This window comes from Rhodococcus sp. 27YEA6 (assembly GCF_044908235.1).
Classification (GTDB): Bacteria; Actinomycetota; Actinomycetes; order Mycobacteriales; family Mycobacteriaceae; genus Rhodococcus_F; species Rhodococcus_F qingshengii.
Genome location: NZ_JBIYCY010000007.1, coordinates 57,140 through 111,994 on the forward strand (window position 1 = coordinate 57,140; position 54,855 = coordinate 111,994).

A 54,855-nucleotide genomic window follows, 5' to 3' on the forward strand; every position below is an offset into this window, starting at 1 on the left:
AACATCATGGTCACGGCAGGGGTCCAGTTCGACCGCGCTCAGATCGATTTCGACCGACTCGTCCGACGCGACACCTTGGTGCGCACTCCGCCGCAGAATCTCGATTCCACGCTCGGCGTCATCGGCTGGGCCGACGAGCATCTCGGCTTTGCCAAACGTGTGTTCGGCCTCTGACTTTCAGCTTGCCTTCGACATCGTCGGTGCAACGATGCGTTCCGCGTACTCCCGCAGCAGTGCCACCAGGTCTGCGTCGTCGACGGAAAGTCTGCCGGTCGGACCTATCGCAGCCAAGGCACCGACGACACACCTTTCCGCGTCGTGGATCGGGACGGCGACGGCGGAGCGTCCGACACGAATCTCGTCGACCTCACGGGCGGCCTCACCGCGCCGGATCCGCGAGAGCTCGAGTTCCAACGCGTCGCCGTCGGTGATGGTGTGTGCGGTGACCTTTCGCAGTGGGGCCTCGGCCAATTCGGGTCGGTTGGCGAGGAGCAGCTTCCCGATAGCCGACGCGTGAACGGCTGTGACCAGTGTCCGTTCGCCACTGAGTTCGTGGTCGGGATCGCGATCGACGAGCCGAATTCTGTTTTCTGCAAACGACGCGAGGTAGACGCCGAACCGTAGCTGTTCGCGGAGTTCTTCGAGGAGCACCGAATTGTCGATGGGTGTGGGTTCGGCGGCAGCCCCGGCTAATTCACGGGTGCGTCGGCCTAGTGCGAAGCCGGAGAGGTCGGCGATCCGAACCAGGTAACCGTCGGCGACAAGGATGTTGAGTAACCGATAGGCAGTGGCAGGTGGGATGTCGGCCAGGGCGGCAATGTCCTTGGCGGTGGCTCCCGATCCGAGCCTGGCCGCCGACTCGAGGAGGGCAAGGGCGCGCTGAACCGCTCGGGGTTCGTGCCCACCGAGGTCGCGTGGTCGGCCCACCATCAGCGGGCGCCGGCAGTCGGCTCGCCCACCAGCACGATGTTTCCGGCTGCGTCGGTGGCGAACACCCCAGCTCCTGGTAGTACGTCCTCGGTTTCGGGACTGTCGAAAGCTCCGACGTGCAGCAGACTTTTGGGGCTTCGGCGTCGCAGGTAGAACTGCCAGAGTGTGCCCGAAGTCAGGATCACGAGTACGGCGATCGGTGCAACGTACGCGTGGTCGATCGTGTTGGCATAAACCAGGTAACCGAGGACTATCGCTCCGGCACCACTGCCACACGACGCGGCCGCGAGAACGCCGGGAGTGTGCTCGCCGATCCGTGTCAGGAAGACAACGGATGCGATAGCCGTCAGTGCATAGGCCACGATGACGGCGCCGCGAACAGTCAGTCGAACGTCGTCGAAGATTTCTCCGCGCCCGAGAACGGCAAAGGTTCCGCCGCCCAGCAGGACGGTGCAGACCACGGTAGTCAATGCGAAGTAGGGCGTACGGAAGGCACTGTGAACCGAGGCGAACCGGCGGGGGAGTAGGCGCTCGACACCGAACGAATAGACCAGGCGTGACGCAGCATTGGACGACGCCATCGAGGACGCCAGCCACGAGCACCCCAGACCGACGTTGAGCGCGATCACGACACCGGGGCTCACGCCCGTCGCCGTTCCGTGGAGATAGGCGTTGACGAGGGTGTCACTGCGCCCGGACCAAGCGGCCCAGCCCGCGAAGATGAAGAGCGATCCACAGATGATCGGAGTGAGAAGGACTGTGCGGGTGACGGTTACCAGCGGACGACGGGCCTCGGGGCCGAAGAAGGCCGCGCTCTCGAATCCGGCGAGAGCGAACACGGCAGCCAGGGCGGTGAGTAACAACCCGTGGCCGGAGGTGGGTGGAACGATCTGTGCTTGTTGACTTCCGGAACCGCCCAGGATCATGAGCCCGACGATGAACAGAAGTGAACAGCTTTCGACGACGAGGATCGCGAGCGCGGCAAATCTGACACTTCGCACGAGAGCGCCGAGAATCAGCAAGGCTATCCCCAGATAGAGCGCGATGACGTGAAAAGTCTTGTCCACGTGCACACCCGCGAAGCCGAGCAATGCGATTGCGGCCTGTCCGCCGTGATAGAGCGTCATCACCGCGCTGCCGACGTACTTGACCAGCATGGCGATGCCGGTGGTCAATGCTGCCCGGGTGCCCAGGCCACGAAAGACGAAGCTGTGCAATCCGCCCGACGCAGCCATTCGGCGAGTGAACTGCGAAACGCAGAAGGCTATGAGCGTCACCAGCACGGTGGCCGCGATGATGGTGATCATCCCGCTCAACAATCGGCCGTGTGTCAGCATGGTGACGGGCAGAACGACCATCGACACAGCAGGGGCAGTGGTTGCCACCGACTGGGCCAGCACTTCGGCGCCCGAGAGTTGCCGACGGCCCAACGCCCGCAGCGGTGATCGCGCCGGGGGCTGCTTCTCGCGCGTGGTGAAGGACCGCGCGATGGCTTCGGTGAGAGCGGACATGTCGCGTCACGCTAGTCCGGTTCTGTAACGCCGATATTGCGGGCATGCTTCCGCTGATCGCACTCGGGTGAGAGAGCAAGATGCGAACGCTCGCACGTTTCTCACTCGGTCCCCACCGACTGTTTCCTGCGCGTCAAGTTCCGGACCCAACGCTCCTGAAGTCTGTGTTCAACACCAACCACCCGGGTCACCGGGAGCACACTGGGGAGCTCGAATGCCATACACACGTAGATCTTTCATGCGCAGCCTGGGAATCACCGGCGGCGCCGGCCTGGCACTCGGTGCTATGTCGTCCATCGGCCTGGCGCCGGCAGTGGCGTCGACGCCGAGGCGATTTCAGGCACCTGCTGCGGGTGACCTGATCGGAAAGGTCAAGGGAAATCACTCCGTCGTGATCCTCGGCGGCGGACCGTCCGGGCTGTGCTCTGCCTACGAACTGCAGAAGGCCGGATACAAGGTCACCGTCCTCGAAGCACGCAACCGCCCGGGTGGTCGGGTGTGGTCGATCCGCAACGGCACCGAAGAAACCGACCTGAACGGTGAGACACAGACCTGTTCGTTCTCCGAGGGGCACTTCTACAACCTCGGTGCGACGCGTATTCCGCAAAATCACAACACCATCGACTACTGCCGCGAACTGGGCGTCGAACTGCAGATGTTCGGAAACCAGAATGCGAACACCTTCGTCAACTACACCGGCAACAAGCCGCTGGCGAATCAGTCGATCACCTACCGAGCAGCCAAAGCCGACACCTACGGATACATGTCCGAGCTGCTGCAGAAGGCCACCAATCAGGGCGCTCTCGACCAGGTCTTGAGCAAGGACGACAAAGAAGCACTCTCGTCCTTCCTCACCGACTTCGGCGATCTCTCCAGCGACGGCCGCTATGTCGGATCCTCGCGTCGAGGGCACTCCGCGGAGCCGGGCGCCGGCCTCAACTTCGGAACCGAGATCGAACCATTCGGGATGAGCGATGTCATCCAGGGCGGCATCGGGCGTGCATTCTCCTTCGAGTTCGGTTACGACCAGGCCATGACGATGATGACCCCCGTCGGTGGCATGGACCGGATCTACTACAAGTTCCAGGACGCGATCGGGATGGACAACATCGAGTTCGGCGCCGAGGTCAGCGGCATGAAGAACGTGCCGGAAGGCGTCACCGTCGACTACGTCGTCGACGGCAAATCCAAGTCGATCACCGCCGACTACGCAATCTGCACGATCCCGCCGCACTTGATCAAGCGGCTGAACAACAATCTGCCCTCCGACATCCTGCTCGCGTTGGATGCAGCCAAGCCGTCGTCGTCGGGCAAGCTCGGTATCGAATACTCGCGTCGGTGGTGGGAGACCGAGGACCGCATCTACGGTGGCGCGTCCAACACCGACCGCGACATCTCCCAGATCATGTTCCCCTACGATCACTACAACTCCGACCGCGGCGTCGTCGTCGCGTACTACAGCTCGGGTAAGCGTCAACAGGCTTTCGAATCGCTCACCCACCGTCAGCGGCTGGCAAAGGCCATCGCCGAAGGCGCAGAAATCCACGGCGACAAATACACTCGCGACATCTCGTCGTCCTTCTCCGGAAGCTGGCGTCGCACCAAGTATTCGGAATCCGCCTGGGCATCATGGGCCGGCGCGGGAGATTCCCACGGCGGCATGGCAACTCCCGAGTACACCAAGCTGCTCGAACCCGTCGACCGGATCTACTTCGCCGGCGATCACCTCTCCAACGCCATCGCCTGGCAGCACGGGGCCTTCACGTCCGCGCAGGACGTCGTGACCCACCTGCATCAGCGTGTTGCGCAAACTGCCTGACGTGCTTCGTTTCCCATCACTTTTTCTGGAGGTCTAATCATGAAATCTCGCAGCACCAAGGTCCTTGCAGCGGCATTCGCCGCCACCACGCTACTGGGCTTCGCCACTGCCTGCTCGTCTGACGAGGCGGACGCCGAGACCACATCGAGTTCGTTCGTCTCGAAATCGATTCTCGAAGCGGGGCAGGCAAACCCGATGATCGCTCAGGGCGTCGCGATCGGCGGCGACACCGCAATCTACAAGACCAGCGGCATCGGTCCGTCGGCAGGAAACAAGGCGGCGCCGGAAGGTTCGCCGGAGTCGTACATCGACGGTCAGTTCTCCGGCGGTGTTCTGCCGACCGGTGTCACCGTCACCGAGGCGCAGGGCATCAATGTACTCAAGAAGATCCGCGACAACCTCGAAGCTCAGGGATTGAGTCTCGAAGACGTCGTGACGATGCGCGTCTTCCTCGACAACGCGCCGGGATCGGACAAGGCCGACTACACAGGATGGAATCGCGCGTACCGGCAGTTCTTCGCCAACACCAATCTCGACACGGGTGACACCGAGTTGGTTCCGATGGGCACGGCCGAGCCGATCGCTCCGATCGAGCGAAACAGCGCCCGGCCCACCCGATTCGCCCTCGAGGTTGCCGGACTGCCCGTTGCCGGTTGGCTCGTCGAGGTAGAGGTCGATGCGGTGTACCCCGACGGCAAGGAACCCGCCTGATGGGCGCGCTCAGCCCGACTCACTGGGCGATCGTCGCAGTAGTGCTCGTGGTGCTGTTCGGTTCGAAGAAGCTGCCCGACGCGGCCCGGGGCCTCGGCAGGTCGATGCGGATCCTGAAGTCCGAAGTCGGTGAACTGCAGTCGGATACGGACCTCGCGTTGGAGCAGCGAGACTGACCCCCGTGCGCGGTTGAGGAGCCCCCACACTCCTCAACCGCGCACAGGTCTACTAGATCAGACCTTCGGAACGAGCTACCGACGGTGGTGACGGCGGACCCTTCACGAAGACATCGATCAGCACGTCCTCGTCCTGGTACGACGCGAACTGCGCCAACCCCGGCGTCTGGCGCACAGCCGAATGAACAGCGTCACCGTTTTGCGGATACTCCGGCACGACGTGACGCCAATGGGCGCACAGCAGCGTTCCGCCAGGCTCGAGATGCTCGACGACCTGCAGCATTGCCTCGATGAGCTTTTCGAAGGTCAGGTAGTAGCCGACTTCGCTGATGACGACGAGGTCGAAGGTTTCTTCGGACCAGTCGTCACCCAAGGCCCAGAGCCGAAATTCGGAGTCATGTCCGGTAAGCCTCGCTCGAGCGCTCTCGAGTGCGGTCGGGACGATGTCGGTGGCGAGAACGCTGTCGCAGCGCTCGGACAACTTCTCGGTGAGAACCCCGATCGAGCACCCCGGTTCGAATGCGCGACGGTATCGAGGTTTCGGGAGCATAGCGACACTGAGTGCGTACTTCCGCTGCTCGTACCAGCGGGATTCGAAATCCCATGGGTCGGACTGTGCGGCATACATCTTGGCGAAGTAATCCGCGGGGAGTTCACGATCGCTCATACGAACACCGTCTCGTACGGCCTCAGTAATCGTTCCATCGCGTGGCGGGGGAGGATGGGTGCATCCGCGGGATGATCGGAAAGCGGAGCGATCTGTGAAGTGAACTCATTGGTGGCAGCAGATTTCGCAGCCTGAACGTCGGAGGGCAAGGTCACCTTTCGTGCTCTTTCCCACGGGACTGCCGCATGATCCGGCGCGGCCCAATGCCACGCCCAGATGGGATACTCGATCAATCGCGATCCAGTGTCCGCGCACGCCCTCGCCGCCGCGTCTCCGGTGGCTTCGTGGTCCGGGTGGCCGTCCCCGCGCCACGTGGAGGCGCACCAGGTATCCGCCGAGGAATCACCGAGAATCGAGCTGAGGCGGTCGGTCAACTCCTGTCGGTTCTCGCCGATCTTTCCGTCCGGGATGCTCAATCTAACCGGTGTGGGAATTCCGAGGACACGCGCTGCCCGATCCGACTCGGACCGTCGACGGCGTTCCATCTCGGGCTGAGTCACGGTCGGTGAATCGGGATGCGAAGCTCCGCCGTCGGTGACAGATACGACCTGAACACTGATGCCGGAAAGTATTGCCAGAAGAGCGGTTCCGCCCAGACCGAGTATTTCGTCGTCGGGATGGGGAGCGACGATGATCAATCGTGAGCATCCGGTGAGATCCAGTTCCGGAAAACTTCTTCCCCACTCCCGCCATGTCGATTCGGGAGTACCGCCGTCGTCGACAGGTTTCTGCGCGAACAGTTTCGAGTTCACCACGGCCGTTTCCCCTTGGCTGCAATCCGGCCCAGCTCGGCGAGATCCTTCTCGGCGTGACTCTGCCGCAAGTAGACGGTGAGATCGGCTACCCGTGCCGCGTGCGCGGCGTCCATGCAGAGCGGTGCGGCGCCGAGAGCGCGTCCCACCCGATCCAGGGTCTCGGTAGCGGCGCGCTCGACAATTGCGCGCACACGGAGTGCCCGCTGCATGGCCTCAGCATTTTCGTCGAAGGGATCCGCATCGATCTCGGCCGCCGCGACTGCGAGCGCGTTGCGCGCTGCGGCGAGCGCTGCATCGACCGCACCGAGGTGTGCGAGTACGTAGGGGTCTTCGCTGCTTGCAGCCTTGTCGTACAACGGATCAGCGACGCCGCAGGCGCCGCCGTACCAGCATGCAGCCACGCCGATCGCGCCGTGCCAGAACCCCGGGCGGCTCAGATAGTCGCCTGCCGTCCCGACCGGTATGGCCGGAACCATGTCGAAGTCGACCGCGCTGGAGTCGCTTTCGGCCATACCGACGGCCTTCCACGAATCGGGAACGGGATGCACCCCAGGTAGTCCGAGCTCGACCGCGAAGAGGGAGGGGACACCGTCGACCAAGGCGGTGATCAGTGCATGCGTGCAGGTGTTGGCGCCGGAACACCACAACTTGCGACCGGTGAGCGTCCAGATCCCCACGTGCTCAGACGCATTGACCACAGGTTCGGGTGGCTCGGCCGCCCACACTCCCCACAGCTGCCCGGGTTCGGGATCCGGTCCGTCGAGTTCGGTGAGTATCGCGACGGCATCGGTGTGAGCCTCAGCCATCCGGCCGAGAACCACATTCTCCCGTGTGAGCTCTGCCAGGGAGGTCCACCGTGCGGCCGTCGCGCCGCCGCCGGGCAGCGGCAAGTACAGTCCACCTGCGTCCAGGAGTGTGTGTAGTCGTTTCATCGTGCCAGCTCCGCTTCTTCGTTATCGGCGGTCGTACCACCCAGGTTACGGATATGTCCGGCAAAGCCGCCCGGAGTTCGGCCGTCGAGACGCGCAGACGTGGTGACCGCAATGTCCTCTGCCCACGCGATACAGGCACCGGCCTCGCTCAACCGCCGGACGAGATCGACATCCTCGTCTTCTTCGAGATCGCAGAATCCTCCGACGTCCCAGTACATATCGGCGCGGACACCGAGGTTGGCACCGTGGACGTGACCGTGTCGACCATAGGGATGTGCGTGGTACATACGTTCGTACCGTTCGCGAACGGAGTGCGGATGGCCTTCCCAGTCCGCGATGCGAACGGTGCCCGCGACGACGTCCGCAGTACGCGCATACTCCAATTGGCGCGCAATCCAGGTGGGGCCGACCACCGAATCGGCATCGGTCGTGGCGAACCACGCTGAGGCCCCCAAATCCGAGCCGAACGCAGAGAAACCCGTCGCTCGCGAACGGCCGACGTTCTGATGCTCGACGCGGAGTACTTCCACCCCGTCGGGGATGACCCCCGCGGTTCCGTCCGAACAGTTGTCGAGGACGGCAACCACTCGGACGGGGACAACGCAAGCAGACGCCGCTGTTGCGAGTGCACGAAGGCAATTGGGGAGGTCTTCGGCTTCGTTGTGGGCGGGAACTACGACAAGAACCTGGTCGATTGGCACAGTGACGATCCTTTCCTCACCCTGGTACGGTCGGGTCTTCTTTCGTCCCGGTTCTCAACAGATAACCACATTTCGGACGGGGGCCGCCGCGCGACCGCCAGCAGCCGTGCAGGTCGAAAACTGTTTCGGTGAAACATCTCTGGATACGTTTGAGAGATGTGCCGGCGGGGTACAAGACGGGGTTTTGCGACTGTGCTTTCGGGTGCAAAACGGGGTTTTGCACCGAAGAATCTTCAGAACCGGCGGTGGCGCACCGAATCGACGAGCATCCGGGCCACCTCGTGCAGTTTCACGTTGGTGTGCTGCGATTGCTGAACGAGTCGGCTGAATGCTTCGTCGGCGTCGATGCCGTGGATGGCGATCAGCACGCCCTTGGCTTGTTCGATCTCGGCACGAGATTCCATGGCGCAGTGCAACTGTTCGATGTGCTCGTGTGCCTGACGCCAGCGTCGTGAATCTGCGATCGCCGCGCCCGCACCGGCGGTGAACAATTTCATCAACTCTTCGTCGAAGGGCTTGAACTCTGTCGAGGCGAATCCGTAGACGTTGAACGCGCCGAGAAGTTCGGTGCTTCCTTCGCCCATGGTGAGCGGCACGGACAAGTAGGACCGGACACCTTGTTTCCGGGCCTCGGCGGTGAATTCCGGCCATTTGTCGTCGTGATCACCCACCTTCGACCGAACCGACGACATGGTGCGCGCGGCGTCAACGCACGGACCACGATCGGCGGAATGCTGGGCATCGTCTATCGCGGAAAGGTAGTCCGCGGTAGATGCAGCAGTTCGTGGGCCATCGGCGGACAGCACCGTCACGCTGACAGCATCGGCATCCGGCAGCGCTTTGACCGCCGTCTCGGCCAGACGTTGGAGCATGGAGTCGAGATGCGCGTCCGTGTTCAGAGTGGACCGGAGTCCGGCAATCGCTTCGGCGAGGGTGTCGAGCGAATCTGCTGCGGAAGCAAACGCCGCGGCTCCCTGTGGGGTGTCCGCATTGCCTGTCATGATTCAGGTCTACTCCGCAAAGTGCGGCGATGTAACCGTTCCAGGCGGTCTTTGCTTCGATGTTGCATGAAATCCGAGGTTCCTGGGTAGCCGCACGCAGCGATGTGCGATGTCGCCTGAAAAAGAGGAGCCGATGATGATCCTGCGTTTACCTGGTGTGTATCCACCGCAACACGACACGTCGTTACTGGCGGATGCGCTGCTGTTCGAGCGCCTCACCGCTCGCAGTCGGGTGCTGGATCTGTGCACGGGGACCGGCGCCCTCGCTGTCGCGGCATCCGCGGCAGGCGCAGGCCACGTCGTCGCGGTCGACATATCTCGCCGCGCGTGTGCCAATGCTCGTCTCAACGGGATCCTCAACGGAACCTCGATCGACTCCCGTCGTGGCGACCTCACCGAGGCGGTGCACGGCGAACTCTTCGATCTGGTGATCTCCAACCCGCCGTACGTCCCTGCTCTTGCAGATGATCTCCCTACCGCTGGAATCGAACGTGCTTGGGACGCAGGAAAGGACGGACGCGCCCTCATCGACAGGATCGCAGCCACCGTGCACGAGGTGCTCGTCCCGGGCGGCACACTGCTTCTCTTGCAATCGGTGCTGTGTGGGGTCGACAAGACCGAGGCGATACTCGAAGAACACGGTATGGCCGTAGAGATTTCAGCCCGGAAGTACGTTCCCTTCGGGCCCGTGATGCGCGAGAGGCGCACCATGCTCGAGGCACGAGGGTTGATCACCACCGGTCAGGAAATCGAACAACTCGTGATCATTCGCGCAACGAAGTCTTGCCCTTCTCCCAACTCGATGTGAGGTGATCGCCGAGAAGATCGTCGAACGCCAGGCACGCTGCGGCGCCGAACAAGATGTCATCAGTGCGGTGCGGCTGCGAAGAAGCGAGACCGCCGGCAAGGTCCCGAACGGCGATCTGTTCGTGAACGGAATCCGCTTCCACGTGCTCGTCGTAGAACAGTGTCGCGCCCGAACCGAATCCGAGTCGGCGCAGTCCTGCGCTGTATCGTTTGCTCGGCAGCGCAGACGTGGTCTCGACAGCGCACAGGTGCCCGACCAGCGTTCCGAGATGGCGGCGATGAAAACCGAAGAGCGAGAGAGCATTCAACGACGCCAACGTTACCGCGGGAACAGAATCGATGTAGTGGCCGTAGCGGTCCGAAAGACCCACAGCCCGCATGGTGTCGGCAAAAAGACGCGAATGCATTCGCTCTGCGCGGCCGCCTCCGTACTCGTCGCTCTGCACTTCGACGAGGGCGGCCTTGACGGCACCGGAGAGGCGCGAAATTCCGAGGGTGTGCACATCCGCCTCGCGGAGCTGATTGAGCGAACGGTGAATCAGCACCTCCGAGAACTGATCGATCGTTGCATCTTTCGCCATGAAGGACGCAAGACCTGGGCCTGCACTGGGGGCGGTCATCGACCAGAGGTCGGCCACGACGTCGCCAGACGACTCCACTGTCCCCACGAGTTGCGCGATGGCGGACTCGAAACGCTCTTCGAGCCGAGACCGCACCGCGAGCAGGTCCGGATTCCACTCCCATTTGTCCGAGACGTTCTCGATTCCCTGCAAATGAAGCTCGTAGAGGAGCGTCAGGGTCAGCTGAGCGTCGTCGTCACAAAGAATGTCGTAGGTGAGGTCGGTGGACTGTGCATCCTCGTACGCGTCAGCGGCAGCCGTAATCTCCCTCGGATCGGCCGAGGAGCGCAGAATGGAAACGAGAGTGGCGCTCAGTGGGCCGCGGGCCTGTGGAACAGGCATGGAAGTGGGCACACCAGTGGCCGAATCGAGAACTGAAGAGGACATATGACCGCGTTTCCCGAATCGTCATCTGCCGAAACACCGAGTGTTCCCGGTAACAACACCACCATAACCGCCTGCACGGACGGCCCGCTGCTGGTGCGTGGTGACTTCGAGTTGCTCCGTGACGACGGCACTCCGATAGAGAACAAGCGCTCTACGGTTGCATTGTGTCGATGTGGGCGGACCGGCATCGCGCCGTTCTGCGACAGCTCCCACAAGAAGAAGCGGGCGCGAGCGACGTAACCGGTGCCAATATTCGGAACAAGCCCGACCCGTGAACCAAGACGACCCGGAAACCAAGAAAAGGCTGGATGCCGGCACCATGCGGTGCAGCGTCCAGCCTTTTCAGTCTGAAGTCAGACTGGGATCGAACTCAGATGGCGCGAACGTTCTGAGCCTGGGGGCCCTTCTGGCCCTGTCCGATCTCGAACTCGACCTTCTGGCCCTCGTCGAGGGACTTGTAGCCGCTGCCCTGGATCTCCGAGTAGTGAACGAACACATCCGGTCCGCCACCTTCCTGCTCGATGAATCCGAAGCCCTTTTCACCGTTGAACCACTTGACACTGCCCTGAGCCATAACCAAATTCTCCTGGATCCATCGAGCCGAGCCCTCCCATCGAGAGTCCGGTCTCACACCTGATCCTGCCATGCTCTTCTTTTTCTGTCTCCAATTACATGCATGGCGAGTTGCAGTATTTGACGGCTTTGTCCCGTTCCGGGACCACGTCGGAAGCAGGTGATTGTTCAACTATGCGCGTTTACCTGCTGTGATGTATTCGTCCCTTCGATGCAGCGCGAAATGACAACACCTGTGTTAAATCTGGATTCGCGGCGCAGAATGCCACCCCGATACCGAGGAGGGGACCAAATACCCAACTCGATCGGGGTCGAGATCAGTCCGAATCGTCGGGTTTGGTGTGCCCGTCGAACGTCACATGGATGTTCTCGTGGGGAACCGCGCGTTGTGCTTTTGCTTGATCGGCGAAGGTGCGCCGATCGCCTTCGATGAGTTCGGTGTTGTCAGTGAACGGAGCCAACAACGCCCGCGGATGGAGTTTGTCGACTCGCACGACGTTGATTTCCGCACACATGACGATCGAGGCTGCAGCGAGGAACAAGAAGGCCAACAAACCCAGAACGATGGCAAAGACGCCATTGGTGGTGGAGGCACCCCGCACCACAGAGGTCACATAGAGGGCACCGAAGGACTGAAGTGCTTGCCAGAGAACAGCAGCGGCGATCGCTCCAGGTGCCACATCGGCTACCGAGAGCGGGCGGGCGCAGGTGAGCCGGAAAGCGACGATGAAGATGCCCGCATTCAAGACGACTACCGCAAGGGTCAGTAGGAAGCTGAACGAACCGCCCAGATGAAGCGCACCGCCGATGTTGGAGACAGCGGTGGTCCCCAAGATCGCGAGACCGATCGTGCCGAGGAGTAGTAGCCCTTGGAGACGCCCGCGGATGGGATCCGGTCGCATGTTTCGGGGCACCGACCACACCGTGTTCATCGCGTTCTGGCAAGCCAGAGCGACACCGAGGCCACCGTAGAGACCACCGACGATTCCGATCACCAGACCCGTGACACCGCCGCCGATCTGTTGCGCATTGCCCAGGTCGTCACCGATCACCGGAAACTGATGCAGCGCGGAGTCCAAGATCTGTTGCTGAAGCTCAGGGTTGCCCGACAGCACGAAGCCGAGAATGGTCGAGAGCAACAGAAGAAGAGGAAAGAGCGAGACGAAGCCGTAGTAAGCGATCAGCGCGGCTAGATAAACACCTTGATCGTCGAGGAACTTGTAGAGGACCGCTATCGGGAACCCCAGGGCCGGATGCTTCTGTTGCAAGGCATCGAGGCGCTTGGCGATTGTCATTCTCGGTCTCTCTCAGCTCGTCGGACAGCCCGACGAACCTTAGTCGCTGCGAGCGCCCGGCGCTCGACGCCGGTGCAGCCGTCGCGTCAGGAGGCTTCGAGTGACTTCTCTGCTTCGTCGAGCGCGCGCATTGCTCCCTCGACAGAGTTGGTGACCGGGAATTCCTCTTCCGCCCGCGCCGCGCGAAGCAAGCGTCGAAGCGGGTGTGACCCGATCGCGGCCCACTGGAAGTCGTTGGCTCGCGAACGGGAGTTCAGCTCGGCGAACAGTTCGAGGCAGACCGCACCGACGAACAGTGAGTTGGACAAGTCCAGAATGACGCGAGACCACTCCGCAGCGTACGAGTTGAGAAGTTCTCGTAGTGCTGGGGCGGAGAGTTTGTCGAGGTCGACCTCGACCTGGATCAGGACTGTCGAGGGCGCTATCCGCCAGGCCGCGAAACCATGCGTTTCCACGATCGGCCCCAATTGTGTTGAGGGATCGATGGAATCGATCGGTGTGTGGTCGAGTTCATTCAGATTCATGGCAGATCCGGTCTGTGTGCTTTCATCGAAAGGCTGACGACCGATCTGGCGGCGCGGAAAGTTAATGCGTCCAGGCGTGGAAAGCTTTAGAGCTCAATGGAAATGAACAGTACAGATGTGCGCAGGAAATGCTCACCTGATCCAGAGCCTTGATGCGAACCGAGCGCCAGTGGCTTCAACCCCGGCTGTATTCTCAACCTCGGTACCGTTCAGTGTAGCTCGAGGGCGTGAATCGGTCCAGGTGAGAGGTCGAATATTAAGCGGTGCAATGTTTTTGGTCGACGCTTCGGTATGGTGGAAGATCAGCGTCACCGGACGAAGGGAATCAGATGAACGACCGCGATGCACTCACGGCCATCTCGACCAAGCTCGACACACTGATCGGCGCGGAGACCAACGGTTTGCGGGACGAGGTTCCGCCCGGTTCCAGTGTGCAGCGCACCGAGCAGGACGGCGAGCACGGCCGGTGGGGGCACGATTACCGCCTCGCCAACAAGTATCTCGAGGCCCTCGACATCGGCCAGCCCGGTCTCATCGATCGAGGCGAGCTGGAACGTCTTGCACAGGAATACATCTGATCCTCGAGACGTACCTTCAGAAGATTTCACCCATCTCGGTGCGTAGCTGCTTCAGTGACTGAGTGAGGATTCTGGATACATGCATCTGAGAGATGCCGACCTTTTCGGCAATCTGGGATTGGGTGAGATGGCCGAAGAATCTGAGAACGACGATCGTGCGCTCGCGCTCCGGTAGTGCCAGGAGCGCGGGCCGCAGGGTTTCGTGATTGTCGATCCGACTGATCGCTTCGTCGTACTGTCCCAAAGTGTCTATCAGAGTCAGACCACTCCCGTCGCCGGCGGACGCGGTGTCGAGCGGTGTGGTTCGGTACGAATTACCGGCGGTCAAACCTTGTTCGACCTCGTCCGGTTCGATGTCGAGTTCCTTGGCGAGTTCCGCGACTGTCGGTGCACGGCCGAGCGTCTGGGACAAAGTCGTGAGCGCCCGGTTGAGGGCAAGGTGCCGTTCCTGAAGGCTACGAGGCACTCGCACGGACCAGCCGTGATCGCGAAAATGCTTGCGAACCTCACCCATGACGGTCGGGACGGCGAACGAGAGGAAATCCGATCCTTTGTCGACGTCGAATCGCTGCACGGCCTGTATGAGCCCGACGCGAGCAACTTGCTCCAAGTCCTCGAAAGGCTGGCCACGCCCCTGGTATCGGCGAGCGACGTGTGTGGCCAGGGGTAGGCACAGTTCGATGATCGAGGTGGTTATTTTTTCTCGGCTGGGATCATTCGGCGGAAGCGAGGCCATCGAGACGAACAGTTCGACAGCTGTTTCGTACTGGTCCTTCTTGTCCGGTGGGACAGCGGTCACGCACGCTCCTGGGGCAAGCCCTTTTCAAGCGTCATCGTCAGGGTGATGTGACCGTCCGCGTCGATTTCCGACTGTTCCAAGCGGACGGAATCGACCAGCGCTTCGAGAACGAACCATCCGAAGCTGTGCGACTTGTCGGGTATCTCGGAGTGCGCGATCACGGACACGACAGTCCGAAGTGTGCGGCCGACGGTGTCGAATCGGCAGGTCAAGTCGCTGGACGGTATCGCGTGGCCGATGAGGATGCTCGCGACTTCGTCCATCGCCAGAGCAAGGTCGGCTGTTCCGTCGACATCGAGTCCGGTGTTGTTGGCAACCGTTCGGGTGATTCCGCGCAGAGTGGGAAGTTGAGAGTACGACGCGCGGACGCGGAGCGAGGCGATGGAGTCGTGAGTTAGTTCGGTTTCGGTCGGACTCGACAGAGGGATCAAGGGGCTTCCTGTAGGTAGATGTGGCGTAATTCCGGCGGACCGAGGCAAGGACCGGTACCGGCCGTGCGTGCCAGCCATCTCTACCCCGGAAGTATTCATGGCCTTGGATTACCCTTCGCCCGGCGAACTAACCCTCTTTACCCGAACTAGAGGATGAATTGTGAGACACATCACCTGTGGTGCGGACGTACCGAATCCTCATCTTTCATTTTCGCGTCGTTCGGGTACAGCCGCTTCATGGACACCCATTCGGACAGACAGATCCCCGTACACATACGACCGGAAGGTGTCACTGATGACGAGGTGAAGGCGGCAGGAGTGCTGTCGAACGCCCTTGAAACGGTGGAACGGGCACGCGGTGCTCTGTACGACTTCCATCAGCTGATAGGGCATGCCGATCTGATGCTCGACGAGGTCGTCGAGCTACTGCGATCCAGCGGCAACGACGACCTGGCCGACCAGGTCGAGGGCGAGTTGATGGGCCGGAACGTGGTCGAGGGGCGCTGGACTTTCCAGTTGGTCGAAGAGTTCGACGAGAACTACTGGTCGTTTTTTCGTGAATGCGAGAAAGTGGTGCGCGACAAGCTGGCAGGCGGAGTGCCGCACCTCTTCGAAGCCGAGATGAAGGAGCGACGCCGCACGCACGGTTTGCGGCACCACGAGGCCAGGCCCTGAGGTTCCTGTCTACTCTCGTGAGCTCGTCGCGGCACTGATCAGTGGTTCAGTTCGAGCTTTGCGCAACGATTCTCGCTCGGTCGCCGTCATGCCGCCCCAGATTCCGTGGGGTTCCCCGGTCTGGATGGCGTGCACCAGGCATCTCTGCACGACAGGGCATCTGGCGCACACCAGCTTCGCCGAACTCTCGCGCTTCGCTCGCCTGGAGCCGCGCTCGTTCGTGTCGTCGTAGAACAGAGCGGGGTCGGTGTCGCGGCAGGTGCCGGACAGTTGCCAATCCCACTCGTCGGCAAGGGGCCTGGGAGATGTGTAGGAGCGCATGAACATGGACGTTCCCTTCGCTGCGTGACGAACTCGACTCGGATCGCGGATCCAGGTCGGGTGTTAAGGCAAAGCTCGGTCCCGCCGGCCTGAACCGGCGGGACCTTCGAGGCTCCTCCCTCGAGGGGGAAGATTTCGGGGGTACCTCTGGTCGGTCATTACCCAGCCGTACAACTTTTGAATCCCGGTCGTCAGGAATTCTTTCGATCCACGGCACGTCGTTCTGCTGCGGCGACAAGACCACCGGCGATGTCGCGCACCTTGACGTTCCATTCCTGCGACATCTGGACCAGAAAGTCGAAGGCTTGGTCGGCCGAGCACTCACGCTCGGCCATCAGTAATCCCTTGGCCTGCTCGATCAAGGGCCGAGAATCCAAAGCTCTTCTCAGTTCGTCATTTTCCGCGCGAAGGCGGGTGAGGACGTCTGACGCCGAACTGGACTGCTGAGCCAGCGGTCGTTGAACCTCGTATACACGATGAAGCACACCGATGACCCTGCCGTCATCATCGGTGACGGCGGAATTCACCGTATTCCAATAGCGGGTGACAAACATCCCGCTCCCGCGCTCGTCGCGCACGTCGTAACGCTGAGTCGGCAGTGCGTCCCGAGTTCGGGACCGCATCGTGCGCTCGAATGACGCTGTCAACGAGAAGATTCCATCGGCAAACGAGTCGTCGGGATTGTCGGGGAAGGCTTCGAACACTTCCACTCGGTGCAATTGATCGAGGCTGCGACCGGATACGGCAAGGTATTCGTCGTTTGCGCCCTGGATACGAAAATCGCTGTCCACGAGCAGAAGAGAAGAACTGCTTGCCGCAAATCGATCGCTACGAACGATCGAGCGGAGAGTGCTCGAACTCATGATTGTGTCGTTTCTGTCCTGTCTTCGACGGTTGCGGCCCCTGATATTTCAGATGATATTTCAGAAGTAGGTGATCGCGAGAACTCCAAGGGCGGTGCCTGCCACGATCGATCCGAACAACAAACGCTGCTGCAACACGAACATCTGATACTCGCGACGTGTTTGTGTCGACGTGCCGCGCGAGTCCGCAGACATGCTCTTGCCCTTTCCTGTTGTGGGGAGTGCGATTTCGGCCGACCCCCGATCGGCCGAAACCGCGGACGGTGCATCAGTTCTGACGCGCCTCATTTGCGGCATCCTGCTCGGTGGACGCGCCTTCGTGTACGAGGCTGCCACCCGAGTTCTCGAGGTGAGCACGAACGAACCACTGGAACTTTTCCAACTGCGCCGTCTGGCCGATCAACATGTCCTCGGTGATCGGATCGATCTTGCCGACACTGTCGATTGCGGTGCGACTGTCGGTGATGATCCCGGTGTAGACGAGGTCGAGCGCAGCGAGGTGCGCACGAGCGTCGTCGCGGCCGACGGAGTAGTCGTCCCACGTTCGATCGCGCTCGATTGCTCCCGCGGTGCCCTTGGGCGAGTTACCCAGTGCCGCGATACGTTCGGCCACATCGTCGGCGTAGCCGCGAACCAACTCCACCTGGGGGTCGATCATCTCGTGCACGCCGATGAAGTTGGGGCCCACGACGTTCCAGTGAACGTGCTTGAGCGTGAGGTGAAGATCGTTGTAGGCGCTAAGGCGTTCCTGCAGAATATCGGCGACGGACGAACCGTCTGCGCTGCTCAGTCCCGGTACGGTGAACTCGGACATATGTTTTCCTCTCGTCTTGATGGGGATCGCCCTCCAGTGGGGCGGTCTCGCGCCATCGTCAATCGGATCGCGTGTCGGTCAGGTTCAGTGCGCGAGTGCTACTGGCTCCTCTGTCACCGGGTCGCCGTACATCATCGCGATTCGGCGCTTGACCTCTTCGGTTGTCAAAGTCGCACTTGCGACAGTGATTCCGATGCCGGTGGTGCTCTCGCCCTGTGTGGGCGGGATGTCGATCGTCGTCATCTTGCTCCCGGTGAAGAGTGTGCCGTGTGGGAGTCGGCTGAACCACCGACTCCGACGTCTGGGTGTTCTGCGCCTTCGAGCTCCAGTTATGGCGCTTTCAGGTGCTACAAAATCTATATCAGCCGATGTAGATAATTGGCAAGGCTACTTCGATTCGCGGGCGAAGGAAAGCGCATTGTGCAATCTTGTCGAAATCGGCTTTGATCTGCCATTTCACGCCTTTTCTGCTCGACGATTCTTGTTGTCAGTGGTCCTGGACACGCTTGAATCTATGTCCTGGGCGTCAGATTCACTGCGTGATGGTGCTAAGGTCGGGTGACGCCGATTGAGACAGCCGACACCGAACTAGGAGGTTCCAGTGACGTCGGAATCCCAGACCCGGGCGCTGCGCGGCGTGTACGGGATCTCAGTGATGTCTGAACTGTCCGGGGTAGGACCTCAGACGCTGCGCCTTTACGAGCGAAGGGGCTTGCTCACACCAACCCGCACCGATGGCGGTACGCGCCGGTACAGCGAGGCCGACCTGGATACGCTCGGACGAATCACCGCGCTGATCGACGACGGAGTCAATCTCGTCGGTATTCGTCTGATTCTGTCCCTCGAGGCCGAGAATGCAGTCTTAGCGGCTCGAATCAGCCAGTTGACCGCCGAGGGGGACTAGTGGTGCTGCTCGAGACGATGCCGTTCAGGATGGAGTTTCGGTGCGGGTAGGGTCGCCGAAGTCCGCGTCGGCGGAGATTTTGTTCCCTGCCGCTGCGATCTGTTCGAGCGCGGCGTCCAAAGCATCGACCAACCATTGATGCGACGCCTCCGCGAGGAGGCGATCCGGAGTGTCGGTGTTCTCGGATTGGAAGAACCGCACCAGCCATGATTCTCCGTTGTCGGGTCGATCGGAGAGTCCAGCCGCGGTATTGGTCGCCAGAAGGAACCGGTTGTATTCGAGGTCAACACGAATGGCGTACTCGCCGAACAGGTTCACCACGTTGGCCGGCCGATGAGTAGCGGCAGCGAGCGCAATGAGAGCGTCGTTGTAGGTTTCGGAGTACTTCATCGTGAGGGGCATGGTCGGCCTGTCTTTCTGGGCCGATGCAGCATTGCACGGCTATGTCGAGGAGATCAGTTCGCAGCCGCTGCTTGACGATGAACTGAAACCAATCCTAGCTCGAGCCTCCGAGCGCACTGACGCAAGCCCGTGAGGGTCAGTTGTTGCGCGCAAAGTTCGACTCACGCTCCGTGACGAACTGATCGTCCGGAAGCGGTCCGGGTGGGGCAAGCGCAGTCAGGAACGACTCGGCCCACTGATGCACATCGTGTGTCATGACCTGTCGATGCAGCGCAGCCATACGTCGACGGCCTTCCTTCGGATCCTGATGAACCGCGGTCAGGATCGTATTCTTCACGCCGTCCAAATCGTGCGGGTTGACCAGATATGACTGTCGTAATTCCATTGCGGCACCGGTGAACTCGCTGAGAACGAGAGCACCTCCGAGGTCGCCACGACAGGCCACGTACTCCTTGGCCACCAGATTCATCCCGTCGCGCATCGGCGTCACGAGCATGACGTCGGCAGCGACGAACAGTGCGATCAGTTCTTCACGGTCGACCGGCTGATACAGATAATGAACGACGGGGCGGCCGATCTGACTGTGGTCACCGTTGATGCGGCCCACCTGCTCTTCGATGACGCTACGCAGGTCGATATAGTGCTGCACGCGTTCACGACTGGGCGTCGCGAGCTGCACCATCGTGTACTTCTCCGGATCCAGACGATCCTCGTCGAGGAGTTCCTTCAAGGCTTGAAGCCGCAGGTCGATACCCTTGGTGTAGTCCAGCCGGTCGACTCCCAGCAAGATTTTCTCGGGATTTCCCAGCTCTTCCTTCAATTCGCGCGCGCGACGCAGGACCGAATCGCTTTTCGACTGGCGCTCGAGTTCGGCAGAATCGACGGAGATGGGAAAGGCGCCCACCTTGACGACGCGAGAATCGAAATCCACATGCCCGAGCGCACTTCGAACACCGACGCCCGCGGTCGTCGTCTTGAGGCCGAGAAGTTTGCGGGCCAAGAACAGGAAATTGTTTGCGCCACCAGGTAAGTGGAAGCCGATCAGATCGGCGCCCAGCATTCCCCTGACGATCTCCTTGCGCCACGGAAGCTGCATGAAGAGCTCGACCGGAGGGAACGGGATGTGAAGAAAGAACCCGATCGTCAGATCTGGCCGCAGCTCGCGCAGCATCGCCGGCACAAGTTGCAACTGATAGTCCTGCACCCAGACAGTCGCTCCGTCCGCGGCGCAACGCGCGGTTTCCTCGGCGAACCGCTGGTTGACTGCGACGTAGGTGTGCCACCACGACCGCTCGAACGTCGGAGCCACCAGAACGTCGTGGTAGAGCGGCCACAACGTGTCGTTGGAGAACCCCTCGTAGTACTCGGCGAGGTCCTGAGAGGTCAGCTCGACGGGAAACAGACGAAGGCCGTCAACCACTATCGGATCGACCTTCTCGTCCGCGACCCCCGGCCAGCCGACCCAGGCGCCATCCCGCTGTCGGAGGATGGGTTCGAGCGCAGTGACGAGCCCACCCGGACTTCGCTTCCAGTTCTTGCTTCCGTCTTCGTCGGTTTCGAGATCGACCGGCAGTCGGTTTGCGACGACGACGAATTCGGAGAGCTTTTCGAGATCGGTACTCACGCCGACATCGGCTCCGCCAGGGTCTCGTCCAGGACGGAGGTCGAGGACAGGTACGCGACTGCATCGGCTGTCGAGTCGGTGTACACGATGTCGGTGTCCATCTTCAGAAGAGACAGCGGACGCCTGACAGGGTGCGCTGCGACGAGCGTCCACGGCACGCCGAGCCTCCGTGCCTTGGCCGACAGAGTCTCGATGATGGAAAGACCTCCGACGGAGATGAACTGGACGTCCGAGCAGTCGAGTACGAACGGGTGTCGCTCACCGATCAGGTCGTCGACGCAGGCAGCGAAATCAGCTCGGGACCGGACGTCGATCTCGCCGCTGACCACGAGCGACTGAATGTTTTCGGCACAGGTCGTCGTGAAGGTGGGGGGACTGTCCGTACGCTCATCTGTAGTTCTCGAAAGCTCGTTCATCGAAACTCCTGACGGATTGCTCGAAACGGTTCGTTCGAACGGTCTGGTTCGAAACGGTTTCGTTCGAAACCGGGAAACGGCACGGGAAGCAACGCACGAACCGTGCTCGTCTTCAACGGCTGGGTACTCAACCGTGCTGAGTGCCTACCTTACCGCATCGCGAAAACCCAGGTGAAAAGCGTTAGATCCGTACGGATTTCAAGGTCCCGTGAGCGTCGGCCCACGGGACCTTGGTCCCGATGGTTCAGACCTTCCGGGATCAGTCGGTGTCAGTCGCCGGGCCGGTGCTCGAGGCTCCGCCCTCGTCGGCCCACGTACGTTCGCCCGACGGATCGGTCTGAACGTCCTTGGGTGCGGTGTCGGAGCCGGTTCCCGGACCGTGGTCGGTGCCGGTGGTCTGCGGCTCGTCCGTCTGATCCGTGCGGTCGGTGGAATTCTGTTCACTCATGGTGTGCGTTTCCTTCGGGAAGTCGTTGTTCATGTACTTGTCGTTTCCTGCTCACCCGCGAGGGGTACTCAGTAGGGAGTAGTGCGTCACGTCGAGCCAGTACGTCACGTCGAGTCCATACCGGCAAAGTCAGCTGTCACCGAAGCAGGAGATTTCACGTGAACCATATGACCGTGACGACCGAACACCTGCGTGCACTGCTGGGCAGTGGCCCCCATTCGGAACTGGTAGCGGTCGGGGGCGAGATCGAGATCTACGTCCCCGATGAAGAAGGGTTCGGTCTCGAGGGTATCTCGCTTGTCACTCGCGAGCAGTTGGCCGAACGTCTACCGTCCTCACCCGACAACCCCGACGAAGGTGAACTACGTATCGCCGCAGAATCGTTGAGCGAGATGATCGCCGAACTCGGCGGTTGAACTCCGAAGTTCGGGGCAGCCGACGTCAGATCTGCGGGATCGGATCCGGAGGGTACGGGTTCGGTGGCGTCGGAGTCGGTGGCACGGGCGGCGGATTCATCGGATCGGGTGGTGTCGGCGCCGGTGGTGTCGGCGGCCCCGGGTCGGGGGCGGGGCCCGGATCCGGTGGTGGGGGAGTGGTCATGAGTGCCGGGTTCCCAAACACTTGCTGAACAAACACCTAGTGTTCGGAGTGGCTTTTGGTGTTCCCTTCGGCAGGTAGATCATCGACGATGTCGGCTACGGCGACGTGGATGCTCTCTGCAGAGACCGGTGGGTCCGTGTCGCCGAGGATCAGGTGAACGACATCGACGACGGTGAATCGAACCCGGTCCGACAGTTCGGCCAGATCCACTCCGTATGGCGCTGCCAGTTCGATACGTAGTGAACGTATTTCGTGGCCGTCGACGAAGAACTCGATGCTGCTCGGCGAGCAGTGGTGCCGAGAACGTATCTCGGCGGCCAAGTGGGTGCGGAGTACGTGATCGCTCACCGACACCGTGCCTAGACGTGGACCTTCCGACGCGTGTGCGTCGAGCGGCCAACCGGACGCCGAGGTCGACCGTAGCGCCCGGATCACCTTGTCGCTGATTCGATCCCAGCCCGGCTCGGGAGCGTTCCGCAGGACGTCGGATGCGTGCGCCATCAATGCGTCGGTTCGTGATTCAGTCATCGCCACCTCGTCATTCGTTCACTCAGGTTAGCCCGTGCACGATGGTGATGCCCGCGCACCGCATCCGGGGTGAGTCTTAGAATCTTGCCGATTTGAACGAACGTGAGCATCTCCACCTCTCGCAGCGTCCATGCCGCACGCTGGCGATAAGGCAGTTCACCCAACGCTTCTTCCAGTGCCTCGAGGAACGCGGAGTTCGAGGTCGTGTCGAACGGGCCGGCCTCGGGAGACGGCACGAGAGGATCGAGCAATCTGTCGTCGATCGGTTGAGCTCTCTTGATTCGATAGCTGTCCACGATCTTTCGGGAACAGATCGCGAAAAGCCATGTTCGCATCGACGATTCGCCACGAAACGAATCGAGTCGACGCCAGGCGGCCACGAAGGTGTCCTGGACTACCTCGAGAATGTCACCTTCGTCTGCGAGCATGCGACGCGCATAGCGGTGAAGTGCAGGTCCGTAGTAGTGCACCAGTGACTCGAATGCTTCTCGGTCGCCGAGTATCGCAGCGTTCACTGTCGCGGTGTCCAAACCGTCAGGTGCTTCGGTGAGCCCCTGTGTGTGCGGTAACGCCACAGTCGCTCCTCTCGCGGAAATGCGGAAAACTCGGCTGCGTTCGAAGATTGTTCGCCCGGCCGGGGCGTTGAATGTTACGGACAGTAACTAACAAGTGTCAGTGATGCACGTCACCTGACTGGGGCATTCGGTTTTGCCTTCGAGTGGCGACTACACAGGTAGATCGATCAACAGGAGGAGATGACAATGGTCAGCACGCAGGTTGCGACAGCATCTACGAAGGATGTTGAATCATCGAACGACTCGGCTCTCGTGAGTTCGCAAGGAAAGACGTCGATCGCCGACACCGTTGTCTCGAAGATTGCCGGTATCGCTACGCGAGAGGTGAGCGGCGTGTACGACGTCGGCGGCGGAGCGTCGCGGGTTGTCGGGGCACTGCGCGAGCGGATCCCCGGCGCGAGTGTCAACCACTCCCAGGGAGTATCGGTCGAGGTCGGCGAAAAGCAGGCAGCGGTCGACATCGACATCGTGGCCGAGTACGGCGTATCGCTCGCCGATCTGGCCACCGGCATTCGCCGCAACGTCATTGCGGCGCTCGAACGGATGACGGGTCTCGAAGTGACCGAGGTGAACATCACGGTTCACGACGTTCACCTCGACGAGGGCAGTGACGACGAAACCGGCGAGCCCAAGACTGCACGGGTGCAGTGAGTTCCGAAATCGCCGACACCATCGCGGCGGCTGTGACGGGGATACCTGGGGTCGCCTCGCTTCATGCCGGAATGTTCGGCGAGGTTGGCACTTACCTCCCCGGTCGCCGCGTCGTCGGCGTGCGGGTGACGGAGTCGTCGACAGACATCCATGTGTGCATCTTCGCCGACGCCGCCGTTCGAGATACGGCTTTACGTATCCGCCAAGCGGTTTCAGGACTCGTTACAGGCCCCGTGAACGTGACAGTGGAAGACGTAGTCGGTCGTGCGCACGATGCCTGAGCACTCTCGGGGTTCAGTTCCTGATCGACGATCCGCACGCCGAGAGGCGATCAGGAACTACCACCCCGACGTGGGCGGATCTGCCGACGCGCTCAATCGAGCGCTCGAACGCGTCGACCGGGACTTCGCGTCCCCGATCGGTGTGGGTGTGCGCAGGACACTGCGCGGCACGATGCGGCAGATAGCGAAACCCGCTCGGACCCAGTACACGCGTTTGCGCGCTCGGTTTCCGGGTGCCAAGACCTACACCGAGATCTGACTCGCACCATCGAACATCATCCACAACGGAGGATTCACATGACCACCTCGACTGTCGGCCTACTGGCAGGACTACTTCTCGGAGTCGCAGCTGCTGCAGGCGGTTTCACCGGATTCCTCATCGCTCTGGTTCTCGGTGTGATCGGATACCTCGTCGGTGGTCAGCGTGACGGCGAGTTCGATCTCGGTGTGATGCTGAAGGGTCGCGGACGTGGCTGAGACAGCTCGACCGGAGTCGTCTGTGCTTGCCGAGCCGGGCGATCGTGGAACGCTGACGATTCGAGACAGAGTCGCGCAGAAGTTGGTTCTCGAGGCGACGCGCGGGACCCCGGGGGTGCGTCATCACGCCGGCGGCATGGACAAACTGACCGGGCGTGAACTGCCGAGGGCGCGAGTGCTGGTATCCGGCAAGCGGGTACGGGCCAAGGTGGACATCGCGATCGAGTGGCCCGGATCCTTGTCGGTCATCGGTACAGCGGTGCGAGAGAACGTGACAACCCAGTTGCAGTCTGTATCGGGCCTGGACGTAGACGGCGTGGACGTGGCGATCGTGAGCGTTCTCCCGGCATCGACCACGCGTGACGCGGGAAGGAAAGTGCGATGACCGCCGACAAGGTCGCACCACCCACTGCCTCGAGGGCTGCTGCTCCTGTTCCCCTTGCGGCGCCCGGATCGGCCGTCACGGGATTCCTCATCGCCGCGGCGCTACTTGCGCTCGGCGTGGTCGGCGTCCGCGACGCGCTGGTGGATACCGGCGTGATCACCGGGTCGCAGTGGATACCAAGTGCTGCCGCATATGTGGACGGGCTCGCGTACCAGGGTTGGATGTTGCCGGCGGGGATCGCAGCCGTCGTTCTCGGCCTGTGGTTCGTCATCCTCGGACTCAAACCGCGACGAAAGACTGCCAATGCCTTGGTCGGAGTCGCGAATACGTGGATCGATCCCGTCGATGTAGCGGCGATAGCGTCTGTTCGCGTCGAGTCACTGGCCCAGGTTCGATCCGCTTCGTCACACGCGACCCGGCGCAAGCTGGAAGTGAAGGCCTCGGTCACGCCCGATGGAGCCGCCACCGCTGAATCGGAAATCCGTGCGGTGCTGGGGGACTTGGCCGGGTCGCTGTCACCATCGCCGCGAATCAAGGTTCGTATCCAGACGGGATCGCTGTCATGACTCGGACGGCGACGGCGATGGATCGCGTGGCGACATGCGTCGTGGGGATGCTCGCGATAGCGGTGGGAGTTGCAGCGATCCTGTGGAATCGCGACGTGATCAAGGATTTCCCGGCGCGTATCGAGATCCCGTGGGCTGAAGATCTTGTCGATCACTCGTGGTGGCCATGGGCTGTCGGAGCTGGGGGAGTACTGCTAGTCCTCCTCGCGTTGCGGTGGTTGATCGCGCATGTGCCGCTGCGTCGGGTGAAGGAGATCGCCGTCCATGGGTCGAACTCACACAATTCCATCACCGCGGATCTGGGTGCGGTGGCGGAAGGGGCGAGCGCATCACTGGAGGACTTCGACGAAGTGTCGCGTGTCCGAGGAAAAGCGTTGCTCGATCGTGGAGTTCGCACGATCGATTTGCGAGTGACATTGAGACGTAGCGTCGTATCCGGATCGGAAACGTTGTCCGAGCTGATTTCTCGCGTCACCGACACGGGGGATCAAGTCGCTGCGGTGGTCGGTGATCCATCCATCGCGACCAGAACTCACATCGCCGTGGAAAGCGCGAAACACGATGAGCCGAGAACTCTCTGATCAATCGAGGTTTGAGCCTCCCGACGGCCGGGTATTGGTAGACCTCCCGATCGTGCACAGAGTCATGGATGTTGCTGTGGCACTGTGCGTCACGGTGCTCCTGGCGACCGTCACTTCGATGGCGATCGCGATCGTAGTGACGCTGATCATGTGCGCGTCGGTGAGTGTCGTTTCTCGTATGTGGTGAATCGCCAGTCATTTTGGTTCTGTCGTGAACACCTGATAGAAAGGTAAGCAGACAATGTGGCTGCTACTGAGTGCACGATCCCCCGCGTCGTGCGGCGGAGAGTCCGGTTGTGTGCAAACACTACCCGCGATCACGGTCTAGTTGCGCGGGCCGATCGCTCGGAACTCTCCCTTTACCGGCAGTCTCTCATTGCGCCGCCCCTCTTTACTCTAAGGAGTCCAAATGCTTCCTCTCGGTATCATCGCCTGGATCATCATCGGTGGACTGGCGGGTTGGATCGGCAGTAAGATCATGAAAACCGATGCGCAGCAGGGGATCTTCCTCAACATCGTTGTCGGTATCATCGGCGGTCTGATCGGTGGTTTCCTGCTTCGAGTCTTCGGCGTCGATGTCGAGGGCGCGGGCTGGATCTTCAGCTTCCTCACTTGCCTCCTCGGCGCTGTCATCTTGCTGTTCCTGGTCAAGGCAGTCACCGGAAAACGCTGACACGCATTTGTCCACGCAGTTCGAGTTCGACTGAATCCACGACCGAATTCCACGGCCGAACGCACGACCGAATCCACACCGAATTCAAGAAGGAGAAATACATGTCTGACTTCATCGACAAGGCAAAGCACCGCGCTGAGGATCTCATCGGCGAGGCGAAGGAAAAGTTCGGAAACGCCACGGGCAACGATGATCTGGCTGCCGAGGGTGTTGCCGATCAGGGCGAGGCGAAGGTCAAGAAGGCCGGAGACACTGTCAGTGACAAGGTCTCGGATATCAAGGACAAGTTCACAAGCTGAGTGAGCTTCAGCGCGGTTGATCGGCATGTCCGGTCAACCGCGCTTTTGTGTGCCTCCCCGGCCGTTGCGGCTACCGCGATACGCGAACTTGCGCGTTTCTGCGAGCCACTCCGGAAGCATGCGCATGTGGGCCGGTGTGTTCAGAATCGAATCGAAGGACGGCTGTAGGCAATCCGGGTGGTCCTCGACTTCGTCGAGGCAGAGATGTCCGATCGGTATCAACTGAAGTTGAATCCTCGCGAGGTACACGGAGAAGTGCAGCGGGGAATGATCGACCGCAGCTTTCAATGCTGACAAAGAAGTGCCGGCCGGATGGACACCGCGCGGTGTCACGATCAGCCACGCCGCGGCACCGCCCGCGCGTGAGTAAGGAACCAGTGTGCTGTATCTCGCGCCGTTCCACGAGAAAGCCGGAGCTGGAAACATTTTCGAGAAGGTAGAAAGTCCTGATGTTGCGAGAAGAATGTCCCACGGGTTTTCATCTGCGCCGACATCGTGCAACCGAAGCGCCAGGCCGAGTACGTCGGGTAGGTCTCCGGGTGTTCCGAGGGCTTTCGACATTCGAGCGGTGACGGTAATCGTCGACGACTCCGATACCGGCCACCATGGGGTGGCCGGCTTCAATGTTCCCTTCAGTTCGATCCCGTGAGGGTGAAAAACCCTGGCCATGCGCAGCGATGATGCGAAGTGGAACGGCGCACCGACCAGCTTCCCGATCGCACTCTTGCCGGCGGGGATGATCGAATTGATCGTCACAGCTTCCTTTATCTGAGAATTCTCCGCCCGTGAAGCGCCCGGACTGGACGGACGTTCAGGCGTATTGACGGGCTTTTCAGTGGCGTCTTTCGACTTCCCAATGGTGGTGATTGCTAATCATGTGACATGCCGTAACAAAAGTCTCGCCCGCCGGGATAATTAGCCAAACGCATAAATTGGTCGTTATGGTTTGTTTGTCCGTAACGGTGCGATCGGACCTGCGACCGTCGCGAACTGGCGAGATTGCTACTCGTGATTTGTGTTTGGTGATTGCGCGGAAACAAGAAATGTCGAGGAGACACGCTGATGGGCCACTCTCGAACCTGGCTGACGCGCGCGCTGGCAATGCCGGTGGCTGTCGCGGTCACTTTGTTGCTTCCGCTCGGCAGTGTCGCCTCCGCCCAGGATTTCGAGGACGACGCAGATACTTCGGTGGCCGCCGCAGCCACAACTCCGATCTCCTTCACCGAACTCGGACGAGGAACAGACATCGTGTTCTCCTCTGATGACGCACCCGTCTTGGTGACCGTGCCGGTGCCGGACGGACTCACCGCAACAGCCGTGACCGGAATCCTGACCGCCCCGACCGACTTCAGTAGGGGTTGGCTCGAAGTGACTGCGGACGGCAGATTGGTGAGCCGCGTCGACTTCGACGCCGGGCAGGCCGGAACCGGCCTACCGATTTCGGTTCCGTTGCAAGGTCTCGAAGTGGTCGACCGGAGCGTGACCGTGTCGATGATCGCTCACCTCGTTCCCGTCGACGACCGCTGCTACGACCGAACGAGATACCAGCCCCTTGCGCTCCGGGATGCCTTTGTCGCCTACGACGGTGCCGAGCAGCAGCCCACGACTGTTGCAACCTTCTTTCCGCCGATTTTGAGGAAGGCAACCATCTACGTCACGGATGGTTCGTCACGGTCACAGCAGAGTGCGGCTCTGCAGCTGAGTGCAGCGATTGTCAACAAGTACGGAAGTCAGCCTGACGCCGTGGTGGTGGAACAACTGCCGAACGGCCAGAGTCTGCCGTCCGCTGAGCCGGGACTGTTCGAGAGAGCTGTAGTACTCGGCAACAGTGGGGACGCCGGCATCGATCTCGCGGCTGCTCCGAATGGTGCACCAGTGCTGCGAATTTCAGGGGACGACAAGACCCTCGTTCCTCAGGTCAGTCTGTTGGCGGCGAACTTCGACGGCTACTGGGCGGCGAGCAGGGCGCTCGCGTCACCGGACAACACAGTTGCCCAGATTTCCCAGGACGCCATCACCGTCGGTGAGCTGAAGCTCGGAACGTTGACGGCTTCCGGTCTCAATCACATCGAGGTCGACGTCCCGTTCAGCCAGTCGCAACTGGGGCGTCCGATGAAGGACGTGTCGATCCGAATGATCGGTTCCTATGTACCGCTGCCGAATTCACGCAACGGAGAACTGTCGATTTCGCTGGGGGACTCACGGCTTGCTTCGCAGACGGTGAACGAGACAGGGCGCTTCGACATCGGCGTCGATGTTCCGAACGAACTCCTGCGTCGCGACCTGACCTTCGAAGTCTCGATGGATGTGACCGGCGACTTCCAATGCGGCACCAGTAGCCCGTCTTCGCTCACTGTCGATCCGGCAAGCACCATCACGTCCACTACCGGATTCCCGCCGACGCCTGGAGGATTCCAGGCATTACCGCAGTCGATGCTGCCCACACTCGATGTCGGTTTGAGTCACGGTGATTTCGCAGATCTCGTTCGCGCGCAGCGCCTCGTTGTCGCGATGCAGCGGTTGAGCTATCTGCCGCTGCAACCGCGTGTGCTCCCCTTCGGCGACGCGGCGACCAGTTCGCTGCCGGCGTTGTTGATCGCGGCGGACGGGAAGCTTCCCACTCCGGTGGCTCTACCCATGGACACAGCAGATCAAGGGCTCCTGCGCTTGCAGGGTCTTGAATTCGGTGGACAATACGGTGCCTTGCAGGTGGTTTCGGGTTCGCACAACGAAGTGGTGGCGCTGACCTCTGAGGGTGATGCGGCCGATGCCGACGGTCTGCTCAACTGGTTGGAAAGTGGGAAGGACCGGTTCGCAGAACTGACCGGCGATCTCCTGGTCGCGCCTCGGGGAAGTGAGCCCTTCGATGTCGGAGTCAACGTCGCCCCGTTGGGCACCGCGGCCTCGGCCGAAGAGGAGACCGGACTGAGCGCGGTCACGATCGGCTGGATCGGATTCGGGACCGTGGTTCTGATCGCTGTTGCCGTCGGTGGTGTGCTCGTAGCTCGGCGTCGCGGACAGTGACCGTCACCGATCGCCCGGCCCTGTCCGTCGCGGTCCACGATCTACCGGGCCGCAAGCCATGGCGGATGTTCGTCGCGCTCTTCGCGATCTACACCGCGTTGGGCGTGTGGATGAACGCGGGTATCGGGTTCATCTTCACCGATTCGCTCAGCCGCGTCGCCGCGGTGTCGGCGATGCTGCTCAGCCGTGATCCGCACTTCGCGGCGATCGGGTTCGTGTTCACCCCGTTGACGGCGGCAGTCCAGATTCCGATGGGCCTGATGGGTCATTGGTGGCCGGATCTGCTGCGGTGGAACATCACTGCGGTCGTGATGTCCGCGGCCTTCATGGCTGGTGCTGTGATTCAGGTACGTGGGATCAGCCGCGACCGTGGGTGTGCGCGATGGGTCACCGTCGTCCTGACCGTGCTGTTCGCTGTCAACCCGATGATCGTCATGTACGCGGCGAGCGGAATGAGCGAAGCTCCGTTCCTCTTCTTCGTTCTGTGGGCGACACGTCGGTTGATTCGGTGGATGCGAAGCGACGACGTACACGACCTCATCGGTGCCGGCCTCGCTTTCGCTCTGGCGTACCTCACCAGATACGACGCATTGGCCCCGCTGTTCGTCGCGGTGGTGCTGGTGACCGTGGTGAGTTGGCTTCGTTTCCGCCCGACTGCTGACGAGCGCGGCGAGGGCGCGGGGCCTGGCTTGCGGCTCTGGGCAGCAGCCCTCGACGGTGCCGTAGTGCTGATGCCGGGATTCCTTGCCTTCGCCTTGTGGTCGTTTGCCAGTTGGCTCATCACAGGTCAAGCGTTCCAACAGTTCTCGTCGGTCTACGGGAACAGTTCCATCCTGGAGCAGGCTGGTGCCGGAACCGACTCACCGATCGCCCGTCTTGCGTTCTCGATTACCGAAATGGCCGTACTCGGCCCGGCGCTCCCGGTGCTCGCGGTCCTTGCAATCATCTACGCACTTCGGCGGCGCGACACCGAAGTGGTCGTGCCTCTTGTGTTGTTCGGCGCCATCCTCGGTGCCCAAACCTTGCTCTACGTGATGGGATCGACGTTTCCCCTTCTGCGCTTCTACATTTCGATCATTCCGCTGTGTTTCGTGTTGGTCGTCCTGATCGCACCTCGCGGTGCGCCGGTCGTCACGCGTCGACCGGGGGCTGCTGCGTCACGCTCGGTATCGACGTACCCCGAGCAGTCGGGGCCCTCTCTGCCCCTTGTGATCTCTCTGTGCTTGCTGGTCGGGTCGACGCTGGTCACGTTTGTCGCGATGGGTAATGCGCGGATCGCAGTGCTCGAGCATTCCATTGCCAGTGCGATCATTCCGGGCCGGCAGAACCTGGAGGAGCAGACGAATCTGCGCACGTTTGCGGCCGAGCGTCGCATCGCCAGGTACCTGGACGACTTGGCTCTGCCGGAGGGGTCGGTTCTGCTCGACACCGTGCAGAGCTATGCCGTCGTGGCGTCGTCGAACAACCCTCGGCAATTCGTCGTGCCTTCCGATGCGGACTTCGTGCGCGTACTGAACAACCCCGCCGAACATCACGTCGAATACATCCTGTCGGTGCCGAACACCGGTCGCGGTGTGTCGGACGCGGTCAATCGGCGCTATCCGACGATGTACGACACCGGGGCCGGCGGTGTGGGAGCGCTGGTACTCGAGGTTCCCAACGACGGCGGCATGGACCCTTCGGCCTGGCGTTTGTATCGCGTCACCGGTGAACGGCAAACGGGTCGATGAGGCAATTCGTGTGGGAGGATTGTCCGTATGACGTGGATGGTTGTAGATGTCTTCTGAAGAAGTGCGTCCGCGTGTGCCTGGCACAGTGCGTCGCCGTATCGCTGCCGCTGTAGTCAGCTTTGCAACCGTCGCGGTGGTGACAGGAATGTTCACGACGCCGGTGGTTGCCGATTCGCCCAAGACGGTTCGGGTGGGAGTGTCGTCGAGCGGACTGACGCTCGACGGACAGCCATGGTGGCCTACCGGGCTGAATGCTTATCAACTGGCCACTGATTGGTCGGTGAACTTCGGCTGTGGCGCCATGGTCGATCTCGATGCCTACTTCGGTTCTCTGCCACCGAACTCCGTCACGCGTTTCAACGCGTTCCAGGCGCTCGCGGTGAACAAGGTGTCCGGGGAGATGGATTTCGGCCCGATGGACGCGGTGTTCGACGCTGCGGCGCGACACAATCAGTTCACGATTCCGGTGCTCTCACCCCAGGACAGCGGGTGTGATGACGGGCTGTTCAAATCCAGGGACTGGTACACCGACGAGTGGAAGGTCGCGAACCTGATCCCAGGTCGAGCCACCATGAGCTTCCAGGACTGGATGCACACCGCCGTCGACCGTTGGAAGAACGAGCCTTCCGTCGCGGCGTGGGAATTGGTGGGGGAGCCGGAACCGAGCCTGTGTACCGATGCCGCCTGCAATTGGTGGACAAGAACGTGCCCGTCTGATTCCGCGCAGGTGTTGCGGGAGTTCTTCGACACGGCAGGCGCCGAACTTCGGGCGATCGATCCGAACATCCTGATCACGGCCGGATACGTCGGGGGCGGTCAGTGCGGCACTGCGGGTGACGACTACCAATACGTGAGCGAGTCCGACTTCGTCGACGTTCTGCAGTATCACGACTACGGAGCAGACGGGGTTCCGCTTCCGGGCGACCAGTGGAACGGACTGGCGCGTCGCATCGAACAGGCCGCGAACGTCGGGAAGCCGTTGTTGGTCGCCGAGACAGGCGAATTGGCAGGCAGTTGTGAATCACTGGCGACCAGAGCCACGAATATCGAGACGAAGCTGACGGGGCAGAAGGTGGCCGGTACGGCCGGAGCTCTCCTGTGGGCATTCGTGCCGGATCCACGGCCGAACGAATGCACGATGGATATCGGGCCTGACGATCCACTCTTCGACGTGATTGCTTCACTGGCAAGTTAGGACACTGCGAGTAGTCCACTGGGAGTTCCGCCCAGTGGGAGTATGGTCACGATTTGATAACAACCTGAACCTGGTGTTGCGGCGTGATGATCGTATTTCGTTCGTATTCAATGGTATTCAGTGGCATTCACCTGTGGATAACCGAACTTGAAGGCTGGTGAAGTCGCACGGGACCATCGATGCGACGCCTCCAGGACCTACGTCCGGGTCGGCTGGGGACGGTCCGGTTGAGGCGCTGAGTTCGGAAGTTGTGTCGTACCTGTCTCTTTGGTCAGTTGCTACGTCCCGCCGTGGTCAACGTCGAAATACGATCACAACCGTTCGCCGCGGTAACGGGTAGTGCGCGGAGTGCGGCGCGCCCCTCGTGGAAGTGACATCGAGGGGTGGTGTGTAGCTCTCGCGCGCAACGAATTCCGAGTTCGAGTCAACTTGCGGCGGCATCGGCCGCCCGGTAGACCTTGTGCGCAGGCTGTACATGCGGTGTGAGCTTCGGTCGTCGAAATGAGGGGACGACCGCTGCATGCGCGTAACGGTAAGTGTGTGAAACATCGCGTGAGCGGAGAGGTGAACGATGACTGGGTGCGCTGAACGGCCTTTCAAGACTGCTGTGGTTCCGGCTGCCGGAATGGGGACTCGTTTCCTCCCGGCCACCAAGACGGTTCCGAAAGAGTTGCTCCCCGTGGTCGATACACCCGGGATCGAGCTGGTCGCCAGCGAAGCGGCGCAAGCAGGCGCGGAACGTCTGGTGATCGTCACTGCGCCGGGCAAGGCATCGGTCGTCGGGCATTTCGTCGAGGACCTGGTGCTCGAGGGCAAGCTCGCCGCCAGCGGGAAGCACCATCTACTCGAACGTGTGCGTCGGGCTCCGGGCCTGATCTCGGTGGAGCCGGTTGTGCAAGAGTCTCCGCTGGGATTGGGACACGCTGTCGGTCTGGTCGAATCGGTGCTGGATGCGGACGAGGACTCGTTCGCGGTGCTGCTTCCCGACGATCTGGTCCACCCCTGCGGCATTCTCGACGCGATGGCGAAGGTACGTGCCGAGCGTGGTGGTTCTGTGCTGTGCGCGTTCGACGTCGCGCCCGATCGTGTTGGGGCCTACGGAGTATTCGACGTCCAAACACCTGTGGAGGGCAGCGATCCCGATGTGCTTGCCGTCATCGGCATGGTCGAGAAGCCGGCTCCTGAGGATGCTCCGTCCACTCTCGCCGCGGCCGGACGATACCTTCTCGATCGCGCCGTGTTCGACGCGCTCAGACGAATCTCACCCGGGCAGGGTGGCGAACTACAACTGACGGATGCGATAGCGCTGTTGATCGCGGAGGGGCATCCGGTTCACGTCGTCGTCCATCACGGAACCCGCCACGATCTTGGTAACCCGGGAGGCTTTCTGCGAGCATCTCTCGACCATGCGCTCAGTCGCACCGAGTACGGACCGGAGTTGCGAGTCTGGCTCAAGGAACGATTGGATCAGCCGGATCCGCAGCTGACCTACTGACTTGCAAGGCTATGCGACGCGGAGCGTCTCGCCAGCTCATCGAGGAGATCTTGCGTGCTGAGCGACGACAGCGAAATCGGCTTGTCGTCCAGACCCGACTCGTCAGGTGTCATGTAGCCCGCCGCGACAAGAATTTCCTGGACGTGGACGTCGAAGACGCGGCAAGCAGTTCTGATCGTGTCCTGCGTGGGGGGGCGTTTCGCGGACAGCCACCGACCGAGTTCGGAGGGGCGTATTCCCAGCGCACGCGCAGCATCGGCTACGTCAGTTTCTTGGCGAAGTTCCAGTTGATGCTTCACCCATTCCGAAAAACCGCTCATACCGGTCATAGTGCCTGAGTGCTGCGCGGTAAGCCAGCGCCGTCTCGACACGTAAGGCGCTCGACGGCTGATCTGTGATCATTCGGCAACCAATCACCGCAGTTCTCGCGTACCGGTAGTTAAGTTTTGTGACTGGATTGTGTGTTTACCGCAACCATCTAGCTGTGCGTTTTCCGGTGAAACCCGAAATCGGGTGAAATTGTGGGTGAGGCGGATCAGTAGACATAACTCACACCTGTGTAGAACGTGAGGGTTGCGTTGTCACGTGTTCAGACCGTGGAAGGTTTTTTCCCAGTAGGACGGGTTGCGAATCAATTGGTAGGTCCCCTTGATCGCCGCGATGCTCATCAGCACCCAATACAACGGAGCAGTCAGACAGGCGAGGAGGAGCATCGCGTTTCGCGTTTCTCGGCACGCCACGAGGTTCATGTAGAGAACAGCGGCATTACCGAATGCCAGAGAGATCAACGCGGGGAAATAGACATAGTTGGGGAAGACCTGGTGGATCACTTCAGGTTGTCCGAGAATCCAGTCCAGACTGATGAGCCAGAACACCATGTTCAAAGTGGCGACCAAAGGTGTGCCGGCCATGAGAATCGTGAATCGGAGAAAGCCGATCGGACCCAATCCTCGCCATAATTTGACGGGTTGGCGCATGTGGACGAGCCACGTCTGCAAATAGCCCTTGTACCAACGCGAGCGCTGTCTGATCCAGTTGATCGTGTCACTGTTGGCTTCTTCGAGCGTGGTGGAATTCAAGACCGCGGTGCGATATCCGCTCTCTGCAATCCGCACGCCGAGGTCCGCATCCTCAGTGACATTGAAAGGATCCCACGCCCCGATCTCGTCGAGGACGCTACGGCGTAGGTGATTCGAGGTGCCGCCGAGAGGAATCGGTGAATTGCTCCGCATCAATCCAGGAAGGATGAAGCTGAACCACAGCGCGTAATCGGCGGTGAACCACGCGGTCAACAGGTTCTGAGTTCCGTTGTGGAATGCAAGTTTGGCCTGAACACAAGCAGTGTTCTCGGGAAGTTTCGCGAAAGTTGCGACTACTCGACGTAATTGGAGTGGGTCGGGGGAATCCTCGGCGTCGTAGATCGTCACGATCTCGCCCGTAGAGAAATGCAGACCGTAGTTGCATGCTTTCGGTTTGGTTCGTGGATCGGCCGCGGGCACCTTCAGAATGCTGACGACCTCGTCCACACCGGCGGCAAGTGCAGCTTCGATAGTGACGGCGTCGTCTTCCTCCAGTAGGAGAAGGACTTGCATCTTGTCTGCCGGATACTCGATCGCTCGCATGGCTGCGATGAGGTCGCCGACGACTTCAGGCTCGTTGTATGCGGGGACCAGAATGGTATAGGTGGGAAGGTCGTCGTATGAAAGAGCAAGTGCCTCTTCGTCACTGATCGTCATGATCGAGGACGCATCGAGACCCCTCGTGAACAAGATCAGACGGTCGACCATCGCCCAGATGTATCCAATGGTGCAGATCAATGTCAGCGCGATGAGAGTCGGGACGAGGAAGAACACGAGGCTGACGACGACCAGCGCAAAGCCTGCCAACAACGTATTTCGCTGCCACGGATAGAAGGCCACGGAGGCGGATGAGATCGGATGGCGCTCGCGTAGACCGTTCACTGCATCGTGCAGGGCGGCCTCGTGGTACTCCGCTGTATCCGGGTCACCGCTGACCACGACACTGTTGGACTGGCTTCGGTTTTCGTTCACCACGTCTGAGCCTCCACGAGTAGTCGAGCGAGTGCTTCGAGCATGTCCAGGTCCTTGTACTCGGATTCGGTGTCTTCGGTCGAGGTTTCACCACGCAGTAGAACGGCGAGGGTATTGCTACCGTTGGACGCCATCGACGGCTTCGGTTCGGGGAAGTAGGCGTCGGGTTCGTGATTGTCGACGCTGATCAGGCTGACTCGTTGCGCGGCTCCGTCGCCCCGCGTCCAGACGAAATTGAGATTGCTCCATGTGAGAAGGAGAGCGTCGTCGACGATCGTGTACATCTCGGCGACGATCCCGTGCGGCAGCTCCAGCGTGACCGTCGGGCTGACTCTCGCGTTCTCCAGGTCGTAGGTGGTCTTGCTGGGATACACGGCGAGCGTGGAGGGTCGACGGACCTGGACGACGTCAATCTGTACCGTGCGAGGCCGCATCTGTGAGTCCCAAGCGGGATTCGGAGTGTCGGCCCGAATGGTCTGACGACTCAGCTCGGAGGTGCTGCCGAAGTAGCGACGGGGCCAGTCGTATTCGGATGCTCCAATCTGATGCCAGCCCAGTGGAACGACAAGTCGAGGATCCGCAGTAGCCGGGGGCGGACCGACGTTGACTGTCAAACTTGTCGATGGCAGCGGCGTGAAGAACATCAGCACTGCGGCGGCAAACACCGCGAGGATGGTCCAGTTGCTTGTGGCTGTCGAGGGCTTTCGGAGTGGTCGGTCGAACGGTTTGAGCGACTTACCCCGGCGTTCGTACAGATAGAAGGCGCCGCCGACGACGATTGCGGTTCCGAGTGCCGGAAACAACTGCACGGCGAAAAGCGGAGCAGTGGGATACTTCTGAATCGTGAAGTAGAGAATCACCACACCGAGCACCGTTGCGGCGACGAAGGCGATCGCCCCTCGCCTCCACGTTCTACTGACGGCGATCGTGGTCGCGGCAGACGCGACAAGCACCATGAGGACGCTGTAGTCGAAACGAGTCCCGCCCATTTCGGTCGCGATGGCGCGGTAATGCAGCGGCGCCAAGATGATCGGGACCACCCAGATTGCCCAGTACCGATTGACCGGACGGAGGCCGAACATCAGAACCGCTGCGCTCCAGACGAATACCCAGGCTGCGATGACGTCGATATGCATCAGTTCGTAGGTCTCGGCGAAACGCGGTAGCAGGAGCGCTTGAAGTCCCAACGCGACGAAGAGACCGATGCAGCCGACTATCTTGTCGGTCTCACGATCGTGAATCGGAAGCTCCGGGCCGCGCCTCAAGTCTGTTCCGACGGCTGCAACCAGGCACAAGAGCGGTAGAGCGAAGACGTAGCCGATGGCAGTTCCGCTGGCCGTGCTCTGCCAAAGCTTGGTCCAGGTGGGCCAAAATGCAAAGATCGTGGCGAGCGCGATCATCAACCACCGCACTGCGAGTCGAGGAATGATCCCGGACTCGGAGCGGATCTCACGAATCTTCAACATTTCCAGTTCCATTCGCTTACTACCCGACATCTGCGTGCGATTCGAGGCTGCGCACCGCTGGGCACTGCCGACCATCGCCATCGGTCCGGCGCCATATGCAGACATTACTTGATCGAGACATATCGCCCTCGCCACGTCGAAGCGCCAGTCCCCGAGCAGTCCGGCCGGAACGTCTCACATGCTCACATCTCACATAGTGGGAATTTTGAAATCTTTTTTTCGGTACCCAGTGCGGGTCTGGGTTGGCCGGATGGCATGGCGGGATTTCGGGTCTGCCGAATTACTCCATATCGAAGGGCAATTCACTTGCGAATTGCAGAAAGTTCAATCAGGTCCGGCGGATTCGACCTACGGGGACATAGGTCCCCGGCGTGCAGGGACGGTTCTCGGTTGCGTGGATTCGGGTCCAGTTACCCATGCGAAAGAACTGTGGTCAGCAGTGAGAGGCAATGTCTGCTTTGTGAGCTATTGCAGTCGTCGGGACCTAAGCCCTCGACGTTTCCGCGGATTTACTCAATAGCTGAACTATAGCTACTAAATGGTAACTACAGCGTAAATGGCACCGTGACATTGCGGCGATTGAACGTGAACGATCGTCCAACATCCTTTGGGTGTGTGCTGGGAAGAAAAATTGCCGGTTAGAGTCTTGACCTGCAACATTATTCGAATTGAACTCCGGCCTTGGAGATGTTCTCATAGTACTCACGCGGCACGTGCAATGCCTCCGGATTATCGAGTTGCAATGTTGCCGATACCTAAGCGGAACATTTGCTCTTCTCCATCTTTAGCTGTGCCTGAAGCGTTCGGGTGCAAACGGGAAATTCCGAAGAACGGTCGGGGCCTGGCGGCTCGCAAACGGGAAGGTTGGTCAGATGTCGGCATTGGACATGTCCATGGCGCCGTCGCTCGGGTATCGGCGTCCGCGCATCGTGCCGGACTCCCGTGCGGAGTTTTCCTCGCGTGCTGCGTGGCAGCATCGATACATACGTGCTCTGGCAGTGACGGATTCGCTGATTGTCGTAGCGGCGGTTTCGGCTGCGCAGTGGCTTCGATTCGGCGCCGCGCCGACCGCCGTCGACGCTCGTGAGCTCGGGCAGTTCAGCTACACCGGTTTGTCGATCGGCGTGGTGATCGCGTGGCTGGCGACGTTGCAGATATTCAGGACCAGATCTGCGAGTGTGATCGGAAGCGGTCCTGAGGAGTATCGGCGAATCCTGGTGTCCGCGATGAGATTGTTCGGCGTCATTGCGATAGTAAGCCTTCTGCTTCGTCTCGATATCGCCCGGCTCTACCTCGCATTCGCGTTCCCTGTCGGCCTTCTCGCGCTACTGGTGAGCCGTTGGCTCTGGCGTGGGGTGATCGTGCGAAGGCGTACTCGCGGGGAGTGCCTCACATCGGTACTGGTGGTGGGCAGCAAGGATGCCGGCGCTGAACTTGCACGAAACTTCGAGCGGGGTAGCGCAGACGGTTTCCGCGTGGTGGGAGTGTGTGTGCCGGGGTTCCTTCGGCGCGCGGACGAGTCCATCGCAGTCGACGGGCGTGACATACCGCTCCTCGGTGGTGAGACATCGGTAGTCGAAGCGCTGGAACTTGTCGGCGCAGACACCGTTGCCGTGACGGCAACCGAACATCTCGGCTCGGATGGCATCCGTGCACTTGCCTGGGATCTGGAATCGCGGGACGTAGATCTGGTCGTTGCGCCAAGTATCGTCGACGTGTCGGGGCCGCGCCTGTCGATGCGGCCGGTGGCCGGTCAGCCTTTGATACGCGTCGAGCGACCGAAATATCATGGTGCGCAACGCTTTGCGAAATCGTCGTTCGACGTAATTTTCGCGTCATTGTTACTGGCAGCAATTGCACCTGTTCTCCTGGCCGCGGCTCTGGCGGTCAAGCTCTCGAGCCCGGGCCCGGTGTTGTATCGAGCGGAGCGAATGGGACTGGACGGCAAACCATTCCCGATGCTGAAGTTCCGTTCGATGGTCCAGAACGCAGACTCACAGGTGGAGTCGTTGATGGCCCAGAACGACGGCGCCGGTGTGCTCTTCAAGATGCGCGACGACCCGCGCGTTACACCGGTCGGGCGCTTCTTGCGCCGTTACTCGATTGACGAGCTGCCACAGTTCGTCAATGTTCTTCGGCGCGAGATGAGCGTGGTCGGCCCCAGGCCTCCGCTTCGCCGCGAGGTCGAGGCCTACGACGGAACTGTCAGTCGCCGACTTCTTGTCAAGCCGGGGATCACAGGATTGTGGCAGGTCAGTGGACGATCGGACCTTTCTTGGGAAGAGACTGTACGACTGGACCTTTCGTACGTCGACAACTGGTCGCTGATGGGTGATGTATTGATCGTCGGCAAAACGTTGAAAGCGGTGTTGGCCAGTGACGGTGCGTACTGAGACGTGAATGCGGATTCGGGACCGACTTCAGTTCGTGACGTTCTCGGTGGAAAGGCATAGCTCCCCTTGATCTTTCGTACGTCGACAACTGGTCGATGGCGAGCGAGAACACGATCGTCGCGAAGGCGCTCAAGGCGATGTTGGGAAGTGATGGAGCAAATTGACCAGGAGAAGTTTGTGTCGGAACCGCCAAAGTTGAAGTCGTTGCTTGTTGTGGCGCCCTGGTTGGAAGGTGGGGGTGCACAGAAATCATTGTGCGGGCTATTGCGCGGGCTTACCGACACACATACGACCGTGGTCACTTTGTTTGCAGGCTGCCGCGACTTCAACGAGGTTGCGGACCTCGCAGACGAGTTCGTCATGCTCGACTATCCAAGGAGTCCTGGCGGACTGGTCGGAGCCAGTCGTGCCATAGCAACACATCTACAGCATTCGGATGTGGTCTATTCACTGATGAGGGGTAGCCATGTCGCACTAGGCGTTTCGAGTTTGCTCAAACGTCTTCCGAGTGAGCTGATTGCGACCTTCCATCAGTTGCCGAGTGCGGATGAAACTGGCGTTTTCTCCCTGGTCGAGAACATGCTCGTTCGTAAAGCACTTCGGCACGCAAAGCTGATCACCGCACCTTCGGAATCAGCCGTGAGTCAGATTCGTCAACGACGTTACGGACCGCACGCTCGGCTTGTTTACGAGCCGAACTTGATCCGAGTTGACTCGAGAGAAACCATTCGTCGTGAATCTTCGGGGGCACCGCTACGGCTCCTGGCCTGTGGCCGTCTATCCAAGCAGAAGGGCTTCGATCGTATTCCCGAACTGCTGTCAGATATCGAGATTCCGTGTGAAATAAAGATCTTGGGATCAGGACCGGAAGAAGAAGACCTGAAACGGCGGTTCGGCAATACGAAGCCTTCTTCGCATACGGTGGAACTAGTAGGACGCGTCGATGACGTTGTGCCCTATCTGGATTGGTCAGACGCGGCATTTATGCCCAGCCGAAACGAACTCAACCCTGTGTTCGTATGGGAGGCGTGGGCGCGCGGCCGGCCGGTTGTTGCTGCCCATCTACCTGCATTCGAGGATCTGCGAACCTCCGGGCCGGTGCTCACATTTACCGGCGCGGCCAGCCTTCGGTCCGCCCTCGGCGTCGTATCGAGTGACGAGTACCGAGATTTCGCCTATTCAATGGGTTTGCAGGCGTCCCGAACCATGACGACCAGGAGTGAGATCGTTGCCCGAATACAATCGTGACCACCCGCGCATCCTGGTCATTCACGCATACAGTGCTCAAAACTCCGGCGACCGGTTGCTGGTGGAGGAAACACTCGAATTGCTGAGATCGGTGTGGCCGGATTCTGTCGTCGACGTGATTGCCACTGATGCCGAATCGTTCCGCCACCATCCGATCGCGAATCATGTCAAGTTTCATCAGTGGACGTCGGCATGGATTCCGAACCCGAAAAAGAAGGCATCCGTACGTGTTTCCATGCTGGCCAGTACCGTCACCGGCGGGCCGGCACCTGTCAGGATACTGTTCGAGCAAGCGGATTTGATAGTCGCTGTCGGGGGCGGATACCTTCGGGGTTCGTCCGTTTCCGAGGCCCTGAAAACTGCGGGGGCGCATTTCGGTCAACTCGATCTTGCCGCACGAAGTCGTGCGCGCAAGATCTATCTGCCGCAGAGTATCGGTCCGTTCCCGAACATTCTCCGTCGGCGTATCGCGAGTTCACTGAAGGCGATGGATCAGGTGCTCGTTCGTGACGATCGATCACGGGAATTGTTCGCCGACCTGACCAATGTCGAACGAATCTCGGATCTGGCGGTTCTCAAGATGGCGGAGGTCCGTACACCTCGTACTATCGAGATCACGCATGGCCCGGTAGTCGTGGCACGTGAGCTGTCCCGCCCTGGATCCTACGAGAACACTCTGTCCGACTTGGCTCGGTCAGATCATGTTGTATGGGCGATTCAGTCCACCGGTGGCGGAAACAATGACACTCCACTCACCGTCAAATACTCCTCGGGAACCCCAAAGCCATTGCAGCACTATCTGGAGAGCGCGGAGAATCGCGTCGTTGTCAGTACACGCCTGCATGGATCGTTGTCTGCATTGCTCGCCGGAAAGCCGAGTGTGCACCTGGGCTACGAACGAAAATCATGGGGAGCATTTCATGATCTGGGGTTGGAACAGTACGTTCTCGATGCCCGACGGACTTCGGCAACTCGCGTTCTCGACGCGGTGGAATCGATACGAGACGATCCAGCCACTTACTGGCGCCTGATCGATTCACGCATCGAGGCCGTCGCGTCCCAGAGGGAACGCCTACTCGGCTCCCTGGCTGTGCCATGCCACCTGCCGACGGCTGGCCAATGACATGAACCTCTCGTTCCTGTTGTTTGCCAGTGTTTTTCTCTTGCTGATCGCACGTGTACGTGGGGTGACGGTGTTGCCAACCCGCCGTCAAACCTCAACAGGTACCAGAAGCGGGCTGATCGGGATCTGGTTTTGGGTATCGGTGATATGGCCGGTCCTTTTCAAGGCGGTGTTAGGTAGCGTCCTTGCCCTATACCTTCCAGTTTCTGGCTCCGCGGTCTTCGTGATCTCCTACGTGCCTTCGATTGTCATCGGAATCGCGATTTTCATCGCCTCTCTCGGGTCCCGAGATTCATTCCCCTATATCCCCGCGATACTGGTCATGGCGGTGGCGATCATGCCGATCCTCATCTTCGGGGTCGTGGACATCGGTGTCGTCGGAGCGATATTCATGATTGTGCCTACGCTCCTGTGGTGCCGCGCGCTCTCGGTTGACGTACTGAACTGGCCCCGTCTTTGTTACCAGGGTCTGCTTGCGCTTTGTCTGAGCATGGCTGTGGTTTTCGTCGTCTGGCCTGAGGCTGTGGTCGAGACCTGTCGGTTGGACAAGTGCACTGTGGCGGGCCAAGTGCTCACGTCATCGATCACAGGCAATGGCAACTTCCTGGGGCTGTGTGTCGCACTGCTGAGCGTCGTTGCCGTGTATCGGCAACACTGGATCACAGTTGCGGCGGTTGGACTGGCGAGCCTCATCGTGATCGAAATTTCTGGCAGTCGAACAGCGATGATCGGTCTGGTTCTCGGCTACCTCGTAGTCCTCGGTATCGGAAACCGCATGTCGCGGGTTGTGGCTCTGGCAGCTGCGATGGTTGCGTTGGTGATTTCTTTTGTGCCAGTGTTCCGAGTTTACGGGCTCCGCGATTACACCTATCGCGGTGCTTTGTGGATGAGGGCGAAGGAGCTGATTTCGGAGAGTCCGAATGTTGGTCACGGCGCGAACTATTGGACGGAGCATAACGCGTATCGCTTCTCCTCCAACTATGCCGCGCACAACATTTGGTTAGAACTCGGCGTTGCCGTCGGGTTTCTCGGAATTGCCGTGCTTGTCGTCGCTGCGGCCTGGGCGTTGCTGACCACTGACGTGGAAAATCGATACTTGGCATGGGCGCTGATCGTAACTACGGTCGCTGTGGGATTTCTGGAGGCGCCCATCCAACCGTATCGAACCGGTCTGCTTCCCTTCCTGTGCCCTCTCATTCTTCTCTTGTGCTCCTCGGGTATGCGGAAAAGATCAGTTGATACTTCGGAGACGGAAGACCTTGCGATGGACGATATTCGAAGCTCACATGTTGATGCCGGCCTGACGAGGGATGGTGCGCGATGAAAGTTCTGCATGTCACGGAAGCGCTCGGAGGAGGTGTAAGCACCGCGATCTTGAACTATCAGGCGTTGACGCCAGAAATGCATCACTGCGTGATTGCTCGCGAACGGGCCGGGCAGAGCACATACAATTTCCCCTCCGAACTCAGCGTGACATTGGTACCTGGAAGTTTGGCCGCACTTTTGCTGTCCGCGATTCGTATGGTGCGCCGGGGAGATTTCGATGTTCTCCACCTGCATTCCAGTCTTGCCGGTCTCGCCCGGATCATCCCGGGGCACCGAGCTGGAATCGTATACACCCCACACTGTTACGCATTCGAGCGCACCGACGTCAGTCCCCTGGCGCGGGTACTCTACAAGTCCGTTGAGCGTGGGCTACTCTCGATTCGGCGTCAGTGCGTTGTTGCCGTGAGTGGACGAGAAGCCGAGTTGACTACGGAGTTGTCGAACTCCTCCACCTCCATCGTGGTCGGCAATGTATCCCCGACCGATCACGGCGCATATTTGCGCGCAAGCAGCCCTCGGACAGCGGAAGCATCGGCTGAAAGAAGCCGAGTAGTGATGGTGGGAAGGATATTTCCCCAAAAGGATCCCCAACTGTTCGCCGATATTGCAGCAAGGTTGTCGAGCAGGTTCGAGTTCGTGTGGGTAGGAGACGGCGAAGCCGGGTTGAAAGAAAGTCTCGTGGAATCCGGGGTTCGGGTGACGGGCTGGATTCCAGCTGAACAGGTGCTGGATGAAGTGCGCGCCAGTTCGCTGTATCTCCATACCGCGGCCTGGGAGGGCGCTCCGATTTCCGCTGCGGAAGCCGCCGCGGTCGGTGTCTCGGTGATCAGTCGTGACATCAAAAGTATGGTCTCGCTTGGCTATCCAGTCGCTGGCAATACTGCGGAGTCTCTGTCAATGGCCGTCACACATTACTTCGACTGCCTGGACTACCGAACGACTGTTCAAGCCAAGACACAATATTTCAACCGAACAGTGGACGTCATGAGTTCGCGTACAGCACTCATCGACGCCTATGCATTCGCGATAGGGGCTTCTCGATGACTTCATCGGTCACCGTCATTACCATCACCAGGAATGATCTTTCGGGGCTGGTCCGCACGATCGAGAGCGTCCGGGCTCAGAGTGCACAGGGAGTCGAACACATCGTGATCGATGGTGGTTCGACGGATGGAACTGTCGAATACCTTGATTCGTTGGGTGATTCGTTAGTGTGGAACACAGGCCTCGACAGCGGTCGCTATGACGCAATGAACATCGGTGCGGAACTGGCGAGTGGCGAGTTGCTGTGGTTCATGCACTCGTCCGACGTGTTCCATTCATGTGACGTTCTGGAGAGAGTCTCTCGAGATCATCAAGGAGGGGGCGTCTCTTGGCGGTGGGGTTACGGGCTGAGCAACATCCACGACTCCGGAAGTTCCATCGGAATCGGTGGCCGTATCCCGTTCAGTCTGTCCCGATTCGCGCTAGGTGGAAACATCATTCCCCATCAAGCATGTGTGATCGAGAAGTCGCTGCATGTTGAGATCGGCGGTTACGATACCGAATTCGGACTCAGTGCCGACCAACTGTATCTGTTGAAGATGGCGGTCCGATCGCAACCGCGCGTGTGGACCGAGTTCTTCTGTGACTTTGATTCGGCCGGCGCTGGTTCGGTGCGGGGCATGATGGATCATTACCGGGACATGCGGCGATCACGCGCCCTGACCGGAATTACAGTCTTCAGGGCGCAGTGGCTCGATTATGCGGTGTCCTTGGGGGTTGCGCTTCTCGCAAAAACCGACCGTGTTCAAAGACGAGTTCTAGCAGGGGTGACTCCTCGTGTCCGATGACTATTTGGAACCCACAACGCAATCAAGTGCGGAATTCGCAGTTGTCATACCAGCTTTCAACGCGGAAGCCACACTTTTGGCGTCAATCGAGAGCGCGCACAATGCGGGCGCTTCGGAAGTCATCGTGGTGGACGACGGATCCACAGACAGTACCGCCGCGTTATGTCGCGCCCACGATATACGTGTCCTGACGCAGCCAAATGCGGGTGCATACCTCGCGAGACGACGGGGGGCCACGCTCGTCACGGCACCGTACATCGTGTTCCTGGACGCGGATGATCTTCTGGTCGCACCCGGCATTCACGAGTCCTTGCGTATTCTCTCTGCACAGGCGGACTGCGCAGTCGTCGCTGGACGTGTGATGGCGAGTCTCCCACGTGGGCGTAGTCGGTTGAACAATCAGTCGTACTCCGAGATCAATACTCGAACCCTGTTGACACAAGGGTATGGTCCGTTTCCACCGGGAGCGGCGCTGGTTCGGCGTGCCGATTACGAAGCAGCGATTGCGCTGGACGTACCGGAGATCGTCGAGCGTTACGCCGACGACTACGAAATGTTCATTCGTCTATCCGTCGTCGGCCGAGTCGTTCAACACAACACCGTTTCCCTCGTGTATTCGATGTACGCAGGCAAATCCATTGGTTCTCCTGAGAAATCGCTGTTGTGCAAGGAATCGATCAGGGGGCACTACGCGCGACATCTGGGGATCCCAGTTCGGCTGATGAGCGCATCGGCGGTTGCCGCAGCTGCGAACGCACGCATGGGACGAGCGTCGTTCGCGCAAGGTTTGTACTGGCGGGGTTGCGTGAAGGTAGCAGTTGCCGCGTGCTACAAGGTACTCGCTCGGATCGGCGACAGCGGTCTGAAGCAGTCCACAATCGTGTCTGGCGCTGGAACCTCGGAGACACGAGGGTGAACACAGTGGTCAGCTCATACGTGAGGTCGGCGAAGTCGATCGACCTGGGCGGGACCGGGTTCTTTCGACTGGTAGGTCTGCTGGCCGGCGCTTGCGCGAACTTCGCCGTAATAGCAATTCTGTCTCGGGACTACGGCGTCGAGTACTACGCCTTCTATGCGCTGATGGCGTCCATGTTGAATCTACTTCCCTTCGCGGACTTCGGTATCGGCGCGACCATGGTGAACGCGACAGCAGATTACCGAAGTGGTGCACTCGATCGGATGTCGTTCCAATCCCATTTTCGGCGGGCGAGTCTGGTCACCGTTCTGGTATCCCTCGCTGTCGCAAGCCTCGCGTTCCTGTTCTATCAGATGGGGCTGTGGGTGCCAGTTCTAGGCGCAGTCGGTGAGATGGATCATGCGTCGGCGCTGGCCACAGTAGTGATTGTATCTGCGGCAGTTGGTATTCCATTGGGTTTGGGGTCACGCATCCTGCAGGGTTGCGGAAAGATGCGCGTTGTCGTTACCGCAGCGTTGATCGGTCCGATCATTCAACTGATCGTGATAGGGGTTTGTTGGACTACTCAGGCGCCGGCCTACCTGTTTGTTCTGGCACCGTGCGCAGGCTACCTCGCCGTCGGATTTCTTACCCTTGCTCTCGCGCTTCGATCGATTTCCGGCGATGAGGGTTCGTTGATCGGCTGGCGTCTTACAAGCCCGGTGCGAGTTCGCATAGCTGAAACGGCGGTTCCGTTTTTTCTCATATCGATCGGCATGGTTGTCGGGTTCCAGAGCCATAGGTTGCTGATCTCCACTTTTGGAACGGTCGAAGACGTCGCACAATATTCGGTGGTGGCGCAATTCGCTGGACCCCTGCTGGCTATCTTGGGAGTGATGGGCCAGAACTTGTGGTCAAGATATCGCGAGCGATACCGAATCGGGACACTTCGGGTGCGTGAATTCGCCCAGCATATAGTACTTCTCGGCACTGTGGGCGCCGTATTTGCGCTTGCTCTGGTCGTCATCAGCTATCCGGGAATTCGGTTTGTCTCGGGTGGAAGTCTTGTCGTCCCGCTGGCAACCGTTTTGGCCGGAAGTGTTTACATCCTTGTTGTTTCGGTGCATCAGCCGGCGGCGATGTTCCTCATGGACCCGCGAGGACTATGGTTGCAAGTCCTCTGTGTCTGGCTGAGCGGCCTCGTCGGAATGGTATTGGCAATATCCCTGATTCCTGAACTCGGAGCCGCCGCACTCTACTTGGGACTATCCGCAGGAATGGTTGTACTCCAGGTTATTCCGTGTATCTATATTTCGGTTCGGCGAATTTCAAGCATGGAGAAGGCGGTGGAGGCAGGCGTGACCGTGTGAATAGCTGCCCGAAAATCGTGAAGTCGCACATACATGAAGGAGAGAAATGAAGAAGGCACTGATCACAGGCATCACCGGTCAAGACGGCTCCTATCTCGCGGAGTTGTTGCTGGGCAAGGGATACGAGGTCCACGGACTTATTCGTAGATCGTCCACGTTCAATACAGCTCGAATCGATCACATGTATGTGGATCCCCACACGCCGGATGCAAAACTGTTCCTTCATTACGGAGATCTCAGCGACGGGGCGCGTTTGGTCACTCTTCTCGCACAGATACGCCCGGACGAGGTCTACAACCTCGCAGCGCAGTCCCATGTACGGGTAAGTTTCGACGAGCCCGAACATACCGGTGACACGACGGGAATCGGGTCGATCAGGCTGCTCGAAGCAGTCCGGATGGCTGGTCTCGAATGCAGGTTCTACCAGGCGTCCAGCTCCGAGATGTTCGGTGCGACACCGCCTCCGCAGGACGAGCAGACTCCCTTCTATCCGCGATCGCCGTACGGTGCGGCGAAGGTGTACTCGTACTGGATCACCAAGAACTACCGCGAGGCGTACGGGATCTTTGCCGTGAACGGAATTCTGTTCAACCACGAATCTCCGCGGCGAGGCGAAACATTCGTAACTCGCAAGATCACGCGAGCGGTGGCGCGGATCAAGGCCGGCCTGGAAAACGATTTGTACATGGGTAATCTCGATGCAATCCGCGACTGGGGCTACGCGCCGGAGTACGTGGAGGGAATGTGGAGGATGCTTCAGGCCGACGAGCCGGACGATTACGTGCTCGCGACAGGCGGTAACTACTCGGTCAAGGATTTCCTGACGGTGGCCTTCGAGCACGCGGGTCTGAACTGGGAAGATCATGTGCGCTTCGACGAGCGCTATCTGCGGCCGACGGAAGTAGACGCGTTGATCGGAGATGCAGGTAAGGCGGAGCAGAAGCTCGGCTGGAAGGCGACTGTACATACCCCCGAGCTGGCTCGAATCATGGTCGATGCGGACATAGAGGCTCTGAAGTGTGAGGGCAAGCCCTGGATCGACCGCCCGAACCTGGTGGATTGGGAGCATGCCCGATGACGGGGGAGTACGCGCAGAAGTCCCTCGATCGGAACGATGCGGTGTACGTCGCGGGCCATCGTGGACTCGTGGGTTCAGCGATCTGGCGTCGTTTGGAGGCCGACGGTTTCAATCGCCTTGTCGGTCGCACGTCCGCCGAACTCGATCTTCGCGACCGCGGTGCCGTGTTCGAGTTCTTCGCCGCCGAGAGGCCGAAGAACGTGGTCCTCGCGGCAGCCAAGGTGGGCGGGATACTGGCGAACAGCACACTGCCGGTGGACTTCATCTCCGACAACCTTCGCATCCAGGTGAACGTGATGGACGCGGCGGCCGAGTTCGACGTAGATCGCCTGCTGTTCCTCGGATCATCCTGCATCTACCCGAAATTCGCTCCTCAACCGATTCGCGAAGAATATTTGCTGACCGGTCATTTGGAACCGACGAACGATGCATATGCCATCGCCAAGATCGCGGGAATCCTGCAGGTACAGGCTGTTCGAAAGCAGTTCGGGCGTCCGTGGATCTCCGCGATGCCGACCAATCTCTACGGCCCGGGTGACAACTTCTCTGCCAAGGGCTCTCATGTGCTGCCAGCCCTCATCAGACGCTTCGACGACGCGCGCCGTGATGGAGCTGCTTCAGTCGTGAACTGGGGCAGCGGGACGCCGAGGCGCGAGTTTCTCCACGTCGACGACATGGCGGATGCCTGCCTTCATTTGCTCGACCACTATGACGGAGCAGAACACGTCAATGTTGGTACAGGCGAGGACCAGAGCATCGCGGAGATCTCTGCGATCGTGGCGGACGAGATCGGGTTCGACGGCGAGATCGAATGGGATCATTCGAAACCTGACGGGACGCCGCGGAAGTTGCTTGACATCGGGAAGCTTCGAGATTTGGGGTGGCAGCCCAAGATTGATCTTCGTGCGGGGATCGCATCGACCGTGGAGTGGTATCGACAGAACGTCGATTCGATCAGGACATGAAGTACTACAGCATTATTCGACGTAAACTCGACTTCGACAGGCAGACATCGTTATGACTTCTCGTATTGCGGTATTCGGCACAGGCTACCTCGGGGCGACACACGCAGCTTGCATGGCCGAGTTGGGTCACGAGGTTCTCGGGGTGGATGTTGATCCGAACAAGCTCGCTATGCTCGAAGCTGGGGAGGTTCCTTTCTACGAACCGGGACTCGAGGAAGTACTGCGCCGCAACATAGCCGCGGGACGTCTTCGATTCACGGCTTCCTACGAGGAGGCCGCAGAGTTCGCCGACATCCACTTCCTCGGCGTCGGTACGCCGCAGAAGAAGGGGGAGTTCGCGGCCGACATGCGTTTTGTCGATTCGGTGATCGAGACACTCGCACCCCTCTTGACCAGGCCGACCGTAATCTTCGGGAAATCAACTGTGCCAGTCGGTACAGCAGAGCGATTGGGTGCGCGGGCACGGGAACTGGCGCCTGCCGGACAAGACGTGGAGGTGGCGTGGAACCCGGAATTTCTCCGGGAAGGCTACGCGGTGAAAGACACGCTTCACCCGGACCGGCTTGTGCTCGGGGTCGACCGCAATCGACCCGGACGTGCGGAATCGATTGCGCGTGAAGTGTACGAGCAACTCTTGAACGAAGGTATTCCCTTTGTTGTGACCGACCTTGCGACTTCGGAGTTGGTCAAAGCATCAGCCAATGCATTTCTGGCAACGAAGATCTCGTTCATCAATGCGATCTCGGAGGTGTGCGAGGCTTCAGGTGCGGATGTGACCGTTCTTGCCGATGCCATCGGCCATGACGAGAGAATTGGTAGGCGATTCCTCAACGCCGGAATCGGTTTCGGTGGGGGCTGCTTACCGAAGGACATCCGTGCTTTCATGGCACGTGCTGGTGAGCTGGGAGCAGATCAAGCACTCACATTCCTACGCGAAGTCGACAATATCAACATGCGTCGTCGTACTCGGATGGTCGAACTGGCTCGAGAAGCGTGTGGTTCTCTACTCGGAGCCAATGTGGCGGTTCTCGGTGCAGCCTTCAAGCCTGACTCCGACGACGTGCGCGACTCACCTGCGCTGAACGTTGCCGGGCAGATTCAGCTGCAAGGCGCTGCCGTCAATGTCTATGACCCGAAGGCCATGGGAAACTCGAAGGCGTTGTTCCCCACCCTCACTTACACTTCGAGTGCACTTGACGCGTGTGCAGGCGCTGATGTCGTCTTGGTTCTGACCGAGTGGGCCGAGTTTCGAAAGTTGTTGCCGTCGGACCTCGAACCTGTCGTCCGCAAGAAGGTCATCATCGACGGACGTAACTGTCTGGAACCGACCACCTGGCGCGACGCAGGGTGGACCTACCGAGGTCTCGGAAGGCCGTAAACCGGTGAAACCTTCACGGAGGGTGGGTGTTGTAGGCATCGAGGGGAAGTGGCCGTGTGCCCGGGACCAAAGTCCGTCAGCGAGCGAGCTGTGGCCGGGGGAGATGCTGGGATAGCCGCTCGTGCATCACAGGGTGAGGGGCATGTTGCCTTGTTCGGTTGGTATGCATCAACTTCCGGCGGCAAGTTGCGTAGTTGGTCGTCGACGGACGTTGGTCCTACGGCCCGCTGTGGTATCTGACCCTTTCATGGTCGGCACAGTCGACTGACGATGTCTAGGAAGTTTCGAGGCTCCGTTGCGGTGGTGAAAAGACCAATGACGCAGTAGAGTTCAGCCTGGCTGCACGTTGTGTCTGCTCTGCGCGATGTGTGAGTGGGCCCGATGTCAGTGTCGCGGGTTTGTCAGTGTCGCGTGTTCGCCACTTCCCGATCATGCATCGGCCAGGAAGTGAGATGTGTGAGATGCCGTGAAGGCCTCTCCCCCCTGGCTGTTTCGGCAAATACCTCGCGCTGTGACGCAGGGACACGCGATAGAAGATTGGCTGCCTCGTTCAGCCTGCATTGAGTGCAGCGGCTCGACAGCGGCTGTCGATTACTACTCGAAGACGTGATACGTGTTCGAGCCGAAGGAGATTCGACGATGGATGTACGGGACTACCTGAAGATTTTGCAGGCACGGTGGAAGATAGTCGCTGTCGTCACTGTGGTCGTGATCTTGGGCGCATTGGGCGCCTCGTTGATTGCCACGCCGATCTACCAGGCTTCCACGCGCCTGTTCGTGTCGACTTCTACCGGAACAACCGTGAACGAGGCTTACCAAGGTAACCAGCTCTCACAGCAGTTGGTCACTTCCTACGCCAAGCTCCTTACCGGCGAGACACTGGCACAGAGAACGATCGATTCAGTCGGGCCCGATCGACTCGGCGGGCTTTCCGCTGCGGAGATTTCGTCCAAGGTTACCGCCACATCGGCGCCGGATACAGTACTGCTCGATTTGAGCGTGCAAGATGCGTCGCCTGAACTGGCACGTGAAATCGCAAATGCGCTCTCGGACGAGTTTGTCGTGATGGTCAAAGATCTGGGTACGCCCGCAAATGGTGGCACAGCACCTGCGCGCGTCGTTGTCGAACAGCGAGCACAAACTCCCGCGGAACCGGTGTCGCCGAAGACTTCGCGGAACGTGGCGCTCGGTGCCGCGATCGGGCTTCTGCTGGGGATCGGGTTGGCTGTGGTGCGTGATCGCCTGGACAACACCGTCAAAGAGCGCAAGGTGGTCGAAGACATCGCCGGCGCGGCGATGGTGGGAACAATTCCGTTCGACAAGGAACGCGAAGTTCATCAAGCGATCAACTTCCACGAGGGCAACTCCGCAAGTGCCGAGGCGTACCGCGAGCTGCGAACCAATCTGCAGTTCCTGGCCGTGGATCGCCCACCGAGTGTCATCGTCGTTACGAGTTCTCTTCCCTCCGAGGGAAAGACCACGACTGCGGTGAACATCGCACTCGTGTTGGCCGAGGCAGGCAAGAAGGTGTGTCTCGTCGAAGGTGACCTCCGTAAGCCTCGCGTTTCGAAGTATCTGGGACTTATCGGAAGCGTTGGTCTGAGCTCGGTCCTGGCCGGGCAAGCAGATCTCGACGACGTACTTCAAGTCACGAGCAATGCTGACCTGACGGTTCTTGCCTCAGGTCCGATTCCCCCGAACCCGAGCGAACTTCTGGGCACTGACACTGCCCATGCGGTCTTTACCGATCTCCGCAGAAGGTTCGACTACGTCATCATCGACGCCTCGCCGTTGCTTCCGGTTACGGATGCTGCAGTTCTTTCAGCGCTGGCGGACGGCGCGCTAGTGATTGCTCGTCACGGCACGACGAAGAGGGAACAGCTGAGTAGGGCGGTCGGCAATCTCCACAGTGTGGGCGCGACGATTCTCGGTACTGTCATCACGATGACCCCGCTGAACGGTCGTGGTGTCTACGAGTACAAGTACTACTACGATTCCGATCCGGTTGTCGCTGACGTGGCCGTGGAAGGGTCCGTGGACAGCAATCCAGTCGGCGAACGAAAGGTCACGTCGACAGTCATCTGACCTGGTCGTACGGTAAATCCCGACGCCTCACAGGGCCCTCGAGCAATGCTCGAGGGCCCTTCTCTGTGTGGTGAATCGGACGCAATTCTCTAGTCGGGTCCTCTGAGTCTGCGACGCGCAGTGCGGAATACGGGTTCATCGGCCGTCGCAGTAATTGGGTAGGCACGGGCATGCGGGATGTGACGCTGCGGTCTGAGCTGTCCCTGCTTGACCAGTGCCTCTATGACTGTCGATCTGGTTGCGCCCGACGGGGCCTTGGGCGTCTTGGTTGGAATCGCGTAGCGAGTGTGGCGGACCGCAGGCGGACCAGCCCGATTCGGCCTCGAGAGTTTCGCAACGCCTAGATGTCGATCTGGCATCCCTCGATGGATTTGGACAGCGGGTGCGGGGGTTGTCGGCCAGCTGCGACTCAGCATGAACGAGTTCTTGGCCGATGTCGGTGGTCATATCGGCCACGGGTCCGTCGGTCGGAGGGCCGGAAAGGGATAGCGTCGACTGCTCTGGGTGAGGCGCTCGCGTATGTCGGCGACCCGGTGGGGCTCAGTCGCGTCCTGGTTACCTGCGACGAAAGGAACCCGGTTTCGCGTAAGGCAATCGAAGCGTGCGGGGGTTTACTCGAGAGCGTGCGCCCAGCTGATCAGTTGTCCCGCAATGTCGGTTGTTCGAGAGACACGCTCCGCTACTGGGTGCGAACGAGCGTGTCGAGCGTCCGTTGACCCTACACGGCCACACACGTTTGCCATGGCCATAGCCATAGCCATCGGTAGCAGTCGCCCCGCTTTGCAGCCGAGCGGCTGCGCAACTCGCATGTCCCTAATTGGGCTGTGCTGCAACTATTTCAGGACATCACCGGCGATCGCTGGCGGTCCACACTCCTCCTTTTGCATGTCTGAATTCTCGG

At 60.2% G+C, this 54,855-nt stretch carries 65 protein-coding genes and 1 pseudogene (1 of these 66 running past the window's edge); 38 read left to right on the plus strand and 28 right to left on the minus strand.

Features of this window, described 5'->3' with window-relative positions:
• On the plus strand, positions 1-174 hold the 3' portion of the coding sequence (locus ABH939_RS19105) for a hypothetical protein (protein ID WP_047269032.1). The gene continues 1,350 nt to the left of window position 1, outside the view; only the last 174 of its 1,524 coding nucleotides appear in the window; its start codon lies off the left edge, out of view; its stop codon occupies positions 172-174.
• A 3-nt stretch (positions 175-177) separates the two neighbouring features.
• On the opposite strand, the gene ABH939_RS19110 is transcribed toward ABH939_RS19105, so the two are convergent.
• Both ABH939_RS19110 and ABH939_RS19115 read right to left on the minus strand, forming a co-directional pair.
• The gene (locus ABH939_RS19110; RefSeq protein WP_007726535.1) at positions 178-930 is read right to left on the minus strand and encodes an IclR family transcriptional regulator; all 753 of its coding nucleotides are present in this window, start codon (positions 928-930) and stop codon (positions 178-180) included.
• The gene (locus ABH939_RS19115) at positions 930-2,441 is read right to left on the minus strand and encodes an APC family permease (RefSeq protein ID WP_042452324.1); all 1,512 of its coding nucleotides are present in this window, start codon (positions 2,439-2,441) and stop codon (positions 930-932) included. Before ABH939_RS19115 ends, ABH939_RS19110 begins: the two co-directional genes overlap by 1 nt.
• Before the next feature lie 238 nt (positions 2,442-2,679).
• On the opposite strand from ABH939_RS19115, the gene ABH939_RS19120 reads away from it, so the two are divergent.
• Genes ABH939_RS19120 through tatA form a run of 3 tightly spaced genes read left to right on the plus strand, consistent with a single transcriptional unit; the run spans position 2,680 to position 5,147 of the window.
• Positions 2,680-4,260, plus strand: coding sequence for an FAD-dependent oxidoreductase (locus tag ABH939_RS19120; RefSeq protein ID WP_333831568.1), 1,581 nt, complete (start codon positions 2,680-2,682; stop codon positions 4,258-4,260).
• Between the two features lie 39 nt (positions 4,261-4,299).
• Positions 4,300-4,971, plus strand: a complete 672-nt coding sequence (locus tag ABH939_RS19125) for a Rid family hydrolase (RefSeq protein ID WP_007726540.1) — start codon at positions 4,300-4,302, stop codon at positions 4,969-4,971.
• Complete coding sequence (tatA, locus tag ABH939_RS19130) at positions 4,971-5,147, plus strand: Sec-independent protein translocase subunit TatA (protein ID WP_003943732.1); 177 nt, start codon at positions 4,971-4,973, stop codon at positions 5,145-5,147. The genes ABH939_RS19125 and tatA overlap by 1 nt, the downstream gene beginning before the upstream one ends.
• Before the next feature lie 52 nt (positions 5,148-5,199).
• On the opposite strand, the gene ABH939_RS19135 is transcribed toward tatA, so the two are convergent.
• From ABH939_RS19135 to ABH939_RS19155, 5 genes are all read right to left on the minus strand, one after another.
• On the minus strand, positions 5,200-5,814 hold the full coding sequence (locus tag ABH939_RS19135; protein WP_261257982.1) for a class I SAM-dependent methyltransferase: 615 nt from the start codon (positions 5,812-5,814) through the stop codon (positions 5,200-5,202).
• Entirely contained in the window at positions 5,811-6,569 is a 759-nt protein-coding gene (locus ABH939_RS19140; protein ID WP_003943643.1) for a PIG-L deacetylase family protein, read from the minus strand. The genes ABH939_RS19135 and ABH939_RS19140 overlap by 4 nt, the downstream gene beginning before the upstream one ends.
• Positions 6,563-7,501, minus strand: coding sequence for an acyl-CoA dehydrogenase (locus ABH939_RS19145; RefSeq protein WP_208689803.1), 939 nt, complete (start codon positions 7,499-7,501; stop codon positions 6,563-6,565). Before ABH939_RS19145 ends, ABH939_RS19140 begins: the two co-directional genes overlap by 7 nt.
• A complete protein-coding gene (locus ABH939_RS19150; protein WP_042452319.1) occupies positions 7,498-8,202 on the minus strand; it encodes a glycosyltransferase family 2 protein in 705 nt (234 codons plus the stop codon). The genes ABH939_RS19145 and ABH939_RS19150 overlap by 4 nt, the downstream gene beginning before the upstream one ends.
• 233 nt (positions 8,203-8,435) lie before the next feature.
• Positions 8,436-9,203: a GAF and ANTAR domain-containing protein gene (locus tag ABH939_RS19155; protein WP_003943624.1), complete on the minus strand. Its 768-nt coding sequence runs from the start codon at positions 9,201-9,203 to the stop codon at positions 8,436-8,438.
• Between the two features lie 109 nt (positions 9,204-9,312).
• Here ABH939_RS19155 and ABH939_RS19160 point away from each other — a divergent pair, with 109 nt between their 5' ends.
• Entirely contained in the window at positions 9,313-10,011 is a 699-nt protein-coding gene (locus tag ABH939_RS19160) for a HemK2/MTQ2 family protein methyltransferase (protein ID WP_037131016.1), read from the plus strand.
• Here ABH939_RS19160 and ABH939_RS19165 read toward each other — a convergent pair.
• Positions 9,968-11,017 (minus strand): iron-containing redox enzyme family protein, encoded by a 1,050-nt coding sequence (locus ABH939_RS19165; protein ID WP_404649972.1) that lies wholly within the window; start codon positions 11,015-11,017, stop codon positions 9,968-9,970. The genes ABH939_RS19160 and ABH939_RS19165 overlap by 44 nt on opposite strands.
• Between ABH939_RS19165 and ABH939_RS19170 the strand changes: the two genes are divergently transcribed.
• A complete protein-coding gene (locus ABH939_RS19170; RefSeq protein WP_003943717.1) occupies positions 11,018-11,257 on the plus strand; it encodes a CDGSH iron-sulfur domain-containing protein in 240 nt (79 codons plus the stop codon).
• Positions 11,258-11,387: 130 nt separating this feature from the next.
• Here ABH939_RS19170 and ABH939_RS19175 read toward each other — a convergent pair whose 3' ends face one another.
• The 3 genes from ABH939_RS19175 to ABH939_RS19185 all read right to left on the minus strand — a co-directional run bounded on the left by ABH939_RS19175 (position 11,388) and on the right by ABH939_RS19185 (position 13,409).
• Positions 11,388-11,591 carry a cold-shock protein gene (locus ABH939_RS19175; RefSeq protein WP_003943666.1) on the minus strand — a complete coding sequence of 68 codons (204 nt, stop codon included), beginning with the start codon at positions 11,589-11,591 and terminating at the stop codon, positions 11,388-11,390.
• 316 nt (positions 11,592-11,907) lie between these two features.
• A complete protein-coding gene (locus ABH939_RS19180; RefSeq protein ID WP_003943713.1) occupies positions 11,908-12,885 on the minus strand; it encodes a YihY/virulence factor BrkB family protein in 978 nt (325 codons plus the stop codon).
• Positions 12,886-12,971: 86 nt separating this feature from the next.
• On the minus strand, positions 12,972-13,409 hold the full coding sequence (locus ABH939_RS19185) for an STAS domain-containing protein (protein WP_054187566.1): 438 nt from the start codon (positions 13,407-13,409) through the stop codon (positions 12,972-12,974).
• Between the two features lie 329 nt (positions 13,410-13,738).
• On the opposite strand from ABH939_RS19185, the gene ABH939_RS19190 reads away from it, so the two are divergent.
• Positions 13,739-13,987, plus strand: a complete 249-nt coding sequence (locus tag ABH939_RS19190; RefSeq protein WP_404649973.1) for a modification methylase HgiDII — start codon at positions 13,739-13,741, stop codon at positions 13,985-13,987.
• Between the two features lie 16 nt (positions 13,988-14,003).
• Here the strand turns inward: ABH939_RS19190 and ABH939_RS19195 are convergent, their stop codons facing one another.
• Together ABH939_RS19195 and ABH939_RS19200 are read right to left on the minus strand one after the other, a co-directional pair.
• Positions 14,004-14,786, minus strand: a complete 783-nt coding sequence (locus tag ABH939_RS19195; protein WP_003943639.1) for a SigB/SigF/SigG family RNA polymerase sigma factor — start codon at positions 14,784-14,786, stop codon at positions 14,004-14,006.
• Complete coding sequence (locus ABH939_RS19200; protein WP_003943620.1) at positions 14,783-15,217, minus strand: anti-sigma factor; 435 nt, start codon at positions 15,215-15,217, stop codon at positions 14,783-14,785. The genes ABH939_RS19195 and ABH939_RS19200 overlap by 4 nt, the downstream gene beginning before the upstream one ends.
• Positions 15,218-15,454: 237 nt before the next feature.
• On the opposite strand from ABH939_RS19200, the gene ABH939_RS19205 reads away from it, so the two are divergent.
• Positions 15,455-15,892 (plus strand): hypothetical protein, encoded by a 438-nt coding sequence (locus tag ABH939_RS19205; protein WP_039972685.1) that lies wholly within the window; start codon positions 15,455-15,457, stop codon positions 15,890-15,892.
• A gap of 9 nt (positions 15,893-15,901) precedes the next feature.
• On the opposite strand, the gene ABH939_RS19210 is transcribed toward ABH939_RS19205, so the two are convergent.
• The 5 genes from ABH939_RS19210 to ABH939_RS19230 form a co-directional block, all read right to left on the minus strand.
• Positions 15,902-16,213, minus strand: a complete 312-nt coding sequence (locus ABH939_RS19210) for a WhiB family transcriptional regulator (protein WP_277921635.1) — start codon at positions 16,211-16,213, stop codon at positions 15,902-15,904.
• A 191-nt stretch (positions 16,214-16,404) separates the two neighbouring features.
• A complete protein-coding gene (locus ABH939_RS19215) occupies positions 16,405-17,076 on the minus strand; it encodes an ANTAR domain-containing response regulator (RefSeq protein WP_042925720.1) in 672 nt (223 codons plus the stop codon).
• 60 nt (positions 17,077-17,136) lie between these two features.
• Positions 17,137-17,271 (minus strand): hypothetical protein, encoded by a 135-nt coding sequence (locus ABH939_RS19220; RefSeq protein ID WP_256082897.1) that lies wholly within the window; start codon positions 17,269-17,271, stop codon positions 17,137-17,139.
• A gap of 73 nt (positions 17,272-17,344) precedes the next feature.
• Positions 17,345-17,890 carry a Dps family protein gene (locus tag ABH939_RS19225; protein ID WP_003943731.1) on the minus strand — a complete coding sequence of 182 codons (546 nt, stop codon included), beginning with the start codon at positions 17,888-17,890 and terminating at the stop codon, positions 17,345-17,347.
• 84 nt (positions 17,891-17,974) lie between these two features.
• Positions 17,975-18,133, minus strand: a complete 159-nt coding sequence (locus ABH939_RS19230) for a hypothetical protein (protein ID WP_003943664.1) — start codon at positions 18,131-18,133, stop codon at positions 17,975-17,977.
• A gap of 358 nt (positions 18,134-18,491) precedes the next feature.
• On the opposite strand from ABH939_RS19230, the gene ABH939_RS19235 reads away from it, so the two are divergent.
• Positions 18,492-18,794 (plus strand): MerR family transcriptional regulator, encoded by a 303-nt coding sequence (locus ABH939_RS19235; RefSeq protein WP_003943719.1) that lies wholly within the window; start codon positions 18,492-18,494, stop codon positions 18,792-18,794.
• Positions 18,795-18,818: 24 nt separating this feature from the next.
• Here ABH939_RS19235 and ABH939_RS19240 read toward each other — a convergent pair whose 3' ends face one another.
• The 4 genes from ABH939_RS19240 to ABH939_RS19255 form a co-directional block, all read right to left on the minus strand.
• Complete coding sequence (locus ABH939_RS19240) at positions 18,819-19,196, minus strand: hypothetical protein (RefSeq protein WP_007726560.1); 378 nt, start codon at positions 19,194-19,196, stop codon at positions 18,819-18,821.
• A gap of 136 nt (positions 19,197-19,332) precedes the next feature.
• On the minus strand, positions 19,333-20,820 hold the full coding sequence (locus ABH939_RS19245; protein WP_064075809.1) for a trehalose-6-phosphate synthase: 1,488 nt from the start codon (positions 20,818-20,820) through the stop codon (positions 19,333-19,335).
• Positions 20,817-21,236, minus strand: coding sequence for an STAS domain-containing protein (locus ABH939_RS19250; protein WP_209448401.1), 420 nt, complete (start codon positions 21,234-21,236; stop codon positions 20,817-20,819). Before ABH939_RS19250 ends, ABH939_RS19245 begins: the two co-directional genes overlap by 4 nt.
• Before the next feature lie 259 nt (positions 21,237-21,495).
• Positions 21,496-21,684 carry a PI-type proteinase gene (locus tag ABH939_RS19255; RefSeq protein WP_136472457.1) on the minus strand — a complete coding sequence of 63 codons (189 nt, stop codon included), beginning with the start codon at positions 21,682-21,684 and terminating at the stop codon, positions 21,496-21,498.
• A gap of 167 nt (positions 21,685-21,851) precedes the next feature.
• Here ABH939_RS19255 and ABH939_RS19260 point away from each other — a divergent pair, with 167 nt between their 5' ends.
• Positions 21,852-22,100: a hypothetical protein gene (locus ABH939_RS19260; RefSeq protein WP_007726566.1), complete on the plus strand. Its 249-nt coding sequence runs from the start codon at positions 21,852-21,854 to the stop codon at positions 22,098-22,100.
• Between the two features lie 220 nt (positions 22,101-22,320).
• On the opposite strand, the gene ABH939_RS19265 is transcribed toward ABH939_RS19260, so the two are convergent.
• Positions 22,321-22,812 carry a hypothetical protein gene (locus tag ABH939_RS19265; RefSeq protein WP_404649976.1) on the minus strand — a complete coding sequence of 164 codons (492 nt, stop codon included), beginning with the start codon at positions 22,810-22,812 and terminating at the stop codon, positions 22,321-22,323.
• On the minus strand, positions 22,809-23,387 hold the full coding sequence (locus tag ABH939_RS19270) for an RNA polymerase sigma factor (RefSeq protein WP_007726571.1): 579 nt from the start codon (positions 23,385-23,387) through the stop codon (positions 22,809-22,811). Before ABH939_RS19270 ends, ABH939_RS19265 begins: the two co-directional genes overlap by 4 nt.
• A gap of 186 nt (positions 23,388-23,573) precedes the next feature.
• Here ABH939_RS19270 and ABH939_RS19275 point away from each other — a divergent pair, with 186 nt between their 5' ends.
• From ABH939_RS19275 to ABH939_RS19320, 10 genes are all read left to right on the plus strand, one after another.
• A complete protein-coding gene (locus ABH939_RS19275; protein WP_404649977.1) occupies positions 23,574-24,038 on the plus strand; it encodes an Asp23/Gls24 family envelope stress response protein in 465 nt (154 codons plus the stop codon).
• Positions 24,035-24,319, plus strand: coding sequence for a hypothetical protein (locus tag ABH939_RS19280; RefSeq protein WP_042452304.1), 285 nt, complete (start codon positions 24,035-24,037; stop codon positions 24,317-24,319). Before ABH939_RS19275 ends, ABH939_RS19280 begins: the two co-directional genes overlap by 4 nt.
• 70 nt (positions 24,320-24,389) lie before the next feature.
• Positions 24,390-24,578, plus strand: coding sequence for a hypothetical protein (locus ABH939_RS19285; protein ID WP_007726577.1), 189 nt, complete (start codon positions 24,390-24,392; stop codon positions 24,576-24,578).
• 38 nt (positions 24,579-24,616) lie between these two features.
• Positions 24,617-24,796 carry a hypothetical protein gene (locus tag ABH939_RS19290; protein ID WP_003943629.1) on the plus strand — a complete coding sequence of 60 codons (180 nt, stop codon included), beginning with the start codon at positions 24,617-24,619 and terminating at the stop codon, positions 24,794-24,796.
• On the plus strand, positions 24,789-25,181 hold the full coding sequence (locus ABH939_RS19295) for an Asp23/Gls24 family envelope stress response protein (RefSeq protein ID WP_042452300.1): 393 nt from the start codon (positions 24,789-24,791) through the stop codon (positions 25,179-25,181). The genes ABH939_RS19290 and ABH939_RS19295 overlap by 8 nt, the downstream gene beginning before the upstream one ends.
• Positions 25,178-25,747 carry a DUF6286 domain-containing protein gene (locus ABH939_RS19300; RefSeq protein ID WP_270008669.1) on the plus strand — a complete coding sequence of 190 codons (570 nt, stop codon included), beginning with the start codon at positions 25,178-25,180 and terminating at the stop codon, positions 25,745-25,747. The genes ABH939_RS19295 and ABH939_RS19300 overlap by 4 nt, the downstream gene beginning before the upstream one ends.
• Positions 25,744-26,328, plus strand: a complete 585-nt coding sequence (locus tag ABH939_RS19305) for a hypothetical protein (RefSeq protein ID WP_158170311.1) — start codon at positions 25,744-25,746, stop codon at positions 26,326-26,328. Before ABH939_RS19300 ends, ABH939_RS19305 begins: the two co-directional genes overlap by 4 nt.
• Positions 26,329-26,392: 64 nt before the next feature.
• On the plus strand, positions 26,393-26,515 hold the full coding sequence (locus tag ABH939_RS19310; RefSeq protein WP_003943707.1) for a hypothetical protein: 123 nt from the start codon (positions 26,393-26,395) through the stop codon (positions 26,513-26,515).
• A gap of 222 nt (positions 26,516-26,737) precedes the next feature.
• Positions 26,738-27,001 carry a GlsB/YeaQ/YmgE family stress response membrane protein gene (locus ABH939_RS19315; protein WP_042925709.1) on the plus strand — a complete coding sequence of 88 codons (264 nt, stop codon included), beginning with the start codon at positions 26,738-26,740 and terminating at the stop codon, positions 26,999-27,001.
• Between the two features lie 101 nt (positions 27,002-27,102).
• Positions 27,103-27,300, plus strand: coding sequence for a CsbD family protein (locus tag ABH939_RS19320; RefSeq protein ID WP_007726588.1), 198 nt, complete (start codon positions 27,103-27,105; stop codon positions 27,298-27,300).
• 33 nt (positions 27,301-27,333) lie between these two features.
• On the opposite strand, the gene ABH939_RS19325 is transcribed toward ABH939_RS19320, so the two are convergent.
• The gene (locus ABH939_RS19325) at positions 27,334-28,056 is read right to left on the minus strand and encodes a hypothetical protein (protein WP_404649979.1); all 723 of its coding nucleotides are present in this window, start codon (positions 28,054-28,056) and stop codon (positions 27,334-27,336) included.
• A 306-nt stretch (positions 28,057-28,362) separates the two neighbouring features.
• Between ABH939_RS19325 and ABH939_RS19330 the strand changes: the two genes are divergently transcribed.
• The 4 genes from ABH939_RS19330 (at position 28,363) to ABH939_RS19345 (ending at position 34,744) form a co-directional block, all read left to right on the plus strand.
• Positions 28,363-30,324, plus strand: a complete 1,962-nt coding sequence (locus ABH939_RS19330) for a hypothetical protein (RefSeq protein WP_065352047.1) — start codon at positions 28,363-28,365, stop codon at positions 30,322-30,324.
• Positions 30,321-32,054 (plus strand): glycosyltransferase family 39 protein, encoded by a 1,734-nt coding sequence (locus ABH939_RS19335; RefSeq protein WP_212633946.1) that lies wholly within the window; start codon positions 30,321-30,323, stop codon positions 32,052-32,054. Before ABH939_RS19330 ends, ABH939_RS19335 begins: the two co-directional genes overlap by 4 nt.
• A 46-nt stretch (positions 32,055-32,100) precedes the next feature.
• Positions 32,101-33,249 (plus strand): cellulase family glycosylhydrolase, encoded by a 1,149-nt coding sequence (locus ABH939_RS19340; protein WP_052027882.1) that lies wholly within the window; start codon positions 32,101-32,103, stop codon positions 33,247-33,249.
• 571 nt (positions 33,250-33,820) lie between these two features.
• Entirely contained in the window at positions 33,821-34,744 is a 924-nt protein-coding gene (locus tag ABH939_RS19345) for a UTP--glucose-1-phosphate uridylyltransferase (protein ID WP_007726597.1), read from the plus strand.
• Here ABH939_RS19345 and ABH939_RS19350 read toward each other — a convergent pair.
• The 3 genes from ABH939_RS19350 to ABH939_RS19360 form a co-directional block, all read right to left on the minus strand.
• Positions 34,738-35,064 (minus strand): helix-turn-helix transcriptional regulator, encoded by a 327-nt coding sequence (locus ABH939_RS19350; protein ID WP_228232489.1) that lies wholly within the window; start codon positions 35,062-35,064, stop codon positions 34,738-34,740. The two genes, ABH939_RS19345 and ABH939_RS19350, sit on opposite strands and share 7 nt — an antisense overlap.
• A gap of 261 nt (positions 35,065-35,325) precedes the next feature.
• Positions 35,326-36,798 carry a glycosyltransferase gene (locus ABH939_RS19355; protein WP_376137774.1) on the minus strand — a complete coding sequence of 491 codons (1,473 nt, stop codon included), beginning with the start codon at positions 36,796-36,798 and terminating at the stop codon, positions 35,326-35,328.
• Entirely contained in the window at positions 36,792-38,261 is a 1,470-nt protein-coding gene (locus tag ABH939_RS19360) for a hypothetical protein (protein WP_232508984.1), read from the minus strand. The genes ABH939_RS19355 and ABH939_RS19360 overlap by 7 nt, the downstream gene beginning before the upstream one ends.
• 872 nt (positions 38,262-39,133) lie before the next feature.
• On the opposite strand from ABH939_RS19360, the gene ABH939_RS19365 reads away from it, so the two are divergent.
• The 14 genes and pseudogenes from ABH939_RS19365 to ABH939_RS19430 all read left to right on the plus strand — a co-directional run bounded on the left by ABH939_RS19365 (position 39,134) and on the right by ABH939_RS19430 (position 54,670).
• Complete coding sequence (locus ABH939_RS19365; RefSeq protein WP_007726602.1) at positions 39,134-40,654, plus strand: sugar transferase; 1,521 nt, start codon at positions 39,134-39,136, stop codon at positions 40,652-40,654.
• Positions 40,655-40,804: 150 nt separating this feature from the next.
• On the plus strand, positions 40,805-41,902 hold the full coding sequence (locus ABH939_RS19370; protein WP_054187557.1) for a glycosyltransferase: 1,098 nt from the start codon (positions 40,805-40,807) through the stop codon (positions 41,900-41,902).
• Complete coding sequence (locus tag ABH939_RS19375) at positions 41,874-43,025, plus strand: polysaccharide pyruvyl transferase family protein (protein ID WP_231916139.1); 1,152 nt, start codon at positions 41,874-41,876, stop codon at positions 43,023-43,025. Before ABH939_RS19370 ends, ABH939_RS19375 begins: the two co-directional genes overlap by 29 nt.
• Position 43,026: 1 nt before the next feature.
• A complete protein-coding gene (locus ABH939_RS19380; RefSeq protein ID WP_270008671.1) occupies positions 43,027-44,349 on the plus strand; it encodes an O-antigen ligase in 1,323 nt (440 codons plus the stop codon).
• Positions 44,346-45,395 carry a glycosyltransferase gene (locus ABH939_RS19385; protein WP_007726612.1) on the plus strand — a complete coding sequence of 350 codons (1,050 nt, stop codon included), beginning with the start codon at positions 44,346-44,348 and terminating at the stop codon, positions 45,393-45,395. Before ABH939_RS19380 ends, ABH939_RS19385 begins: the two co-directional genes overlap by 4 nt.
• A pseudogene (locus ABH939_RS19390) lies at positions 45,392-45,682 on the plus strand (glycosyltransferase); the annotation flags it as partial. The gene ABH939_RS19385 and the pseudogene ABH939_RS19390, both read left to right, overlap by 4 nt.
• Before the next feature lie 168 nt (positions 45,683-45,850).
• Positions 45,851-46,183, plus strand: coding sequence for a hypothetical protein (locus ABH939_RS19395; RefSeq protein WP_228232624.1), 333 nt, complete (start codon positions 45,851-45,853; stop codon positions 46,181-46,183).
• Positions 46,173-47,099 carry a glycosyltransferase family 2 protein gene (locus ABH939_RS19400; RefSeq protein WP_007726615.1) on the plus strand — a complete coding sequence of 309 codons (927 nt, stop codon included), beginning with the start codon at positions 46,173-46,175 and terminating at the stop codon, positions 47,097-47,099. Before ABH939_RS19395 ends, ABH939_RS19400 begins: the two co-directional genes overlap by 11 nt.
• Before the next feature lie 164 nt (positions 47,100-47,263).
• Positions 47,264-48,448 carry a polysaccharide biosynthesis protein gene (locus tag ABH939_RS19405; RefSeq protein WP_228401970.1) on the plus strand — a complete coding sequence of 395 codons (1,185 nt, stop codon included), beginning with the start codon at positions 47,264-47,266 and terminating at the stop codon, positions 48,446-48,448.
• A 46-nt stretch (positions 48,449-48,494) separates the two neighbouring features.
• A complete protein-coding gene (gene gmd / locus ABH939_RS19410; protein WP_003943737.1) occupies positions 48,495-49,526 on the plus strand; it encodes a GDP-mannose 4,6-dehydratase in 1,032 nt (343 codons plus the stop codon).
• A complete protein-coding gene (locus ABH939_RS19415) occupies positions 49,523-50,491 on the plus strand; it encodes a GDP-L-fucose synthase (RefSeq protein ID WP_054187555.1) in 969 nt (322 codons plus the stop codon). Before gmd ends, ABH939_RS19415 begins: the two co-directional genes overlap by 4 nt.
• A gap of 52 nt (positions 50,492-50,543) precedes the next feature.
• A complete protein-coding gene (locus ABH939_RS19420; RefSeq protein ID WP_376137767.1) occupies positions 50,544-51,869 on the plus strand; it encodes a UDP-glucose dehydrogenase family protein in 1,326 nt (441 codons plus the stop codon).
• 639 nt (positions 51,870-52,508) lie between these two features.
• Positions 52,509-53,954: a polysaccharide biosynthesis tyrosine autokinase gene (locus ABH939_RS19425; protein WP_007726623.1), complete on the plus strand. Its 1,446-nt coding sequence runs from the start codon at positions 52,509-52,511 to the stop codon at positions 53,952-53,954.
• 365 nt (positions 53,955-54,319) lie between these two features.
• Positions 54,320-54,670: a GNAT family N-acetyltransferase gene (locus ABH939_RS19430; RefSeq protein WP_075832471.1), complete on the plus strand. Its 351-nt coding sequence runs from the start codon at positions 54,320-54,322 to the stop codon at positions 54,668-54,670.
• Positions 54,671-54,855: the final 185 nt, after the last annotated feature.

Bases quoted from the DNA above. Each gene is read 5' to 3' on its own strand.
- ABH939_RS19110 (WP_007726535.1), bottom strand. From the start codon at position 930: ATGGTGGGCCGACCACGCGACCTCGGTGGGCACGAACCCCGAGCGGTT.
- ABH939_RS19115 (WP_042452324.1), bottom strand. From the start codon at position 2,441: ATGTCCGCTCTCACCGAAGCCATCGCGCGGTCCTTCACCACGCGCGAG.
- ABH939_RS19120 (WP_333831568.1), top strand. From the start codon at position 2,680: ATGCGCAGCCTGGGAATCACCGGCGGCGCCGGCCTGGCACTCGGTGCT.
- ABH939_RS19125 (WP_007726540.1), top strand. From the start codon at position 4,300: ATGAAATCTCGCAGCACCAAGGTCCTTGCAGCGGCATTCGCCGCCACC.
- tatA (WP_003943732.1), top strand. From the start codon at position 4,971: ATGGGCGCGCTCAGCCCGACTCACTGGGCGATCGTCGCAGTAGTGCTC.
- ABH939_RS19135 (WP_261257982.1), bottom strand. From the start codon at position 5,814: ATGAGCGATCGTGAACTCCCCGCGGATTACTTCGCCAAGATGTATGCC.
- ABH939_RS19145 (WP_208689803.1), bottom strand. From the start codon at position 7,501: ATGAAACGACTACACACACTCCTGGACGCAGGTGGACTGTACTTGCCG.
- ABH939_RS19155 (WP_003943624.1), bottom strand. From the start codon at position 9,203: ATGACAGGCAATGCGGACACCCCACAGGGAGCCGCGGCGTTTGCTTCC.
- ABH939_RS19160 (WP_037131016.1), top strand. From the start codon at position 9,313: ATGTCGCCTGAAAAAGAGGAGCCGATGATGATCCTGCGTTTACCTGGT.
- ABH939_RS19165 (WP_404649972.1), bottom strand. From the start codon at position 11,017: ATGTCCTCTTCAGTTCTCGATTCGGCCACTGGTGTGCCCACTTCCATG.
- ABH939_RS19170 (WP_003943717.1), top strand. From the start codon at position 11,018: ATGACCGCGTTTCCCGAATCGTCATCTGCCGAAACACCGAGTGTTCCC.
- ABH939_RS19175 (WP_003943666.1), bottom strand. From the start codon at position 11,591: ATGGCTCAGGGCAGTGTCAAGTGGTTCAACGGTGAAAAGGGCTTCGGA.
- ABH939_RS19180 (WP_003943713.1), bottom strand. From the start codon at position 12,885: ATGACAATCGCCAAGCGCCTCGATGCCTTGCAACAGAAGCATCCGGCC.
- ABH939_RS19185 (WP_054187566.1), bottom strand. From the start codon at position 13,409: ATGAATCTGAATGAACTCGACCACACACCGATCGATTCCATCGATCCC.
- ABH939_RS19190 (WP_404649973.1), top strand. From the start codon at position 13,739: ATGAACGACCGCGATGCACTCACGGCCATCTCGACCAAGCTCGACACA.
- ABH939_RS19205 (WP_039972685.1), top strand. From the start codon at position 15,455: ATGGACACCCATTCGGACAGACAGATCCCCGTACACATACGACCGGAA.
- ABH939_RS19210 (WP_277921635.1), bottom strand. From the start codon at position 16,213: ATGCGCTCCTACACATCTCCCAGGCCCCTTGCCGACGAGTGGGATTGG.
- ABH939_RS19215 (WP_042925720.1), bottom strand. From the start codon at position 17,076: ATGAGTTCGAGCACTCTCCGCTCGATCGTTCGTAGCGATCGATTTGCG.
- ABH939_RS19220 (WP_256082897.1), bottom strand. From the start codon at position 17,271: ATGTCTGCGGACTCGCGCGGCACGTCGACACAAACACGTCGCGAGTAT.
- ABH939_RS19225 (WP_003943731.1), bottom strand. From the start codon at position 17,890: ATGTCCGAGTTCACCGTACCGGGACTGAGCAGCGCAGACGGTTCGTCC.
- ABH939_RS19230 (WP_003943664.1), bottom strand. From the start codon at position 18,133: ATGACGACGATCGACATCCCGCCCACACAGGGCGAGAGCACCACCGGC.
- ABH939_RS19240 (WP_007726560.1), bottom strand. From the start codon at position 19,196: ATGCCCCTCACGATGAAGTACTCCGAAACCTACAACGACGCTCTCATT.
- ABH939_RS19250 (WP_209448401.1), bottom strand. From the start codon at position 21,236: ATGAACGAGCTTTCGAGAACTACAGATGAGCGTACGGACAGTCCCCCC.
- ABH939_RS19255 (WP_136472457.1), bottom strand. From the start codon at position 21,684: ATGAGTGAACAGAATTCCACCGACCGCACGGATCAGACGGACGAGCCG.
- ABH939_RS19260 (WP_007726566.1), top strand. From the start codon at position 21,852: ATGACCGTGACGACCGAACACCTGCGTGCACTGCTGGGCAGTGGCCCC.
- ABH939_RS19265 (WP_404649976.1), bottom strand. From the start codon at position 22,812: ATGACTGAATCACGAACCGACGCATTGATGGCGCACGCATCCGACGTC.
- ABH939_RS19275 (WP_404649977.1), top strand. From the start codon at position 23,574: ATGGTCAGCACGCAGGTTGCGACAGCATCTACGAAGGATGTTGAATCA.
- ABH939_RS19290 (WP_003943629.1), top strand. From the start codon at position 24,617: ATGACCACCTCGACTGTCGGCCTACTGGCAGGACTACTTCTCGGAGTC.
- ABH939_RS19300 (WP_270008669.1), top strand. From the start codon at position 25,178: ATGACCGCCGACAAGGTCGCACCACCCACTGCCTCGAGGGCTGCTGCT.
- ABH939_RS19305 (WP_158170311.1), top strand. From the start codon at position 25,744: ATGACTCGGACGGCGACGGCGATGGATCGCGTGGCGACATGCGTCGTG.
- ABH939_RS19310 (WP_003943707.1), top strand. From the start codon at position 26,393: ATGGATGTTGCTGTGGCACTGTGCGTCACGGTGCTCCTGGCGACCGTC.
- ABH939_RS19315 (WP_042925709.1), top strand. From the start codon at position 26,738: ATGCTTCCTCTCGGTATCATCGCCTGGATCATCATCGGTGGACTGGCG.
- ABH939_RS19320 (WP_007726588.1), top strand. From the start codon at position 27,103: ATGTCTGACTTCATCGACAAGGCAAAGCACCGCGCTGAGGATCTCATC.
- ABH939_RS19330 (WP_065352047.1), top strand. From the start codon at position 28,363: ATGGGCCACTCTCGAACCTGGCTGACGCGCGCGCTGGCAATGCCGGTG.
- ABH939_RS19340 (WP_052027882.1), top strand. From the start codon at position 32,101: ATGTCTTCTGAAGAAGTGCGTCCGCGTGTGCCTGGCACAGTGCGTCGC.
- ABH939_RS19345 (WP_007726597.1), top strand. From the start codon at position 33,821: ATGACTGGGTGCGCTGAACGGCCTTTCAAGACTGCTGTGGTTCCGGCT.
- ABH939_RS19350 (WP_228232489.1), bottom strand. From the start codon at position 35,064: ATGAGCGGTTTTTCGGAATGGGTGAAGCATCAACTGGAACTTCGCCAA.
- ABH939_RS19360 (WP_232508984.1), bottom strand. From the start codon at position 38,261: ATGTTGAAGATTCGTGAGATCCGCTCCGAGTCCGGGATCATTCCTCGA.
- ABH939_RS19365 (WP_007726602.1), top strand. From the start codon at position 39,134: ATGTCGGCATTGGACATGTCCATGGCGCCGTCGCTCGGGTATCGGCGT.
- ABH939_RS19370 (WP_054187557.1), top strand. From the start codon at position 40,805: ATGGAGCAAATTGACCAGGAGAAGTTTGTGTCGGAACCGCCAAAGTTG.
- ABH939_RS19380 (WP_270008671.1), top strand. From the start codon at position 43,027: ATGAACCTCTCGTTCCTGTTGTTTGCCAGTGTTTTTCTCTTGCTGATC.
- ABH939_RS19385 (WP_007726612.1), top strand. From the start codon at position 44,346: ATGAAAGTTCTGCATGTCACGGAAGCGCTCGGAGGAGGTGTAAGCACC.
- ABH939_RS19405 (WP_228401970.1), top strand. From the start codon at position 47,264: ATGGCGTCCATGTTGAATCTACTTCCCTTCGCGGACTTCGGTATCGGC.
- gmd (WP_003943737.1), top strand. From the start codon at position 48,495: ATGAAGAAGGCACTGATCACAGGCATCACCGGTCAAGACGGCTCCTAT.
- ABH939_RS19415 (WP_054187555.1), top strand. From the start codon at position 49,523: ATGACGGGGGAGTACGCGCAGAAGTCCCTCGATCGGAACGATGCGGTG.
- ABH939_RS19420 (WP_376137767.1), top strand. From the start codon at position 50,544: ATGACTTCTCGTATTGCGGTATTCGGCACAGGCTACCTCGGGGCGACA.
- ABH939_RS19425 (WP_007726623.1), top strand. From the start codon at position 52,509: ATGGATGTACGGGACTACCTGAAGATTTTGCAGGCACGGTGGAAGATA.
- ABH939_RS19430 (WP_075832471.1), top strand. From the start codon at position 54,320: ATGGATTTGGACAGCGGGTGCGGGGGTTGTCGGCCAGCTGCGACTCAG.